This window comes from Lysinibacillus antri (assembly GCF_003977595.1).
Classification (GTDB): domain Bacteria; phylum Bacillota; class Bacilli; order Bacillales_A; family Planococcaceae; genus Ureibacillus; species Ureibacillus antri.
This window is the reverse complement of sequence record NZ_RYYR01000012.1, coordinates 1-57,671: the sequence shown is the minus strand read 5'-3', so window position 1 is coordinate 57,671 and position 57,671 is coordinate 1. Positions and strand designations below refer to the sequence as shown.

General features: G+C 35.0%; 53 protein-coding genes, 1 rRNA gene, 1 pseudogene and 2 riboswitches (1 of these 57 running past the window's edge). Of the genes and pseudogenes, 45 read left to right on the top strand and 10 right to left on the bottom strand.

What is annotated here, in order from left to right; genetic code table 11:
* On the bottom strand, positions 1–1,109 hold the 5' portion of the coding sequence (locus EK386_RS10680; RefSeq protein WP_126659157.1) for a bifunctional diguanylate cyclase/phosphodiesterase. The gene continues 916 nt to the left of window position 1, outside the view; 1,109 of the gene's 2,025 nt are visible here — the first part of the coding sequence; the start codon lies at positions 1,107–1,109; its stop codon lies off the left edge, out of view.
* Between the two features lie 187 nt (positions 1,110–1,296).
* Here EK386_RS10680 and EK386_RS10675 point away from each other — a divergent pair, with 187 nt between their 5' ends.
* The 6 genes from EK386_RS10675 to EK386_RS10650 all read left to right on the top strand — a co-directional run bounded on the left by EK386_RS10675 (position 1,297) and on the right by EK386_RS10650 (position 8,948).
* Positions 1,297–2,208 carry a DMT family transporter gene (locus EK386_RS10675; RefSeq protein WP_126659156.1) on the top strand — a complete coding sequence of 304 codons (912 nt, stop codon included), beginning with the start codon at positions 1,297–1,299 and terminating at the stop codon, positions 2,206–2,208.
* Positions 2,209–2,340: 132 nt separating this feature from the next.
* Positions 2,341–4,062 carry an ABC transporter ATP-binding protein gene (locus EK386_RS10670; RefSeq protein WP_126659155.1) on the top strand — a complete coding sequence of 574 codons (1,722 nt, stop codon included), beginning with the start codon at positions 2,341–2,343 and terminating at the stop codon, positions 4,060–4,062.
* Positions 4,062–5,888 (top strand): ABC transporter ATP-binding protein, encoded by a 1,827-nt coding sequence (locus EK386_RS10665; RefSeq protein ID WP_126659154.1) that lies wholly within the window; start codon positions 4,062–4,064, stop codon positions 5,886–5,888. Before EK386_RS10670 ends, EK386_RS10665 begins: the two co-directional genes overlap by 1 nt.
* A gap of 109 nt (positions 5,889–5,997) precedes the next feature.
* The gene (locus tag EK386_RS10660) at positions 5,998–6,876 is read left to right on the top strand and encodes a GNAT family N-acetyltransferase (protein ID WP_126659153.1); all 879 of its coding nucleotides are present in this window, start codon (positions 5,998–6,000) and stop codon (positions 6,874–6,876) included.
* A gap of 130 nt (positions 6,877–7,006) precedes the next feature.
* Complete coding sequence (locus EK386_RS10655; RefSeq protein WP_126659152.1) at positions 7,007–7,915, top strand: 1,4-dihydroxy-2-naphthoate polyprenyltransferase; 909 nt, start codon at positions 7,007–7,009, stop codon at positions 7,913–7,915.
* 133 nt (positions 7,916–8,048) lie between these two features.
* Complete coding sequence (locus tag EK386_RS10650) at positions 8,049–8,948, top strand: DUF3885 domain-containing protein (RefSeq protein ID WP_126659151.1); 900 nt, start codon at positions 8,049–8,051, stop codon at positions 8,946–8,948.
* 162 nt (positions 8,949–9,110) lie between these two features.
* Here EK386_RS10650 and EK386_RS20440 read toward each other — a convergent pair whose 3' ends face one another.
* Positions 9,111–9,221 (bottom strand): CAP domain-containing protein, encoded by a 111-nt coding sequence (locus EK386_RS20440; protein WP_246027644.1) that lies wholly within the window; start codon positions 9,219–9,221, stop codon positions 9,111–9,113.
* Between the two features lie 1,034 nt (positions 9,222–10,255).
* Here EK386_RS20440 and EK386_RS20220 point away from each other — a divergent pair.
* Complete coding sequence (locus EK386_RS20220; protein ID WP_158674410.1) at positions 10,256–10,393, top strand: hypothetical protein; 138 nt, start codon at positions 10,256–10,258, stop codon at positions 10,391–10,393.
* 614 nt (positions 10,394–11,007) lie between these two features.
* On the opposite strand, the gene EK386_RS10640 is transcribed toward EK386_RS20220, so the two are convergent.
* Positions 11,008–11,823 (bottom strand): S1C family serine protease, encoded by an 816-nt coding sequence (locus EK386_RS10640; RefSeq protein WP_126659150.1) that lies wholly within the window; start codon positions 11,821–11,823, stop codon positions 11,008–11,010.
* Positions 11,824–11,957: 134 nt separating this feature from the next.
* A riboswitch (guanidine-I (ykkC/yxkD leader) is annotated at positions 11,958–12,050 on the top strand.
* Positions 12,051–12,102: 52 nt separating this feature from the next.
* Here EK386_RS10640 and EK386_RS10635 point away from each other — a divergent pair.
* From EK386_RS10635 to thpR, 3 genes are read left to right on the top strand one after another with little or no spacing between them, the layout of a single operon-like run.
* Positions 12,103–12,444: a DMT family transporter gene (locus EK386_RS10635; protein ID WP_126659149.1), complete on the top strand. Its 342-nt coding sequence runs from the start codon at positions 12,103–12,105 to the stop codon at positions 12,442–12,444.
* 1 nt (position 12,445) lies between these two features.
* On the top strand, positions 12,446–12,763 hold the full coding sequence (locus EK386_RS10630) for a DMT family transporter (protein WP_126659148.1): 318 nt from the start codon (positions 12,446–12,448) through the stop codon (positions 12,761–12,763).
* A gap of 58 nt (positions 12,764–12,821) precedes the next feature.
* Positions 12,822–13,385 (top strand): RNA 2',3'-cyclic phosphodiesterase, encoded by a 564-nt coding sequence (gene thpR, locus EK386_RS10625; RefSeq protein WP_126659147.1) that lies wholly within the window; start codon positions 12,822–12,824, stop codon positions 13,383–13,385.
* Between the two features lie 336 nt (positions 13,386–13,721).
* On the opposite strand, the gene EK386_RS10620 is transcribed toward thpR, so the two are convergent.
* Positions 13,722–14,084: a rhodanese-like domain-containing protein gene (locus EK386_RS10620; RefSeq protein ID WP_126659146.1), complete on the bottom strand. Its 363-nt coding sequence runs from the start codon at positions 14,082–14,084 to the stop codon at positions 13,722–13,724.
* Positions 14,085–14,240: 156 nt separating this feature from the next.
* On the opposite strand from EK386_RS10620, the gene EK386_RS10615 reads away from it, so the two are divergent.
* Positions 14,241–14,585: a rhodanese-like domain-containing protein gene (locus EK386_RS10615; RefSeq protein ID WP_126659145.1), complete on the top strand. Its 345-nt coding sequence runs from the start codon at positions 14,241–14,243 to the stop codon at positions 14,583–14,585.
* Positions 14,586–14,859: 274 nt separating this feature from the next.
* Here the strand turns inward: EK386_RS10615 and helD are convergent, their stop codons facing one another.
* Positions 14,860–17,097 carry an RNA polymerase recycling motor HelD gene (helD, locus tag EK386_RS10610; RefSeq protein ID WP_126659144.1) on the bottom strand — a complete coding sequence of 746 codons (2,238 nt, stop codon included), beginning with the start codon at positions 17,095–17,097 and terminating at the stop codon, positions 14,860–14,862.
* Between the two features lie 396 nt (positions 17,098–17,493).
* Between helD and EK386_RS10605 the strand changes: the two genes are divergently transcribed.
* Positions 17,494–18,141, top strand: coding sequence for a cupin domain-containing protein (locus tag EK386_RS10605; protein WP_126659143.1), 648 nt, complete (start codon positions 17,494–17,496; stop codon positions 18,139–18,141).
* Positions 18,142–18,218: 77 nt separating this feature from the next.
* Positions 18,219–18,404 (top strand): annotated as a pseudogene (locus EK386_RS10600) (P-type ATPase actuator domain-containing protein); the annotation flags it as partial.
* 77 nt (positions 18,405–18,481) lie between these two features.
* Here EK386_RS10600 and EK386_RS10595 read toward each other — a convergent pair.
* Positions 18,482–19,009 (bottom strand): hypothetical protein, encoded by a 528-nt coding sequence (locus EK386_RS10595; protein ID WP_126659141.1) that lies wholly within the window; start codon positions 19,007–19,009, stop codon positions 18,482–18,484.
* Positions 19,010–19,109: 100 nt separating this feature from the next.
* On the opposite strand from EK386_RS10595, the gene EK386_RS10590 reads away from it, so the two are divergent.
* Positions 19,110–19,688 (top strand): TetR/AcrR family transcriptional regulator, encoded by a 579-nt coding sequence (locus EK386_RS10590; RefSeq protein ID WP_126659140.1) that lies wholly within the window; start codon positions 19,110–19,112, stop codon positions 19,686–19,688.
* A gap of 26 nt (positions 19,689–19,714) precedes the next feature.
* Entirely contained in the window at positions 19,715–20,437 is a 723-nt protein-coding gene (locus EK386_RS10585; RefSeq protein WP_126659139.1) for a glycerophosphodiester phosphodiesterase, read from the top strand.
* Positions 20,438–20,471: 34 nt separating this feature from the next.
* On the opposite strand, the gene EK386_RS10580 is transcribed toward EK386_RS10585, so the two are convergent.
* Positions 20,472–21,500, bottom strand: a complete 1,029-nt coding sequence (locus EK386_RS10580) for a DUF2804 domain-containing protein (protein ID WP_126659138.1) — start codon at positions 21,498–21,500, stop codon at positions 20,472–20,474.
* A 275-nt stretch (positions 21,501–21,775) separates the two neighbouring features.
* Between EK386_RS10580 and EK386_RS10575 the strand changes: the two genes are divergently transcribed.
* The 18 genes from EK386_RS10575 to EK386_RS10490 all read left to right on the top strand — a co-directional run bounded on the left by EK386_RS10575 (position 21,776) and on the right by EK386_RS10490 (position 41,277).
* On the top strand, positions 21,776–22,312 hold the full coding sequence (locus EK386_RS10575) for an amidase domain-containing protein (RefSeq protein ID WP_126659137.1): 537 nt from the start codon (positions 21,776–21,778) through the stop codon (positions 22,310–22,312).
* A 150-nt stretch (positions 22,313–22,462) separates the two neighbouring features.
* Positions 22,463–23,056 carry a nitroreductase family protein gene (locus EK386_RS10570; RefSeq protein ID WP_126659136.1) on the top strand — a complete coding sequence of 198 codons (594 nt, stop codon included), beginning with the start codon at positions 22,463–22,465 and terminating at the stop codon, positions 23,054–23,056.
* A gap of 296 nt (positions 23,057–23,352) precedes the next feature.
* The gene (locus EK386_RS10565; protein WP_126659135.1) at positions 23,353–25,557 is read left to right on the top strand and encodes an MMPL family transporter; all 2,205 of its coding nucleotides are present in this window, start codon (positions 23,353–23,355) and stop codon (positions 25,555–25,557) included.
* Positions 25,558–25,687: 130 nt separating this feature from the next.
* Positions 25,688–26,545, top strand: a complete 858-nt coding sequence (locus tag EK386_RS10560; RefSeq protein ID WP_126659134.1) for an HD domain-containing protein — start codon at positions 25,688–25,690, stop codon at positions 26,543–26,545.
* A 241-nt stretch (positions 26,546–26,786) separates the two neighbouring features.
* Entirely contained in the window at positions 26,787–27,791 is a 1,005-nt protein-coding gene (locus tag EK386_RS10555) for a hypothetical protein (RefSeq protein WP_126659133.1), read from the top strand.
* 13 nt (positions 27,792–27,804) lie between these two features.
* Positions 27,805–28,440: a hypothetical protein gene (locus tag EK386_RS10550; RefSeq protein WP_126659132.1), complete on the top strand. Its 636-nt coding sequence runs from the start codon at positions 27,805–27,807 to the stop codon at positions 28,438–28,440.
* The gene (locus EK386_RS10545) at positions 28,437–28,991 is read left to right on the top strand and encodes an NUDIX hydrolase (RefSeq protein ID WP_126659131.1); all 555 of its coding nucleotides are present in this window, start codon (positions 28,437–28,439) and stop codon (positions 28,989–28,991) included. The genes EK386_RS10550 and EK386_RS10545 overlap by 4 nt, the downstream gene beginning before the upstream one ends.
* 168 nt (positions 28,992–29,159) lie before the next feature.
* Positions 29,160–30,797: a gamma-glutamyltransferase gene (ggt, locus tag EK386_RS10540; RefSeq protein WP_126659130.1), complete on the top strand. Its 1,638-nt coding sequence runs from the start codon at positions 29,160–29,162 to the stop codon at positions 30,795–30,797.
* A 25-nt stretch (positions 30,798–30,822) separates the two neighbouring features.
* Positions 30,823–31,386, top strand: a complete 564-nt coding sequence (locus EK386_RS10535; RefSeq protein ID WP_126659197.1) for a chromate transporter — start codon at positions 30,823–30,825, stop codon at positions 31,384–31,386.
* Positions 31,383–31,910 (top strand): chromate transporter, encoded by a 528-nt coding sequence (locus tag EK386_RS10530; RefSeq protein ID WP_126659129.1) that lies wholly within the window; start codon positions 31,383–31,385, stop codon positions 31,908–31,910. The genes EK386_RS10535 and EK386_RS10530 overlap by 4 nt, the downstream gene beginning before the upstream one ends.
* A 253-nt stretch (positions 31,911–32,163) precedes the next feature.
* Entirely contained in the window at positions 32,164–34,152 is a 1,989-nt protein-coding gene (locus EK386_RS10525) for a methyl-accepting chemotaxis protein (RefSeq protein WP_126659128.1), read from the top strand.
* A gap of 171 nt (positions 34,153–34,323) precedes the next feature.
* A complete protein-coding gene (locus tag EK386_RS10520; protein WP_126659127.1) occupies positions 34,324–36,354 on the top strand; it encodes a PKD domain-containing protein in 2,031 nt (676 codons plus the stop codon).
* Positions 36,329–36,985, top strand: coding sequence for a hypothetical protein (locus EK386_RS10515; protein WP_126659126.1), 657 nt, complete (start codon positions 36,329–36,331; stop codon positions 36,983–36,985). Before EK386_RS10520 ends, EK386_RS10515 begins: the two co-directional genes overlap by 26 nt.
* Before the next feature lie 344 nt (positions 36,986–37,329).
* Positions 37,330–38,184 carry a ParA family protein gene (locus EK386_RS10510; protein ID WP_126659125.1) on the top strand — a complete coding sequence of 285 codons (855 nt, stop codon included), beginning with the start codon at positions 37,330–37,332 and terminating at the stop codon, positions 38,182–38,184.
* Positions 38,181–38,552 carry a hypothetical protein gene (locus tag EK386_RS10505; protein WP_126659124.1) on the top strand — a complete coding sequence of 124 codons (372 nt, stop codon included), beginning with the start codon at positions 38,181–38,183 and terminating at the stop codon, positions 38,550–38,552. The genes EK386_RS10510 and EK386_RS10505 overlap by 4 nt, the downstream gene beginning before the upstream one ends.
* Positions 38,553–38,662: 110 nt before the next feature.
* A complete protein-coding gene (locus EK386_RS10500; RefSeq protein ID WP_126659123.1) occupies positions 38,663–38,887 on the top strand; it encodes a hypothetical protein in 225 nt (74 codons plus the stop codon).
* 359 nt (positions 38,888–39,246) lie between these two features.
* Positions 39,247–39,786, top strand: coding sequence for a hypothetical protein (locus EK386_RS10495; protein WP_126659122.1), 540 nt, complete (start codon positions 39,247–39,249; stop codon positions 39,784–39,786).
* A 261-nt stretch (positions 39,787–40,047) separates the two neighbouring features.
* A complete protein-coding gene (locus tag EK386_RS10490; protein WP_246027643.1) occupies positions 40,048–41,277 on the top strand; it encodes a GHKL domain-containing protein in 1,230 nt (409 codons plus the stop codon).
* A gap of 155 nt (positions 41,278–41,432) precedes the next feature.
* Here the strand turns inward: EK386_RS10490 and EK386_RS10485 are convergent, their stop codons facing one another.
* Positions 41,433–42,467, bottom strand: coding sequence for an Rpn family recombination-promoting nuclease/putative transposase (locus EK386_RS10485; protein ID WP_126659120.1), 1,035 nt, complete (start codon positions 42,465–42,467; stop codon positions 41,433–41,435).
* A gap of 256 nt (positions 42,468–42,723) precedes the next feature.
* Here EK386_RS10485 and EK386_RS20215 point away from each other — a divergent pair, with 256 nt between their 5' ends.
* Positions 42,724–42,891: a hypothetical protein gene (locus EK386_RS20215; protein WP_158674409.1), complete on the top strand. Its 168-nt coding sequence runs from the start codon at positions 42,724–42,726 to the stop codon at positions 42,889–42,891.
* Positions 42,892–42,999: 108 nt separating this feature from the next.
* Positions 43,000–43,455 (top strand): NUDIX hydrolase, encoded by a 456-nt coding sequence (locus EK386_RS10480; protein ID WP_126659119.1) that lies wholly within the window; start codon positions 43,000–43,002, stop codon positions 43,453–43,455.
* Positions 43,456–43,512: 57 nt separating this feature from the next.
* Here EK386_RS10480 and EK386_RS10475 read toward each other — a convergent pair whose 3' ends face one another.
* Together EK386_RS10475 and EK386_RS10470 are read right to left on the bottom strand one after the other, a co-directional pair.
* Positions 43,513–43,740, bottom strand: coding sequence for a hypothetical protein (locus EK386_RS10475; RefSeq protein ID WP_126659118.1), 228 nt, complete (start codon positions 43,738–43,740; stop codon positions 43,513–43,515).
* A gap of 3 nt (positions 43,741–43,743) precedes the next feature.
* Positions 43,744–44,064 (bottom strand): YbjQ family protein, encoded by a 321-nt coding sequence (locus EK386_RS10470; protein ID WP_126659117.1) that lies wholly within the window; start codon positions 44,062–44,064, stop codon positions 43,744–43,746.
* A gap of 490 nt (positions 44,065–44,554) precedes the next feature.
* Positions 44,555–44,638, top strand: a riboswitch (cyclic di-GMP riboswitch).
* Between the two features lie 93 nt (positions 44,639–44,731).
* Between EK386_RS10470 and EK386_RS10465 the strand changes: the two genes are divergently transcribed.
* From EK386_RS10465 to EK386_RS10420, 10 genes are all read left to right on the top strand, one after another.
* Complete coding sequence (locus EK386_RS10465; protein WP_126659116.1) at positions 44,732–45,499, top strand: glycosyltransferase; 768 nt, start codon at positions 44,732–44,734, stop codon at positions 45,497–45,499.
* A gap of 67 nt (positions 45,500–45,566) precedes the next feature.
* Positions 45,567–46,313, top strand: coding sequence for a class I SAM-dependent methyltransferase (locus tag EK386_RS10460; protein WP_126659115.1), 747 nt, complete (start codon positions 45,567–45,569; stop codon positions 46,311–46,313).
* Positions 46,314–46,355: 42 nt separating this feature from the next.
* Positions 46,356–50,672 (top strand): MFS transporter, encoded by a 4,317-nt coding sequence (locus EK386_RS10455; protein ID WP_126659114.1) that lies wholly within the window; start codon positions 46,356–46,358, stop codon positions 50,670–50,672.
* A 45-nt stretch (positions 50,673–50,717) separates the two neighbouring features.
* Entirely contained in the window at positions 50,718–51,419 is a 702-nt protein-coding gene (locus EK386_RS10450) for a class I SAM-dependent methyltransferase (protein ID WP_158674408.1), read from the top strand.
* A gap of 31 nt (positions 51,420–51,450) precedes the next feature.
* Positions 51,451–52,680 carry an MATE family efflux transporter gene (locus EK386_RS10445; protein ID WP_126659112.1) on the top strand — a complete coding sequence of 410 codons (1,230 nt, stop codon included), beginning with the start codon at positions 51,451–51,453 and terminating at the stop codon, positions 52,678–52,680.
* Entirely contained in the window at positions 52,677–53,813 is a 1,137-nt protein-coding gene (locus EK386_RS10440; RefSeq protein ID WP_126659111.1) for a glycosyltransferase family 4 protein, read from the top strand. The genes EK386_RS10445 and EK386_RS10440 overlap by 4 nt, the downstream gene beginning before the upstream one ends.
* A 16-nt stretch (positions 53,814–53,829) precedes the next feature.
* Positions 53,830–54,735 carry a glycosyltransferase family 2 protein gene (locus EK386_RS10435; protein ID WP_126659110.1) on the top strand — a complete coding sequence of 302 codons (906 nt, stop codon included), beginning with the start codon at positions 53,830–53,832 and terminating at the stop codon, positions 54,733–54,735.
* Positions 54,732–56,117, top strand: a complete 1,386-nt coding sequence (locus EK386_RS10430; RefSeq protein ID WP_126659109.1) for a sugar phosphate nucleotidyltransferase — start codon at positions 54,732–54,734, stop codon at positions 56,115–56,117. The genes EK386_RS10435 and EK386_RS10430 overlap by 4 nt, the downstream gene beginning before the upstream one ends.
* A 248-nt stretch (positions 56,118–56,365) precedes the next feature.
* Positions 56,366–56,980 (top strand): NUDIX hydrolase, encoded by a 615-nt coding sequence (locus tag EK386_RS10425; RefSeq protein ID WP_126659108.1) that lies wholly within the window; start codon positions 56,366–56,368, stop codon positions 56,978–56,980.
* Between the two features lie 520 nt (positions 56,981–57,500).
* Positions 57,501–57,671 (top strand): 16S ribosomal RNA (locus tag EK386_RS10420); the annotation flags it as partial.

The following is a 57,671-nucleotide window of genomic DNA, read 5'->3' as shown; positions in this document are numbered from 1 at the left end:
ATAGAAATTGGTACAGCCATATTTCCAATATAAATCGGATTTTGTTTTAAATAAGTTAAAAATCCTTGAATAAACCATTCGCCCAGTGGTGTAATAACTACAAAGTCATTTTCATTGATCCGTGCCATGTCACTGTCTTGGAAATAGATTTTCATTCGTTTTGTAAATTCTATAATTAAGTTATTTTCTAAATGATCATTATGAAGTTCTTTTAACGTATAAAACTTATCGATGCTTAAATAAACAAAGGAGAAGTGTCGACCTTCTTCAATCATTTCCGAAACGATATTTTCGAGACGATGAACGTTCATAAGTCCTGTTTCTGTATCGATATAGGCAATTTTCTCTAGTTGTTGCTTCAGTTTCTTTTCATTTGTAATATCTTTTTCAATCAAAATGTAATGATAGTTTTGTTCAGATTGTGAATAGGTTGGGATTGCAGTAAGATGAACCCAGTAAGATTGCCCATCTTTTGTTACTTTTTCCACGTCACCTTCCCAAATTTGACCGGAATTAATCGTTTGCCATATTGTTTCGACGATCTCAGCACTTTCAACAGTTTCAGGGAATAGTTGCCAGAATGTTTTGCCTAAAATGCGCTTTGGCGTCCAATGACTAGCCTTTAAAAATGCTTGATTACTATGAGTAATAAACCCTTCTGCATCAAGAGTGACAACCATAAAAGTTGAATAAAGGCCATTTTTTAAGTCTATTAGTTCTTGAGATGTATCGTCCATTCGTATGACTAAATCGTCTAGTAAACAAGTAACTAGGATAGAAGGGACACCATCAAGGAAACATGGCATTGTCAGCAATGTTGCACTAACAAAAGAATCGTTTTTCGTTACAAGTTGAATATGTTCAAAACGAAATGGTTCTTTTCCTAATAAAATACGGTTCCATGATTCTTCAGTAAATGTTGAAAATAAAGTAGTGTTAATATTTGTATTTTTACTAGTAGTAAGTTCGTTCAGAGAATATCCAAAATATTTTACACATAAGTCGTTCCAAATGGCTACATGGCCATTTCGATTTAGTAAAAAAGTTGGGAAAGGCGCAAATGTTACTAGTTCTTTATCAATTTTAAAAATTTCTTTTTCGCGGCTCATTCTTTCCGTCTCCTTAAATTTCGTATATTAATACTATTATTATAAAGTTTTTGAAGCAAATAGTCATTACATATCTGGTTGTAATATTTTGATAATAGTAGATTGGGGGACTTAAGTTCTAATTTGGGTGTATATGCGAAAAAAATATATCAATTTAAAATATTAAATGTAGATTGAGGGCGAATTGATGGAGAAAATAAAAGGAATTTTCCTCATAGTAATGGGGGCCATGCTTTGGGGAGCTACAGGACCATTGATGGAATTTATTTTAGAAAACACAGGGATGACCGTGTCTTTTATGTTAACTATTCGTCTTTTAGTAGCTGGATTGGCAATACTTTTATTCTTAGTTGCTACGAAAAAGTCTATATTTCCTATATGGAGATCCGCGCATTGGAGGAGGCAATTGATTATCTTTAGTGTGTTGGGAATGCTTGGGCTTCAGTTTTCTTTCGTTACAGCAATTAATGTAAGTAATGCAGTTTTCGCTACCTTATTACAATTTTTAGGGCCAATTTTTATTGTTATTTTTCTTTCGATTAAATTAAGAACATGGCCGCCAAAGTATCAACTGCTTGGGATTATGGGGACGTTTTTTGGATTATTTTTATTATTAACAAACTTTTCCTTTGATTCTTTGCTAGTTAGTACAGAAGCCATCATATGGGGAGTAATGCTAGGGGTTACTTTTGCCATCTATACACTTCATCCAGTGGCATTGATGAATGAATGGGGCGTCTTGGTCGTTGTTGGTTGGGGGATGTTAGTAGGAGGCGCTATTTTAGGTATTACTACATTCGTTTGGAACAGTGAAGAGTGGGTGTTACTTTTAAACATCAATACTTCTTTATGGATGGTGGTCTTGATCTTCTTCGGTACCATAGCATTCATTTTGTTTTTAAGTAGTATGAAGTATATAAGTCCGGTATTAACTAGTATTCTATCTAGTATTGAGCCATTAACAGCAATGGTGATTTCCATCATTGTTTTCCATACTACTTTAGGCTTGTGGCAAGCTCTCGGTGTTTTCATTATGCTCGGTTGTGTTACATGGCTTTCAATTGTAGGTGAAAAGGCAGAAAGTTACAATAATGAATGAAGATGTGAACATTTTGTAAACAATCTAATGTAAAATAATCACCAGAAGTTGATAAAGGCTTTCAATATTTGTCTGAATTCAAATTGATTGAGCTTTATTTCTTAGATTGTTGTCTTCGTTAGGGGTGTTTGTGTGAAAGTAGTATTTTCTTATATAAAACCATATAAATGGCCAGCGCTAATTGCAATTTGTCTAATGCTTTTTGAATTAACGGTGGAACTTACCCAACCATTAATTATTGCGAAAATTATAGATGAAGGAATAGTTGCAGATGATATAGAGACGATCTGGTACTGGGGATTGATTCTAGTAGGCTTGGCTCTTTTAGCTTTTGCAAGTGGCGTGGTGAATTCTTATTTTTCGTCCCATGCTGCACAAAGCTTTTCATATGATTTACGCAACGCCTTATTTAGCAAAATACAGTCTTTTTCGATGGCGACCTATTTGCGTTTTCCGACATCGGGGTTAATTACAAGGTTAACGAGTGATGTGCAACAGGTACAGACCGTCTTTTTTATGAGTTTACGCATTATGTTACGTGCGCCCCTTGCAGCAATCGGAAGTTTAATAATGGCCTTTGTGGTAAATTCGAAAATGGCTTTATTTTTAATGATTGGTACGCCAATTGTGGTGTTGTTTTTATATGTAATTGTGAAAAAGGGTGTTCACTTATTTGCAACGGTGCAACGTAGATTAGACCGGGTAAACCGTGTGCTTCAAGAAAATCTTCAAGGTATTCGTTTAGTAAAAGCGTATATGCGAATGGATTTTGAAGGCAATCGATTTGAAGAAGTAGCGGGTGATTTAAAAACGGATACGATGAAGGCATTACGCGTAATGGAGCTCATTATGCCAGTGTTGTTATTCGTTATGAATATGAGTTTACTTGCTGCTCTGTGGTTTGGTGCTATTGATGTGAGAAATGGGAACGCTCAAGTTGGGGAACTAATTGCGGTTGTAAACTATGCAATGCGTATGACAGGGAACTTTTCAATGTTTGCCTTTATTATTAATGCCTTCTCCCGTGCAAAGGCTTCTGCTGAACGGATGGCGGAAGTTTTAATTATTGAAGAGGGTATCGAAAAACATGTTACATCTGAAAAAGTTAGACCATTAACAGTAGGCTCCATTAAATTTGAAAATGTTTCATTTAACTATCCAAATACAGATAAAAAGGTGCTCGACAATATATCCTTTACGGTAATGGAAGGTGAGAAGCTTGCCATTATGGGGGCAACGGGTTCAGGAAAATCTACCTTATTAAATTTGCTTCCACGTTTTTACGAACCGACATCAGGTGCAATTTATATTCATAACCAAAATATCAATGACATGCCACTAGAAAGTTTACGAGCAATGGTAGGATTTGTCCCTCAGCAATCGATGTTATTTACAGGCTCTATTTATGAAAATGTCCGCTGGGGTAGACAAGCAGCTGCTTTAAATGAAGTGCATTATGCAGCATCACAAGCGCAAATTCATCAAACCATTGAAAACTTTCCAAATCAATACGAAACGCGTGTCGGGCAAAAAGGGGTTAATCTTTCAGGTGGACAAAAGCAAAGATTATCCATTGCCCGAGCTTTAATACGAGAACCTCAAATATTAATTTTAGACGATAGCACGAGCGCTCTTGATGTGAAAACTGAATCTGCATTTTGGGAAGCATTAAATGATAAGCAAGCTACGATGCTAGTAGTTACACAAAAAGTTCGGACAGCAAAAGGTGCGGATAAAATTCTACTATTAGATGAAGGTCGTGTTATTGCTTTTGGACATCATGATGAATTAATGAATACAAGTGAGCAGTATAAACAAATTGCTTTATCACAAGGCAAAGAAGGTGAAGCGTAATGAAATCCCTTAAAGAACCCTTTGGATACGAGCCACTTTTATCGAAAGAAGATTTAAAAAGACCGGTAAAAAAGAAAAAAGGCCCTAGAGCGAATGATTGGAAAAATACTTTACTACGAATTTGGAAAATCGTTGATGAACAACGAGCGTTACTCATTGCTGTTTTAGCACTTGTTGTGATTAGTTCCGCCATGTCGCTTTTAGGACCATTTCTAATAGGTCACATTATCGATGAATATGTGATGAAGTTTCATTTTGATGGTATGTCAACAATGATCATCGCATTAATCCTAATCTACTTCGTGTTGGCAATAGCTTATTTTCTTCAAAATTATTGGATGATTGGAATAGCCCAACAAACCATTTATAAAATGCGTACGGGAGTATTTAATCAATTAGTTCGATTACCTGTATCGTATTTTGACAAACGTCAACATGGGGAATTAATGAGCCGCGCAACAAATGATATTGAAACAGTAAGCTCTACTTTAAACAGTTCATTTATCCAAGTATTTTCAAGTATTCTGACGTTAACAGGGACGATTGTGGTCATGTTAATGTTAAGTCCTCTACTCACTTTGCTTACAATGTGTATTATTCCGGTGATGTTTGTCGCAACTCGTTGGATCACAAGAAGGACGGGGAAATTATTTAAAGAACAGCAAAGTGCACTCGGCGCGTTAAATGGGATGATTGAAGAAACAATTTCTGGACAACGTGTTGTCAAAGCATTTTCCCAAGAAGAACGGGTAAAGCAGGAGTTCCGTGAAAAAAGTGCACATCTACGTAGAACAGGATTTTGGGCACTAACATATTCAGGCTATATTCCAAAAGTGATGAACTTTTTAAATAATCTTAGTTTTGCTATAGTTGCAGGAGTTGGGGGGATCTTAGCTTATCATGGATTTGTATCGATCGGGACAATTGTTATTTTTACAGAGTACGCCCGGCAATTTACTCGTCCATTAAATGATTTAGCGAATCAGATGAATACGGTGTTGTCTGCTATTGCGGGTGCAGAGCGGGTGTTTTCAATTATGGATGAGAATAAAGAGGAAGACATTGGCGCATTCGGTGAACATCATAAACTTCAAGGGGCAGTGGAATTTAAAAACGTGTCCTTTAAATATGAATTGGAGGAACAATCCCACACCCTACAAAATGTTAGCTTTTATGTGCAGCCGGGACAAACTGTTGCCTTAGTTGGCGCTACAGGTGCTGGGAAAACAACCATTATGCAATTAATTGCGAGATTTTATGATGTACAAAAAGGCGAAGTGCTCTTTGATGGGGTAAATGTACGAGACATACAACGAACTACATTGCGTAAACAAATGGCGTTTGTTCTGCAAGATTCATTTATTTTTGAAGCAAGCATCTATGATAACATTCGGTATGGAAGACTAGATGCAACAAATGATGAAGTTGAAGAAGCGGCTAAAAAAGCAAATGCCCATGATTTTATTATGAAACTACCGAATGGCTATAACACGGTTTTAACTTCAGATGGTAGTAGTATTTCACAAGGGCAAAAGCAACTTTTATCCATTGCGCGGGCACTTGTTGCGGACCCGGTCATTTTATTGTTAGATGAGGCCACTAGTAGTATTGATACGGTAACAGAAGTAAAAATTCAACAGGCGTTGGAGCTATTAATGGAAGGACGCACTAGCTTTGTCATTGCGCATCGATTAAATACTGTTCGTCATGCAGATCTCGTTTTAGTAATGAAAGAGGGACATTTGGTTGAGACAGGAACGCAGCAACAATTAATCCAAAAGAATGGCGTCTATGCAAATATGCTCAAACAATCTGGTATTTTATGATTCCACTAGGTAATTACATGTAATTACTGAAATGACCTTGCTACAGTACTTTCGTTCCTCTAAAATTAAATCGATATAATATAAGATGATTTAGGAGCGAAAGTATTCTATGAATTTTTCAATTATTACTGCATCTTTTCCTATAGATGACGAAACCTATAAAGAAATTAAACTATTATGTGACGAAGCTTTCGTCATAGATCAATTTAACTATTGTCCAGTATTAAATTTAACGGAGTCCCAAAAGGTGGATGCAAGGGGATTTTTTGTCCTCGCATATGACGATGAGCACGACCAATTAGTAGGTGTAGCGAATGCTATGGATCAAATGGGGTTAAATACATATGAATGGTCGATTTTAGTTGCTCCGATGTATAGAGAAATTGGAATTGATGAAGCTTTATTAAAAGTAGTTGGAGATGGTCTTCATCACCGTGGGGCAGAAGGGGAACTAGCGTTAGTAATCGAAACTGATACTTCCCGTCGTAAATTTGTTGAGAAGTATGGGTATAGTTATAGCTTTTCAGAAGCAACTTTTGAAGCAAGATCTGAAGCAACAGCGCTATGTGATCGTATTTTTATTCGTCCGTATATTGAAATAGCGGATGAGGACAATATGATTGAAATTTTAGGTGAAGCATTTGGTGATTTACGAGAAGAATCGGTGGAATTAATTTCCTATAACACTTCTACTGAAGGACGAATTATGTGGGTTGCCATTTTAGACGATGAAATTGCAGGAACTGTCACATCCGTAAAAGAAGGTGACATCCAATGGGTAACCGCATTAGCCGTACACCCAGATTATCAAGGTCAAGGTGTTGCAACGGCACTATTAAACTGGGTAAAAGACTTTGCGTTACGCAGTGGTGAAAAAATTGTCATGCTAGAAGTAGAAGTAGATAACGAGAGAGCACTTGCGGTATATGAAAAAGCAGGATTTATTAAGTCGATGCAAGTGGATTACTTTGTATATACAGGTGAATAATTCAAAATAAGTCCACGATATTAGGTGGGCTTTTTGATTGTTTAATTAGTACAAGTCATTTGAGCAACTAGTTGAATTTGTTATAATGGATGAATGAAACTTATAAATAGTAAGGAAGTTGAATAGATTCATGGAAAATGAAACTTTAAGTCCCGCTAAGTTAATGTGGAAAATGACTCGACCACATACACTAACGGCGACCTTTGCCCCTGTCATTTTAGGGACAGTATTGGCATTGTATGAAACAAAAATTGATTGGTTATTATTTGCTGCAATGATGATTGCTTGTTTAGCATTGCAAATCGCGACCAATTTATTTAATGAATATTACGATTTTAAGCGCGGATTAGACACAGCTGAATCAGTGGGTATTGGTGGCGGGATCGTTCGTCATGGATTGAAGCCTAAAAACGTGCTAACCGTTGCGATTTTACTCTATGTATTTGCAGCGATCATCGGTGTTTACATTTGTATGAATAGTAGTTGGTGGTTAGTGGTGATTGGGCTGTTCGGTATGGCTGTAGGTTATCTTTACACAGGTGGACCAATCCCAATTGCCTACACTCCATTTGGTGAGCTGTTTGCAGGAGCGTTAATGGGGACAGGGTTTGTGTTAATTGCTTACTTTATCCAAACAAATACGCTAACACTCCTTGCGATATTAGTGTCTATACCGGCTGGAATTTTAGTCGGTGGCATTAATATGGCAAATAACATTCGTGATATCGAAGAAGATACAAAAGGTGGACGTAAAACATTGGCAATTCTTCTAGGTAGAGATAAAGCGATCGGTTCTTTAGCTATAGCTTTTGTCCTGTCTTATTTATGGATTGTGATTTTAGTTTTCCAAGGAGATATTAGTCCTTGGGCATTGGTTATTTTTCTAAGTGTGAAAAAGCCAATTTCAGCGATCCAAGGCTTTAAAAAAGGAGTGACAGAGCTGCAATATATGCGAGTGGCAATGAAATCCACAGCGATTACCAATACGTTATTTAGTTTCCTTTTGTCTATTGGATTATTGATTAGTTATATATTTTAAAGGTTAGGCGTTTCCGAAATTTACGGAGGCGTCTTTTTTAATTGTGATTATAAATGATATGTTAAAATATTTGGAACACGGAACGGACCTATTCAAAGAATGCTTACAATAACGGTTATTACAAGGAGGGAAAATGGAGTATTTAACGAATTGGCTAAATCAAAAACATAATTGGATTCGTTTTGAATTAGGGGTAATACCTGAGAAAAAAGAGGAGTATTTAACCGAAAACTATTTCCAACCGCTTCTTAATCGTGCTAAGCAGATTGTAAATAGCCTTTTTCAACAAGAAGATCAAGTAGTACTCATTATTTGCACCTATCAAAATGCATTGCCCAACATAAATCGCTTTTTAATCAATCCGAAAGATATTTATCGATTGAAATATGAAGAGATTGACTGTGAAGACGGGAAGGAGTTTTATTGGTCTGTATCTGGGAATAAGGCATCCTTTCGTTTACCAACATTGCTTCGAGCCATAGCAAATGCGGACTTTTCAGTAAAGCCAAAAATAGAAGGGCAAGTCTATTTAATTAATACAACGACGAGTATCTTATTTCATATGTATGATGATCGTGGTTGTGATATCTATTCCGTGAACCAAGATGTGTTACGTCCTATTTACCATCAGTTCAGAAGGTGGATATTAGATTATGATCGACTTCGCATTGATCGTGCATTTAAAGAAGGACTTTTTCAGGTGACGGAAACTGTACAGGAAAAACTATGTCGGATTAATAAAAATAGAGAATTGGTTCGTGCCATGGAGGTTAATTTAAGAATCGATAATACAATGACAATCGTTCATTCATTAACGATACCGTACGAAAAGGGAAAAAGCTGTCTTCAAGAAATAGAGCAAACGGGTTTTCAAATCACTTATGAATGGACGCAAAATACATTTAAGATTTGGGCGAGCAAAATGGAAGTATTGGCCTTAATCGATTATCAAACAGAATTAATAGCTCTCTATGCAAAGAAATATGAAGGAATATATGAAGGGTGGGTCGCTACAAAGGTTCATAGGAGCTAAATTTGTCCGGCAACGGTTCTACATCCTTAGACTTGATTTACTAATAATCAGGTCTTTTTTGCATTTACATATAAATTTAATGAACTCGTTCGTCCAACGTATTGATGATTGGAGAATCTATAAAATAACAATTGAAAAAGACAGGGGGTTTTCCCTGTCTTTTTATTGGTTTATAAATAGTTGTGTCCAGTAACTTCCATTTTGTTCATAACCTACACCGATTTGAGTAAAACTTGCACTTAATATATTTTTTCGATGGTCATCACTGTTCATCCATGCTATCCCAACTGCGGTTTTTTATCCTTGTGTGATATTCTCGCTAGCAGTCTTATAACTGAATCCATCCATTTTGTTCGTATTCAATGAACTTCCATATGTGGGTGAAGTATGGCTAAAATACTTTTTACCTCATTAATAAAGCTCGTGGGCTCAAAAAATTATTTATCATACGTTATTTTGAACTTTTGGGTAATATAATTTGTGAAATGGAGCGATATTCTAAAGTGAGGCTATTAAGATTGATAAATTAACACCTCTATTAAAATTAATCGTCAATTAAGTTGACGAAATTGTTATTTTGAATAGGTGAAATTTGTTGAAATAATTGTTTGAACGAATTTTATTTTCAAATAACTGATAGCGTGTATATGAATCAGAAAAGTGGTGTCAAGCAGTAGAAGTAAAAGGTGGATAGTTAGTTTTTCTGTCAACCTAGATGACGAAAATATTATATTTATATAGATTGTATTGTCGAAAAAAGACTCGAAAATTACATAACCTGTGAATAGTGTTCTTCTCAAGATAATAAGTAAGATAAGTGGCTTAAGTGATGGTATTATATATAGCCTGTTGAAATTAATTGTAAACATAGTTGACAATTTTATTATTGTGTAAAAGTAAAATAGTCGAGAGAAGTCAAAAACTGTAGAAGTTATTAAAATAATAATTGGAGTGTAGTGCCGTTAAAGAATACTGGATTAATACTTTGAAACATAAAGGTGGATACATAATTTTCTGTCAACTAAGTTTACGAGAAAGTGATATTTATATAGGGTGTTTGTAACAATAGATGGATTTATGTCGAGTGAGAAGCGATTTTTTAAACATGGTTCTAATTATGAAAGTAATTTTTATAAGAAATTGTAAGTGATCATGTAAGCTAGAAGGTTTTATATGGACGTTCTATTTTTAAAATGCTGCTATTTAAGATGCTTGGAAATTGTAAATCTTCATAAAGAATTTAGATAAATAATATGATGTATGAGTGAAGGTTTAGGGTGCTAAAACCAATACGAGGGGTTGGGAAGTTGAGGTTTGTACAAGCTATTTTATTATTTATTTGTATTTACGTAGCAGCTTATCTATTTTTGTATGATGGATCGGTATTCAAAACAGTACAATATTCTGTAATTATGTGGACAATCGTAGTCATGATAAAAAGATAATTTGAAATTTAGGGATTCTGTTGTTAAGAGCAGGTCCTTTTTGTGTTGGGAATCAAAAAATGTGAGAATAATATTATTCTTATCTGATTTTAGAGAAGTGGTTAATAAGGGTTGATAAAAAAGGATTTAACTCAAGTTTTTTTGTCTACTTGGTTGACGAAAAAATTATATTAAGAAATCTATGTATATAAGTAGTGTGGGTTTGTTAAATATATAAAAATATCTTTAATGTAAACTAGGTTGACATAAAAAGAGGATGTCGGCTGCGGTATGCCAAATTTCAAAGATATTAAAGATATTAGAATTTAGTAACGTAAGTTTTATTGATAAAATAAACTGTACTTTCTATGTTAGTAAATTATTAACGTCAACATGGTTTACAAAGAAAATGAATAGAGAGTTTGATTTATCAATGTATAGAAACGTCTTGATTGAATGTGTAGAAAAGTAATTGCTTTATAAACAAAATATCACCTAAAATTGCTAGGTGATATAATGGATATTTTTATATGAATAAAATTATGTTGTCAACAAAGTTTACAATAAAAAAGTAATATGATGCTATGAAATTGAGGTTCATTGTAGCACTTTAGAAAAAAGGGAATTGTTAATTACTATTTTAATAGATTAAGCTTTTCGTGTAATAAATCAATCGGAATAAATAATCCAACACGGCCGTATTCTTCTGTTTTTGTAGTGGCGAAAACAATCCCAATAACATTACCTACTTTATTAATGACAGGGCTACCACTATTCCCGTGATAGACGGGTGCATCCAACATAATGACTTCATCTTCCCAATCTTGCAGCAACGTATAATCAATTACTTTTCCTTCATTTGCAATGCCTGTAAAGTATAAAGGATTTCCAATAAAGTAGATTTGTTCGCCTTTTGTTGGCTCGTAGGATTTTTCTAAAGATAAATGAGGTAGATTCTCGCTATCTACTTTCAAAATGGCTAAATCAATAGTTGGGTAGCTTTCAACAACTTCACCTTTATATATTCCATCACCGGGAAAAGTAACGGTAATTGTAAGTGCGTCATCAATAACATGTTCATTTGTCACAATGTATCCATCGTCAGAGATAGAAAAGCCAGTACCTTTTCCATTGTTTGTTTTCACTTCAACAATTGCTTTTTTATATGTTTTAATCTCGTCTTGTTGAGAAAGGGCGGCGGATTTTTTAATAAATTCAATTGCAGGGATAGAGTATATTTCAAAAATGACTGCAAATGTACTGAATAGGAGCATTCCAGCCATGATCCAAGCAACCAATCGAACAGACCGTGGCCGCTTCTTTTGTTTTTTTATCCCAGACAATCTTTCCAGTCGCGCTTTTTCAAGTGCCTCTTTTTGTGCTTCTAATACGAGTTCAATCAATTCTTCTTCGCTTATTGGTTCAACTTCATTTTCTTTATCTTTAGCCATTCGTACCCTCCTTGCTATGTCTATCATATCGAACATACTAGAGAAATGGAAACAGGTGGAGTTTCAAATTAAAGCTTACATATGGCTCCCTTGAAATCAAACTGAAAATGTGAAATAATACAAGGCAGTTAAATAAAAAAGTTTTCTAGGGTTCCGCACTTTTACGTGGTCTGGTCCGAGAGAAAACCACATTTATTGTGACACGGAAGGATAAAAGCCTGGGAGATACTATTACTAGTATTCGCTCGGGCTTTTTTATTTTGAACGGAGGTATCTTTAATGAATCGACATTGGCTAAAGGTGATCGTTGCTGTTGTATTCGAAGTGATTTGGGTGATTGGATTAGCTCATGCAAATAGCATTTTAACTTGGGTTGGGACGGGTATCGCAATTATCATATCGAACTATTATTTAGTTACAGCAACAAAAAACTTACCGGCAGGAACGGTGTATGCTGTGTTTGTTGGTTTAGGGACGGTAGGGGCTATATTATCAGAGATTCTATTTTTTGGTGAGCCCTTTCATCTTGTGAAAATCCTTTTAATTCTTTTATTACTGGTAGGTGTAATTGGATTAAAAGTAGTGACAGACAAAGAAGATAGAAAAGAGGTCGAAAACTAAGATGGCATGGATTGCGTTAATTGTAGCGGGATTATTTGAAACATTTGGTGTGGCGATGATGAACCAGTGGAGTGTGAGTCGTAGTTGGAAGCCACTATCATTATTTGTACTAGGTTTTGGTGCTAGTTTAATACTGCTACATTATTCAATGAACTTTATTGCAATGGGTACTGCATACGCAATTTGGACGGGAATTGGCGTTGTGGGAGGTACAATTGTAGGTATGACTTTCTACGGTGAATCAAAGGATTGGAAAAGGGTATTGTTTATTGCCATTATATTAGTTTCGGTGGTTGGACTAAAGGTGATAGACGGATAGTATGCATTGTGGAGAAAATGATAATATTGATTGTAAATAGTTTATAGGGGATGGAAATATGGCAATCAAACATCACTACTTTTTTGCGGTAAAGCTACCAAATGAAGTGAAATCATTCTTAAATGAGTGGGTCCAAAAGAATAAAAAAACGTTTCCTTTTAAGCGATGGGTACACGAGCAGGATTATCATATAACCCTTGCATTTTTAGGAAATGTAGAAAAAGAGCTACTCAGTCAAACTGTTAAATCGGCAAAAGTTTTACTAAAGGGACAAAGGTTTTCATTAACGCTTAATAAAATAGGGACATTTGGTGCGGTGAAAAGCCCACGGATCTTTTGGGCAGATGTAGAACATTCCGCAGAACTAAATAATATACAAAGTTTCGTTTATAATCATTGTTTAGATCTTGGGTTTGAACTTGATAAAAAGCCTTTTCGACCACATATTACATTAGCTCGAAAGTGGGATAGTGAACAACCATTTCACCAAGATTCACTAACCTTTATTACAACAGAAGATGGAGAAAAGCTTACTTTTACTGTGAATGAAATTATCCTTTATGAATCACATATTGAAGAAACACCGAAATATAAGGAGTTTGCAAGTTTTCCTCTTCATTAAAAATAGTAGCTTTAAAATGATAAAAATCCGTTCTATTAATATATACTAACAGAGTTTCAAAAAAAGTTGACATAGTGAGAGGACTTAGCACACAAGCCGCAGAGCCAACTTGAAGCTGTCTCTACGACTTGTCTTTGGGCCAACACGATGTTGGTCATGGTGACAATGCCACACGATGTGGCGTTTTTGTCACCGGCTTTGTGAAAGGTCCTCTCACATAAAATGACGCCATCTAAACTTTCTTTATTTATTCGCGGCTTACAGTGGTAGGCCGCGCCTTCTTAATATAGGTTCTACTACTAGTGTGTTCTTATATATCATTAATAAGTAGCTTGTTTACTGAATATCCCCTTGCCAAGAAGACATACCTTCTGAAGTATTTATAATATCAAAGCCTTCTGTTAATAAAAGATCACTTGCTGTTTTAGAACGATTACCACTTCTGCATATCACAATATATTTTTCAGCTTTATCAATATTTGAGAAATCACCCGCTTGTAGCTCAGAAAGTGGTTTGTTAATAGCGCCAGGAATATGACCTTCCTCGAATTCATTTGGCTCACGTACGTCTAAAACAAGATAGCCGGAGTCGATTTTCTCTTGTGTATCAGCTAAAGAAATTGTTTCATAAGAAGATTCTTCATTACATCCAGTTAACATTAATAAAACTACCATCATTGTAAAAAATATTTTTCTCATTTCATTACCTCCTTTTTTATACAACTGAAACATACCTGTAGGGGTATAATATCCTGTTGTTAGTTATAAGTCAAATGCCAATATAGGAGGATCCTTCATTAGATTATGAAGAAGTCATGATATAATGAAAAGTGATTATTAAAGGAGTGGTATCAAATGGAATGGATCTTAATAATACTGCTTATCGCACTATTTATATATAGATTAATGCCGGCGAAAGGGATTAAAACTATCACGGCAAAAGAGTTAAAGCCGATGTTAAACGATCCGAATAAAGTATTTGTAGATGTTAGAACACCGTCAGAATTCAAAGGTCAAAGTATTCGTCAATTTATAAACATGCCCCTTCGTTCGGATTTTTCAAAACTCCCAAAGGACAAGGAGATTGTTGTGATCTGTCAGACTGGGATTAGAAGTAATCAAGCGTGTAAAAAATTAAAAAGACTCGGCTTCCGAAATATTACGAATGTACGAGGTGGGATAGGAACTTGGGAAGGTTAATTAGCCCAAGTTAACAAACTTCTATTTGATAATAGGTAATTAGCATTGGGTGCATAATTTTAGAACTCCTACAATATAATAAGAATAAAGGAGTGATATGATGAGAATTCCTGCATTACCACAACCTAAAATTACAAAACAAAAGGTGTCATTCTGGAAAGGTATATTTCGAATCTTTCATAAAATGATAGTAAAAAAACGTCATTTTGTTCGTATGCCGCCAACCAAAAGATAAAGCTGTTCTGTGCATATTAAAGCATAGAACAGCTTATTTTTAATTATCATCTAGTAAAAATACGCCTTTATTAGGACCGACTAAATATAATTCGTGCATTGCGCGGGTTAGTGCTACGTACAGTAACTTTCGATCAATGGGTGTATCGTAGTAGGGAGAATCGTAAGCAGCGATAATAACGGCATCAAATTCTAGTCCCTTTGCTAAATAGCTAGGAACAATAAGTAACTTTGCCTCATTTAGGTTCGATTCCTCACTTAACACTTGTGACTCTACACCGGCTGCATTCATTGAGGCGGCATAGGTTTTTGCTTCTTTTGCAGTTTTGCAAATTAGAGCAATGGATTTATGACCGTTTTGTTGTATTTTTTTATAAATGTCATCAATGATTTCAGCGTTAAATGTTTCACTTTGAACAAAAGTCGGTTCATTTCCATGGCGCACAACTGGTTCCACTAAAGGTAATGCTTCGTCCATTTTTGATAATATTTTATTTGCCACTTCCATTATTTCGATGGTCGTTCGGTAGCTTTTTTGTAATGTAAAATAGTTTGCGCGCGGGAATAAATTAAGTACCGGGTCCCATTCTGTTAAAGAACGATAACTATGAATGCCTTGTGCTAAATCACCAACCATTGTGAACATATCCGTTTCAAGACCAATCTTTAAAGCTGCTAATTGAAATAAGCTATAATCTTGAACCTCATCGATAAACACGACACGCATTTTCCATTGATCTGCAACCCCTTTAATTTTTGCATGTAAATAATAAATGGCTGCTAAATCCTCTAAAGACCATTTTTCTTTTAAATGGAATTGAATAAACCGTTCCTGTTCTTCAATAGTCCATTCAGGTGTAAGGTCTCGTAAAAGTACACGGTCTGTTAAAAATTTCCGATACATCGGTTTAATTTTTGCCTTTTCAAACCTCCGCATATAAGTGGTAGCTGCAGATTTTGCCTCTTGTTTAATTTTCGGTATTCGTTCATCTCGTTCATCGATAAATTTCGTTACCGTTTCTCTTCGTTTATCTGGATCCCGTAATCCATTTAATGCTTTGCCAATGATATCTTCATAGCGTTTATTTAATGTCGCTAGTACCGATTTTGCTTTTCGTTTTACCTCAGCCTGAACGACTTTCTTAATGCGTTCAATTCTTTTTTCAATAGGCATATAGGCAAATTCAGATAAAAATAGATTTTTTAAATGGCTACCGCGCATGATTTTGTATTTTTCAATGTAAACATCTTCATCAAAAAGTTGAGCCAGTGTTTGTTCGTGTAGTTTAATATAACGATCTAAAAAATCCCGATAAAGTAAGGAACCCTTGATTTTAGGTATGCTAAAGGAGGGAAGTGTATCAATGCCGTCTTCTACAATTTCCTCAAGTCGTTCGTTTGAGTTGGTTAGCTTTAGCTTAATCCCCGTAGCGTTTTGGACATACTCTTCATAAGTCGTTTGACAAATGTGTTCCACGCCAAGCTCAGGTAAAACATCACCTATATAGTCAATAAATAACTTGTTAGGTGCTAAAATCATTAGTTGCTCTGGGTTGAAATTTTCTCCCATCGTATATAAAAAGTACGAAATTCGGTGAAGGGCAATCGTTGTTTTTCCACTCCCAGCAGCACCTTGAACAAGGATGGGTTGACGAAGATGAGCTCGGATGATTTCGTTTTGCTCCTTTTGAATGGTAGCGACAATCTCTGTTAAGCGAACATCTGCTTTCCCAGATAATGCTTCCTGTAATAAGTCATCGTTTGTTGTTAAATCGACATCTTGGAAATTTAAGAGTTCACCATTTTCAATTTTATATTGACGTTTTGAGTAGAGGTGGCCGGTAAATATTTCGTCACGAACTGGATATGTAATTTCACCGAGGCGCCCATCATAGTAGACGTTTGCTACAGGGGAACGCCAATCAACAATAATTGGTTCAAAGGTTTCGTTATGAAAGAGCGACGTTTTTCCAATATACAAAAGTTCCTCTGCTTCGCCATGGCGTTGAAAATGTATGCGAGCAAAGTAAGGCTTTTTTTTCACCGCTTCAAGACTTTCTTTTTGGTTAAGAGCTAATTCAAAAAAGCGGGAGTTTGTAAGAATGTTGATATAGCTATCACTAGAATCAATATACTCAAGGTTCGCCATAGATTCCTTAATTTTATCTTGAACTGCTTTTAAATCACGTTGAGAAGCAGCAAGGATCTCATCCATATACTGTTTCGTATACTCTAAACGCTCCACTTCTTGTTGGAAGTCATGCTTAAGTTCCGACATTTCCAGGTCCTCCAATCCATCTAATGTACGTACATAAAGTTAGAATATAATCTTACTAAATTTTAGTTATGAAGTGAAGTTTTGTATAGGAAGGGTAAATCTATGACTATTTGGATAAGTTGAAGATATTCAACCGTGGGAAGGGGGATACATATGAGGTTATTTTTAGGTAGAGCCATAATCGTGTTGGTCATTTTTACATACTTTTACGCTTTTACAGTAGGCGATCCATCGGCTAGATACTTAAAATATATTGTACTAATGGTATTTGCCATCATCAGTCTAAATTATCTTAAATGGAATAAAAATTAATTTTTCTAACTGTTCACCCCGGGCCAATTCACTACATAACATACCTATATGTTTTGTGTGAATGAAAAAGAGGGGAAGAAATGAATGGCTTCATCTATGGATTACACATCTCCGTCGACGCAATTTACTTTTGACTTAAATAAAAGTCCATTGTTCAAAAAGGATAACAACAACTTTATTAACGTATTAGGTATAAAACAACTGAATACCCTTGAGAATGTGTCGCTCTTGGATATTTTTTTAAGTAAGGGTAATGTGGTTGAACCGCACTATCACCAAAATGCGGCTGAATTGGTCTATTGTATTTCCGGTTGTGCAACAGTATCGATTTTAAATCCTTTTACGAAAGAAATGCTCAATTACACCATTACACCCGGACAAGTGGCGAATGTACCACAAGGCTGGTGGCATTACGAAGTGGCTTTAGTTGATAATACGCATTTATTGGCCATTTTCGATGCACCTACGCCAGAAGTAATTTTAGGCTCTGATATTTTGAAATTTACCCCATCAAATATTATGGCGCATACGTATTGTCTTGATGAAAATCAATGGAAGCAAGCCATTGCCCCTGTAAAACCATCCACCTATATAGGTCCATACAAAGATTGCAACAGAATGAAGGATACTATACCTAATCAAAATCAACAGTATCATCAATCATACAATGTCCAACACTCCCCAAATACAGCATACCCTTATCAGTTTTTCGGACAATATTGGGGCTATTAAATCAAATCGCACGCTTAGGCATGGGAGATTTTCCGTGTCTTTTTGTATTTGCTTACTTCAAATACTGGAATAGTTCATCCTGCGTAACTCAAGCAACCATAACGGATGAATCGGTATCTGCTGATAAAACGGTACAAGAAAAAGTATGTGCGGGAACGTTAAACGAAGAGGGGTTAATTAGAAATGATATTATGAAGTTAGTAGAGGATACAACCATTGCAAAAACTATTGGACTTGTTGAGGAAGTGCCAGTAGAATGCGCATGATCTCAAGCGTTTCTCTATAAGTTTGCATTATGATAGGGCATGTTTTGAAATTTCTAAGCATGCCCTTTTATGTGTTATGATATTGCTTTCTTTGGGAATAAAATATAGGACAAACTAATGGCACCGTCTATGAGTAGAACGATCGACCACGTTTTCCAAATCCCCCGTATTGCCTCAGTACTTTCCGTGCCAACAAAGCTAATGATTGCCCAAAACATCACACTACCGATAGCGAAAGAAACAAGATGTCTTAACCACATCTTCAACTCGTGTTTGCCTTTCTCTATGCCAAATAATGTTTGCTTAGTTGATGGCCTTTTTAAGATCCAAGTTTGGAACTTTTCATCTGCCCATGCAATCATTGTTTTTCCGTAAGCAATGGAAACTCCAATATAAATGACCGAAATTCCGTGAGCGGTAGTAGCAATCGCACCGTTTTTTAAATCAACAACAGTCAGTGCAATAAGTGCTAAATCAATAAGTGGAGTTAGCAGTAATAATAAAATACTCGTTTTTTTCCACTTCATTATATACCTAGCAAAAAGACCTGCAATGATTACAATCCAAAAGGTAATTTCAGCAGCAATGATCCATTTTATCATTATCGTTCCCCTTATTTTAATACATTTGTATTAAAAATGATAACATGCGATTTTTATTAATACAACTGTATTATTTAAAAAATTAAGCTATAATAAATTCATGCCGAAAATAGTGAATCATGAAGAAAGAAAAGCGTTAATCGCAAAAGCAACATGGAGTGTCATTGCACGAGAGGGACTTGGAGGGGCTTCTGTACGTTCCATTGCAAAGGAGGCGAATCTTTCACTTGGAGCCGTTCGTCATTACTTTAATACACAAGAAGAATTGCTGGAGTTTGCCATGAAGCTTGTGGAAGAACAAGTAACAGAACGAATTATCGAACATACAAAGCAGCCCCTTCCACCAAAACAATTAACATTAAATATGTTAATGGAGCTCGTCCCAGTTGGAGAACGTATAGTAGAAATGCAAGTCTGGCTCGAATATGTTTCCTATAAGTTGCGAAAAAAAAATTTACAGGAAGACGCCGTTCATGATGGAATAGTGTTCATCATAAACCAATTGAATGATGCTGGATTATTAAAAAAGGGGCTTAACTTAGAAGAAGAAATTATACGTTTACACGCTCTAATCGATGGACTTGCATTGCATTTATTAATGGGTGTTGTCCCAATTGATGCTGATAAAATAGAAGCACTCATTAAAAGGGAATTGGATAGGATTTTTTTAGAAGGTTAGCATTTACTAAAGGGTGGTTTATTTATATGAAAATCTTTGCACACCGTGGTTACTCAGCGAAATATCCTGAAAATACGTTAGCTGCTTTTCGTGCTGCAGCGCATCTGCCCATATATGGTGTAGAGTTGGATGTACATCTCACAAAGGATCAACAGATGGTCGTTATTCATGATGAAACCATTGATCGAACGTCCAATGGTAGTGGTTTCGTAAAGGATATGACCCTAGAAGAATTGCGGAAATTTGATTATGGATCTTGGTTTAGTGAAGAGTTCTCAGGTGAAAAAATACCGACTTTATCAGAAGTGTTAGCGATTTTTTGTAATACGAACTATCGAGTGAACATTGAATTGAAATCTGATATTTTTGTTTACGTAGGTTTAGAAAAACTAGTATTACAAGCAGTGAAATCGTTTGACATGATGGAACAAGTAATCTTATCATCCTTTGACCATGAAGCAGTAGCACGAGTTGCGCGGCTGAATCCAATGGTTGAAAATGCTGCGTTATTTGCCAATGGAATATTGAATATAACGGATTATCAAAAATCGATACCTGCTAAATCTTTGCATGTGTCACTTCCGTCAGCCGTTCGCAAGCCGATTTTAGAGGCAATGCAAGAAGGAGCAATAGTAAGAGTCTATACAGTAAATGAAATTGAACATGCAGAAGTTCTTTTCAATATTGGTGTAGATGCTATTTTTACCGATGAACCGGAGAGAATGTTAGCGTTTTTGTCGGGAAAATAAGTGGGATGCTCAGTATGCGAGCATCCCCATTTTTCTACCACTTCGCCACGTGTTCTTCAATGCAGCCTAGCATTTGATGAATCGTTAGTGTGCTGCCATCATCTAATTTGACTTGCCCACCGTAATAACCAACCATTTGATGGACTTCCGATTTTACTAACTTTGCATTGGTTTGGGCAACACGTTCAAAGAAGGGATGGAAGGTTAGCATCACTTGGTCAGAAAACTTTGTCGTAATGTACCATGGTTTCATGAAATTAGAACGGTCATAAGAAAAAATTACATCTTCATGGATTTTAGTCATTTTCCCATTTACAAACACAGCATTTTCCGTCATTCCTGTTCCATCAGTCCAATGCCCACCAAAATTTAGCCCAATACGCTTATCTCGAATTTGCTGAGAGGCCATTCCCCAATTCCAGAGTGCTTCTCGTGGCCATATACCCCGACCAAAATCTAAAACGGCAAAACAATCCTCTGCAGAAAAATGAAACGTACGATTTCCGATTTTCACCATACCAGTAGTAGGTAGAGTGTGGTGTTTCGCGGTGAATTGAAAAGTTTGGCGATTCCATGGGACAACAACATTTAGAGATTCATCGTCTTGTGGATGGTGGATCATCAGCTCAGCGTGAAGCTCTTCATTATCAAAATTACTTGAAGTAACATTTAAAAACGTTTGATTTTGAAGATGCGTTATATGGAGGTTGACTTCATTATTTGAAAATCTTAAAGGTTCTAACACTCTTGTTGGCATTTTTAACTTACTACCGATACCAAGAGGGATTGTAACACTCTTTTCAAAGAAACGCTGTGTTTCGTATTCTAAAAAATAAATGAAACAAACCGCAGCATAATCAAAATGACAAACGGTTACAGAAAATAATATTTCTTCACCAAAAACACACCAGTAATTCCACTTTTTCTTTCTTAAGAAATGACCAGATAAATTGGAATCTATAATCGGTTTGCGTGCATATCCAATTGCCTCAGGATTTAAGTTCCCCTTATTGTCACAAAGCCTAGTTAGATTAACAATTTCTCTCTCAGCGTGCTGCGTCAAAGCCAACATCCTCTCACATACATTCTGATCTATATTTGTTTCTATCTATAGGAAGTAAAATATGATAATCCATTGTAAAATATATCACCCATTATGTATTTGTAATATTTTTAATATTAATTTAGATACTCGAACTTTCTTTGATTTATTGTACCAAATTATGTATAGAGTTGCTTAAATTTGAACTGTGTAAATGTTAGAAACCTGTTACAAAAGTACAAATTTTGACAAAATAAAATTTCCACTGCATAGGATAGTAAAAAGGAGGGCTAGATATAGCTTCGTATTATAATCGACAAGCTGCTGTCCAATATGCAAGGAATTGGTGGAACGGGCGAAATCCAAATTATCCATCCTTCCAAGATGATTGTACAAATTTTATTTCGCAATGTTTACGAGCAGGGGGTGCCCCAATGAGTGGTTATCCGAATCGTGCTCGTGGATGGTGGATTACGGATGGTTGGAAGAGTGGTCGTGGAACAGGTGGCTATTATTCTAATGAAACATGGAGTTATAGTTGGACGGTTTCCAGTAGCTTACGTTGGTATTTGGAAAGTGCAAAATCGGGACTTACAGCAAAACGTGTGCAATCTCCCTCTGAATTGAACATAGGGGATGTTATTTTTTATGATTTTCAAGGAGACGGTCGAATCGATCATAGTACAATTGTAACAAGTATAGTAAATGGAGTTCCTTATATTCATGCACACACAGTAAATAGTCAAGATCGTCATTATGATTATTCCAATTCCCATGCCTATACACCTAATACAAAATATTATTTTTTTAAAATTGATGATGTATTTAACTAATTCGCGCTATCAATATATTTAATAAGTCATGATTATAGTGGGAGATAGTAGGATTGAATGATGTATTTTAAATCATAGTAATTTGTGTTAAGGTAATTTAGATAAAGATATTACAAAAGGTCTAGTTTATAATAAGGGGAGACGTAATTAATGAGCGAACAATCGTTATCTGTAAGAGAAGCAATTATCGGAAGACGTTCAATAAAAAAATTTAACGGCCAACCAGTAGATCGAGAAGATTTAATGCAAATCATTGATGATGCAGTATGGGCGCCAAATCATCAAAACAGAGAACCTTGGAGATTAGTTGTAGCTTGTGGTAAAGAATTATTTGACTTACATGAACTGCTCCGAAACATGGCAATTCCAAAATGGAAAGAGCTAACGGAGGAAACATTGGAGAAGCAAATGCAAAAGTTTACTACTCCAGGAGCATATGTATTTGTTATCGTCCCTGAAGATGTTCGACAAAAACAGCGATTAGAAGATTACGCAGCTGCGAGTATTTTTATTCAAAATATTCAACTGCTTGCTTGGGATTACGGGATTGGCGCTTGTTGGAAAACACCAGACTTTTTAGATGCACCAGCTTTCCGTGAAGCTCTTGGTGTAAAACAAGGTGAACGAATTATTTCAATGCTTCAATTGGGGTATTTTGATGATCTTCCAAAAGCTGCTGAACGTAAAAAGGCGAAAGAAATTGTGACGATTTTTGGTCAATTAGAAAATAACGAAGAAGAATAAGCTGTTAAATAACGCCTTTTTATTATATTTGAATAATAAAAAGACGTTGATTAGTCTTTAAATAATGTATTGGTTTCAATGTTGTTTTAGTGCTTTTTTAATGGAAATATTTTCTTTTTCGTTGTATTTCCAATTTACTTTTAAAAAATGTAAATTCAGGAAATGGTTTTTAGAATAGTATAAAATGTAACGCAAGGATAACTGTTTCGTTTCCTTGCGTTTTTTAGTGACCCTTTTTTATAAACAAAATTTGTAATTACAAAGTTAAGATGCAATTTGACAAAGGAGGATAATAAATGTCAAAACACCCATTAGAAAAGTGGGGCAATTTAGTTGGAAATAAACGCTCTCGGTGGGTTACGTTAATTTTATGGATATTAATTGTTGGCGTATTATCCATGACGTTGCCGCAAATCAATAGTGTAGAAAATTTTAGTGGCAGCGATTTGCCTGAAGATGTGATGAGTGAACGGGCAGCGTCAATTATTGAAGAACAGTTTCCATCAGATGCAGGACTTCCGCTTTTAATTGTTTGGTATAAAGAGGCTGGACTTGAATTAGAGGATTTACAAGGTATTCAAACTTTGTATAAAGAACTTGGTGAAAATCCACTAGATGGGCAATCAATGATTCCTCCATTTGGAGAGCTACCAACAGAAGCGCTTTTAGGTAGTGTTTCTGAAAACGGATCTTCTATTGTAACACCTGTCTTTTTTGATGAAACAACGGATACTGAAGTTATTAAAGAGAATTTAGCAAAGATTAGTGAGATGACGGAAGAGGCAATTGGTGAAAATCCGTATAGTACCAATCTTGAGGAGGATGTATTACATGCGCGCTTCTCAGGTCCGGCGGGGATTTCAGTCGATGCAACAGATTTATTTATGCAAGCGGATGTGAAGCTTTTAATTGCTACGGTGATCTTAATTTTAATTTTATTAATTGTCATTTATCGTTCGCCAATTTTAGCCATTACACCACTAATCGTAGTGGGAATTGCTTATGGTGCTATTAGTCCACTGCTAGGCTGGTTTGCAGATAACGGGTGGATCGATAAAGATGCGCAAGCTGTATCAATCATGACGGTACTTTTATTTGGTGCTGGAACAGACTATTGTTTATTTTTAATCACACGATATCGTGAAAAGTTACTCGAAGAAGAAAATAAATTTATAGCCCTTAGTCAAGCGATGAAAGAATCGGGTGGGGCAATATTAATGAGTGCGTTAACAGTATTCATTGGATTAGCGACACTTGGATTAGCGAATTTTGGGGCGTTTGAACGCTTTGCTGTACCATTTAGTTTTGCAATTTTTATTATGGGAATCGCTGCTTTAACGATTTTACCAGCAATTTTAGCAATTATGGGACGTGTCGCATTCTTCCCATTTGTTCCTCGTACAGAAGATATGGAACGCAAACGTGCGCAAGAAAAGAACAAACCTTACAAAGAACCGAAGCCGAAACATCCGATCATGACGAAAATCGGGGAATTTGTTACGGAAAAACCATGGTTAGTCATCATCGTTACGATGGTGGTGCTTGGTGGATTAGCGTTAACTTCAACACAAATTAAGTACAATTATGATTTATTATCATCCTTCCCTGAGGATATGCCTTCCCGTGAAGGATTCACAATCATTGCAGAAAACTTTTCGCCTGGTGAATTAGCACCTGTCCAAATTATTGTGGATACAAAAGGGGAAGAGGTAAATTTAACAAAACAAATAGACTCCCTTTTCTATATTGATGTTGTGAGTGAGCCTATAGTAAGTGAAAAAGATCCAAACATTCAGTTATACGAAGCAGATTTAAATGTAAATCCATATGCCAATGAAGCGATGGATGTAATCCCAACATTAAAAGCAGATATTGAAACAATGCTTTCTGGTGCGGGTGTTGACGCAGTGGATGAAAGCTATTGGATTGGTGGAGAAACGAGTTCACAAGTAGATAAAAAAATGGTGCAAGAACGTGATGAATCCGTGATTCAACCTGTGATGGTAGTCATTATTGCGATTCTATTACTAGTGTATTTACGTTCGGTACCAGCAACAATTTATCTTGTGGGGACAGTATTAATTTCATTCTTTGCAGCATTGGGATTAGGCTGGTTAGTATTAACGACATTCTTCGGAGCAGAGTCCATTGCCAGTGCGCTTCCGTTATACTCATTCGTATTCTTAATAGCGCTAGGTGAAGACTATAACATCTTCATGATTTCGGAAGTTTGGAATAACCGAAAAACTCAAGGATTGAAAGAAGCGGTGAAAAATGGGGTCGCTCAAACAGGATCTGTTATTACTTCGGCAGGTCTCATTTTAGCGGGTACCTTTGCTGTATTAGCAACTTTACCAATTCAGCTACTTGTTCAATTTGGTGTCATTACAGCAATTGGTGTCTTAATCGATACCTTCATCGTGCGTCCGCTACTTGTTCCAGCCATAACAGTGGTACTAGGTCGTTATGCATTCTGGCCAGGGAAGTTGTGGAAGAAATAGTTTCTGGTGGTGCCTGGCACTCAAACAATTCACTACAATTCATATTTATGCAAAGCGCTTATCCTTGTCGAGGGGATAAGCGTTTTTGGTATAATTAATGGAATATTTGTTTTAAGAAGGAGGGACTCTTATGAATCTAATTGAAAAAGCTATTATTTTTGCAGCAAAAGCTCATGAAGGTCAGATGAGAAAATCGACAAATATCCCATATATCACACATCCATTTGCGGTAGGTATGCTTCTACAACAGGCAAAATGTTTAGAGGAAGTGATTGCTGCGGGGATATTGCATGACACGATTGAGGATACGGATGTAACCTATCCACAGCTAGTTGAGGAATTTAGCGAGAAAATCGCGAACCTTGTTCAAGCCGCATCAGAACACGATAAAAGTCTCCCGTGGGAAGAGAGAAAACGTCATACGATTCAAGGACTATCTAAAGCTTCATTAGAAGAAATCCAAGTGATTGTAGCAGATAAATTACATAATTTACGCTCTATACGGGAGGACCTTGAACGAGATGGCGAAACAGTATGGTCTCGCTTTAATCGTGGGAAAAAAGATCAGCATTGGTATTACAGTAGTATAGTGAAGGCTCTTTCTTCGCGTAAAAAAGAGTTTAAACTCATAGGACAGCTCGAAAAAGAGGTAAAAGCTGTGTTTGGATCAATAAATTGGATTACAAATAAAGAAATTGACATATTATTTAGCTGCGCTTATGGCATAGGTAATGAAGAAAAGTTAGAAAAAATTAAAGTTTTGGATTTGGCAAAGAAAATTACAGAAAATGCAAATAGGCTATATCGAGGCAATCAAGAACCTGCATGGGGAAAGCTAGAGGATTTATCTACTAGAGGAGTTAATTTTGAAACAAATTCTGATGGCCCAATAATCTTAGCTAGTTTTTGTATTGCTTTACAAGAGGAAATGCACTGGACGGACAATCAACTTTATCAACATTTTAAACGAAACATAAGTAAACTTTAGATCATTGAAGCATCGTTAAACAACGGTGCCTTTTTAATACAAAAAATCGATGTAATTTGCCATTTCTCAACAGAAGTTCGCTTTCTTAAACGAATTATAGAAATATTTCCCGAGAAATGTTTGATTTTGCGATTAAAATCGAAAATCCTTCTACAAATATTGAGTACCACATTTCATTACGTTATGGTAGAATCTTCAAGAAATTTATTGTTCGCTATTTTACAATCTAAAGGGGATTAATATGAAATTTACACGGTTTATTTTAGCTTTCCTCGGTGTACTATTCTTAGTTGGTTGTGATTCTGAAGAAGAGGTCGATCAAAAAGTACAAGATCATGTAATGGAAACCTATGGATTTGAAGTAGACTTCATTTATCGAGAATCCTTAAATGAAGGGAATATGGGCGATCGAATTTACCAAGTACAACGCAAAGATGATCCGAAAGTGGAATTTACCGTGGATCTTAAAGGAATGTGGGAAACGGATGTCGTAGGAGATAACTATAAAATCCAGGAAGAAACATTTTTAATAGGACAAAAGTTTTTAGACAAATATAATAACGAAATCTCAAAATTAAAAATATCCGATGTGGTTTTTCGTAAAGGCAATGGACTGCAAATTAATGTGAATTATAATTCTAATATTTCCACCTTCAAAGAGGATACAGTTCAGCCATTAATGGATTTTATTAATTTATTGAATACCTTTAAAAAGGAAGAAAAATTTGAAGAAAGCATTGAAGAACTGAACATTAATTATGTGAAAGAAAAATTGATGCAAGTAGAACAGATTGAGACAGTTACATCAATTGAGCAACTAAAAGAACAATTATATTTAGATTTGGATATATCAAATGAATCTTTAAAAGAAAGAGACGAACCGCTATTTATTGAACTAGAAAATGAGCTAAACAATCTAGGCTACGTATATGAATTCGGATTAAAAAGTGAAGATCCAAGATTCGAATCTTTTGGCTGCTTCCAAGAGTATTATGAAAATGGCGAATGTACGGAAGGGTATCGGATGTATTTAATCGGTGAAAGCATAGAGAAGGATAAGATATTTCAGCTAATTCAATATTTAAATAGCCATCCTGCACTTAAATTCCAAGATGTAATTATCTCAAATAGAAAAGATGAACGCGTTATTTTTGAAGATATTAAATTAATCAAAAGCATGTCAGATATCGATACCGTGTATTCAGGAGCAAATGAATCACTTGGTAGAGCAATGTTAAACACATAATAAGGAGAATGACATGACTATTCTAAACCGACTCTCCTCACAATTAGATCGAAGTGATGAACAACCTAATATTGAATTAGCCGAAGAACTTGTTAGGAACCACAATCTTGAAGGTGTCCAGGAGATTATTGATAATTTAGCTAACAAAGATAAAAAGATTAAACATGATTGTATTAAAGTGGCTTATGAAATTGGGAAACTGCAACCTGAATTGATTAGTCAAAATGCATTAATCTTTATTGAGCTCCTTAAAAGTAAAGATAATCGATTAATATGGGGTGCTATACAAGCCTTATCAACAATTGCCCTAGAAGTGCCAGAAATACTAATAGAGCACCTGCACGATATAAAACTCGCAATGAAAATTGGTTCGGTTATTACTGTTGATAAGGGGGTAATAACTCTAGCGAAATTAGCATCAGTAAACAATGAATATAATCAGCAGATTTTCTCTTATTTAATCGACCATTTAAAAAGCTGCCGAACAAAAGAAGTTCCACAACATGCAGAAAGTATTTCGATTGCCGTATCAGCTGACAATAAAGATGCATTTTTACAAGTTGTACAGGAACGAGAACCTTACTTTACCGAGCCCCAAAGAACGAGAATTAAAAAGCTCATAAAATCACTTGAAGGAGCAACCAGATGAACTTAAAACAACAAATTGAACAATATCAACCAGACAATGCGCAAGAGATAAAAGATCAAGAACTAATATTAAAATATATGGACTTATTTGATAATCTATTGACGAGAGAAAATGAATTTGCCCACTTTACAGCATCTGCATGGGTTGTGAATCAAAATCGAACAAAAGTATTAATGGCCTACCATAACATTTATCAATCCTGGTCATGGGTTGGTGGACATGCGGATGGAAATGCCAATCTACTTGAGGTTGCATTAAAAGAAACACAAGAAGAAACGGGGCTACAGAAGATAAAGCCTGTATCTGATGAGATGTATTCCATTGAAATATTAGGTGTTGCAGCTCATGAAAAAAAGGGCAACCATATCGCAACCCACGTACATTTAAATGTGACATATTTAATTGAAGCAGATGAAAATGAATTGTTACAAATTAAACCTGATGAAAATAGTGACATAGGTTGGTTTACGTTTGAAGATGCGATTGCGGCAAGTACAGAACCAGAGATGAAAGTAGTTTATAAGAAACTCAATGATAAACTTCGTAAATAAATAGATAAATGGAATGAAGATGGCTTAAGCAAACGCATTAAGTCGTCTTTTTATTATGTGAAAGAATTGCAAACTATTGGAATTTTGTTAAACTCTATATAATTGACTGAAAAAACTGAAAAGTAAAGTTTAGTTGATACATAGGGAGTATGAAGGGGGATTTTCATAATGAAACAACATCGCGCAACGACAATGTCTACAAAAGGGATGGTGACAACACCGCATTACCTTGCATCACAAGCTGCAATCACGACATTGCAAAAGGGCGGCAATGCCATTGAAGCAGCAATCGCAGCAGCATCTACAATAGGTGTTGTGTATCCTCATATGAATGGAATCGGTGGGGACAATTTTTGGTTGATTTACAATGCGAAGACAAAGGAATTAAAGGCATTAAATGCGAGTGGTCGTTCTGGAGAAATGGCAACCATCAACTTTTATAAATCTCAAGGATACACAAAAATTCCATCACGAGGAGCGCTTGCTGCAAATACAGTACCAGGTGCTGTAGCGGGATGGGGGCAAGCATATGCGTATTCGAATGAAGAGATGAACGGCTCTTTATCTTGGGCTAGTTTACTAGAATCTGCAATTCATTATGCAAAAGAAGGGTTTCCGGTAACGCCGAGTCAAGAATATTGGACATCAGTAAATTTAGACGAAAAGGATACAGAATTCCGAGCACTTGGACGATATGCTGGTTTTAAACAAGTCTTTTTAAAAGGTAATCGGCCATATCAAGCTGGTGATGTTATGAAGCAAATGGATTTAGCCAAGACATTAACAGCGATTGCAGAAAATGGTGCAAATCACTTTTATAACAGTGAACTAACAGAAAAAGTTGTAGCGGATTTACAAAAACATGGTGGTATTTTAACTGTGGAAGACTTCAAAAAGCATACAAGTGATTGGGTAAAACCAATTTCAGTTCCATATAGAGACTATGTTGCTTATAATTTACCTCCAAATACACAGGGGATGGCTTCATTATCGATATTAAATATTTTAAATCATATTAATATGAAAGAAATTGAAGAGGGTTCATCTACTTATTACCATGTACTAGTGGAGGCAATTAAACATGCATTTGTTGACCGAGATCGCTATTTAACAGATCCAAACTTTATGGATATACCAATAAGCGAAATTTTAAGCGAGCAACATGGATTAGAACTTGCTGAAAAAATTAGAGATAGTGATCGGGCAAAAGAATTACAATTACTAGATGCAAAGGGAGATACAGTTTGGTTGGGGATTGTAGATGAGTATGGCAATGCCGTTTCATTTATTCAAAGTATCTATCACGAATTCGGTTCGGGCTTTATACCTGAAGGCACGGGGATTGTATTGCAAAATCGGGGTAGCTATTTTTCGCTAGACGAAAACCATGTAAATGCCCTCGCTCCAAGAAAACGTTCCTTCCATACATTAAATCCAGCCATGTTGTTAAAGAATGGCAAGCCTACGTTAGTCTATGGAACGATGGGTGGAGAAGGACAGCCACAAACACAAGCGGCTTTAGTGACACGAATTGTTGATTATGGCATGAATGTACAAGAGGCGATTGAAGCACCGAGATGGCTTTATGGACGCACTTGGGGAGCCTCATCTAATAGTTTAAAAGTCGAAAATCGTATTTCAAACGAGGTGCTTACTGAATTAAAACATCTGGGTCATGACATAGAAGTGTTAGAAGAGTTTACGGATACAATGGGGCATGCAGGTGGTATTTTAATAGATGAAAAAACCAATGTAAAATTTGGCGGAGCAGACCCAAGAGGAGATGGCATGGCAATTGGCTACTAACAAGGCATTTACAGAGAAGGAATTTATGGCGAAACAAAATGCTATTTTTATTGCCTTCTTTCGATCAGGAATATTGGGGTTTGGCGGGGGTCCCTCAACCATTCCCCTCGTCCACAAAGAAGTAGTTGAAACATTTCAAATGATGACGGATGAAGAATTTTCGGATGTGTTATCAATAGGTAATACATTACCAGGACCAATTGCAACAAAAATGGCTGGTTATATTGGGTATCGTGTTGGTGGATGGGTTGGACTGATTAATGCTTTAATCGCAACGGTTTTGCCTACAGTGTTGCTCATGATTATTCTATTAGCCTCATTAAATGAATTTAAAGATTTTGATTTTGTCAAAGGAATGACCAATGGCGTTGTACCTATTGTGGCGATTATGCTCGGTGTACTTACTTGGGATTTCTTAATAAAGTCAAAGAAATCGTTGGGATGGAAGGTCGGGTCAATCATATTAGCAGCATCATTTATTTGTATGATAGTGCTACAGATACACCCAGGGATTGTCATTGCAGTTTTACTGTTACTTGCTTTATTCCTTCCGATTAAGAAGTCTAAAGAAGAAGGTGAGCAAACGTGATCTACCTTCAAATCTTTTTCGCATTTTTTTATCCAGGGATACTTGGCTATGGTGGAGGTCCTTCTACAATTCCACTGATTGAGCATGAAGTGGTAGAGAAATACGGCTGGATGACAACAACCGAATTTAGTGAGGTATTAGCTTTTGGCAATGCATTACCGGGTCCTATTGCGACAAAAATGGCTGGATTTATTGGCTATGAAGTAGGTGGCGTGTTCGGTGCAATTGTCGCCCTATTCGCAACAGTAGGACCATCCTTACTATTAATGCTAATATTATTGAATATTTTGTACCGATATCGAAATTCACCCAGAGTCAAAAGGTTATCTAGCTTTGTATTACCAGCAATCGCAATTTTATTGGCGGAGATGACATTTGACTTTTTTCACACTTCCTATGATGCAACGGGGTTAATTGCAACAATCGTATTACTCGTTTGCGCTTATGTAGCATTGGAGAAAATGAAAATTCACCCAGCCTTTGTTATTATGGGTGGTTTAGTTGTAGGTGGTATATTTTTATAAATTGCTGGTCGTTTTTATGTTTATTTAGAGCATAAAGGCGACCTTTGTTATTGTTGTGAAAGCGTTACCAATAATTGACGAAATAAGGAACTTTTTTCTTTTTTATGCAAATACTCTCTAAATAATGTATTTATTTTCCTTATCTTTCCCTTATACTGAAAACAAGGGGATTGGATATCTTTGTAAAAAGTGATAGGGGGTGTAGGTTGCGATCGTTTCCCTTTTTTAGGTGAAATTGTTTTGCGACGAGTTTATGCAAAAAAAGAAAAATATTAAAATATCGATTAACGGTAAGCTAGGCATTGCATTTTTATTAGCACTCTTAATACCTACTCTAGTTATTGCGACAACATCATTTTTAGCTTCAAAAAAGGAAATAGAAAAACAAATACACATTGGTGCAAACCAAAGTGTTTTAACAGTAGATAAATTTATTGATAAATACGTCGGCCCAATTGTAAATGATGCGAAATATGTTGCAAAAGACTTTACCAATGCAGAATTAGAAGAAGAAAATTGGACAACGATCTTAATTACATTAGAGCATTATTTCAATACAAGTGAAGGGCTTATATCCACATTTATTGGTACTGAAAAAGGAGATATGATTCAATATCCAGATTTAGGTCTAATGAATAATAAGGATTTCGATCCAAGAACAAGAGATTGGTATATTCAAGCAAACAACAATGCTGGCCAAGTTATTATATCAGAACCTCATCAATCTGCCTCTACAGGAGAGTGGGTTGTTACAATCTCCAAAAAGTTAGACAAAGGGGATGGCGTATTTGCGATTAATTTGGGAATGGATCAATTGTACGACATCATTCAAACAAGTAAAGTTGGGCAGAGTGGATATCCATTTTTAATGTCTGAGAATCAAACCATTATTGCGCACCCTACATTAGAACCGGGAACGGATGTTTCAGCAGAAGACTGGTCTAACAAAATGCTTCAATCGGACAATACCATTTTTGAATACATGTTTGAAGGTAATTCTAAGCAAATGTTTGTGCATACAAACGAACTTACAGGATGGAAAATTGGTGGCACTTTGTTTACAAGTGAAGTAATGAATGCGACAAAACCAATCCTGAATTCTACGATATTTGTGGTCATATTAGCATTAGCATTATTAGGGATTTATTTAGTAGCCATTATCCGTTCCATCACAAAACCTCTAGGAATAATGACGAATGCAGCAGTGCAGATGAGTGAAGGTGACTTGCGAACAAAAATTGGCATTGATAAAAAAGATGAAATTGGGTTACTTGGAAAGTCCTTTGACAAAATGGGGGAAATGCTTTCTACAATTATTTCGAAATTACATGATAAATCAGAAGTTATTTTATCTTCATCAGAGGAATTAAGTGCGACGATTGATGAAACGAGTAGTGCTGCTGAAAAGATAACAGTATCCATGAATACGATCCATGAAGGGCTTGAAAACCAATCACAAAAATTAAAAACAAGCTTCAATTCTTTAAAAGTTGTATCAGATGATATTCAAAAGATTTATGAAAATACAAATCAAGTCACACAAAATGCAGAAGAAGCAGAATCCAAGGTAGAAGTGGGACACGATATCGTTATTTCAACACAACAACAAATGAAAAAAATAGAAGGTACGTTCAATACACTTTCCCACAATATTGGTACGGTAAATAACTATGCCAATGAAATTAATGAAATTGTAAATGTTATAACAGATATTTCAGCACAAACCAACTTACTAGCATTAAATGCGGCTATTGAAGCAGCACGAGCTGGAGAACATGGAAAAGGGTTTGCTGTTGTTGCTGAAGAAGTCCGAAAACTAGCTGAGCAGACGAATAACTCTTCTAATCAAGTACAAGAAATTATTTCTGCTATACAAAATGAATCTTCAAAATCAGTAGAGTCAATGAATTCTAGCCGTATAGAGGTGTCAAAGGGTCTAGATATGTTTACTCAAACGGAAACTAACTTTATTGAAATCAAAATGTTTATTGAACAAATTACAGATCAGCTCCAAAGTGTGCTAGAAAGTGCGCATCAAATCGCACAAAATAGTGAGCAAGTCGTTTCAGATATGACAATTGTTGAAAAAATTTCGGATGCATCCAAGGAAGAGTTGCAAAATGTTGCCACAGCAACGGAAGAACAATTAAGTTCAATGGAAGAAATTTCAGCAACAGCAGAAGCGCTTGAAAGCATTGTAGAGGACCTACTAAAAGAAGTAGAAATATTTAAATTACCTTAAAATTTAAGGGACAGCACTTAATTAAGAGTGTTGTCTTTTTTTTATTCATCACTAAATCAAAAGGACAATTGAGATAAGACAAAAGCCAAGTTCATACTAAAAACTATTCATAAACTAACATGAAACTATTTCATTCTATTAAATCACAGTATTTTAAGAAGGGAAGATAGTATGACAGTTGGACCAATTCATGCACTCAATGGCTTTCCAGTATGGTACAAAGATGAAAACGGCTTACGGCTGATGTTAAATACTGATTCAAACGATCCATTTGCAATAATGGATGAATTACCGAATCCGGGGCAGCCAGTTTCATTTCCAGATAATTTTCCAAGTGAAGCTTTTTACTTCATCGCAGAAGCTGAGATGGTAACTGGTACAGGAGAACGAGCACGACTTGTTTTAGCTCTAGAAGCAGCTTTTGTCAATGAGGTACCAGCGGAAGGTGATCAAATTGTTTTTGGGCGCGTTCGCATTCGTGTGGCAGGGCTACAACCAAATGTGGAATATACGGTCACGCATCCATATGGTATAGATACGTTTATCGCTGAGCCAGATGGAGAGGGCTTCGGTGAAATTAACTTTACGGAAGATATTGGCGGCTTAAACGGAGGGAATTTTGAGCTTGCATTAGAATCACGTGTTTTTCCATTTTTACAATGGGATCCAAACGTTGCGCCACTAGCCCCAGTTGGATATATTGGCGACCCGAATGTTCCTCATCCAGTGATAGGTAGTGTTTTAGTCGATCGATTTGGCGAGCCTCAAAATATTTTTAGAATCGAAGGACCGGGTATCGGTATTGGTTCACCTGATAGAGCAACAACACCTGGAATTAATCCGGATAACTGCATTGAAACAAGGGATTTTAATGTAGCAGGAAAGATCTCCACAATTTCTGGTGTAGATGTTGTTCGTTCAACGTATTCACAAAGTGCTGCTACGGGTGGTGTATTGGATGTCTTTGCTATGACAGATGTGGGACAACAAAATCTTGAAGTATCAGGAGCGGGCATAAATACAACACGTTTACAAGGTGAAAATGGAACATATTTTGCTCGCGTCAATTATCCTGGGGCACTTCCTCCAAGTAGTATTACAGTGACAAATACAAGTGACAACCCTCCAAGCTTAAAAGAATCCACACCTGTCGATTTTATTAACGCAACGGCAAATTATGATAATGATGCAAAAACATTAATCATTACCGCAACCTCTAGTGATGAAGTTACTCCAGTGATACTAACCGTTGAAGATTTTGGTCTTGGGGACTTGTCCATCCCAATAGAGGGGTTAGCGGTAAATACAATGATAGTACCAGCAGAGATTACCATTCAATCGTCTGCAGGTGGATTACAGACAATTCCTGTTACAATCACAGGCTCTGTCAATAATCCAATAGGGGTTTCTGCTAATGCAGGAGCGGATCAAACGGTTCTCATTAATTCCACCGTGACTTTAGATGGCAGTCAATCTAGAGGAGCAATCTCTTCCTATCAATGGACGCAAATTCCAGAGCAGACGGTTACTTTACAAGATGCAAATACCGCAATTGCTACTTTTGTGGCTCCAAATGAAGCAGCCCAATTGTCCTTCCAATTAACAGTACAAGGTGAAGGTGGACCGCATTCGGATATTGTTAATATTAATGTGCTCGAGACAGCTTCTGAACCAGTTGCAGATGCAGGACCAAACCAAACCGTACAACAAGGTTCCATCGTAACGTTAACAGGCAGTACAACAGGAGAAGTATCAACTGTTCAATGGGTACAAACAAGTGGGCCTGAAGTTGTCCTTAACAATGCAAATTCACCTGTTGCAACATTTACTTTCCCAAACCAATTCACAACCTTAACCTTTGAATTAAGGGTAGCTGGACCAGGTGGAAATGCGGTGGATACAGTAACTATTTCAACGACTCCAGATAGTTTAACAGTCAATCGTGTACAGTTTAGAACAGGAGATTCCGAGTGGCGTATTTCAGGAACGTCAAGTGTAGCAGGAGCAGGCGTTACAGTAACAATTTATATTGGCAATTCATTGAATGGTACGATTTTGGCACAGGTTCAAGTGGACGCCCTTGGACAGTGGGAGTATCGAGTAGAGCCTTCACAAGTAGGACCAGATGCAACTAGAGCCATATCCCTTCAATCGAGCTCAGGAGGTGTATTAATCAATGTTCCAATCAACATCCGAAATTAAAAAGCAAATAAAGCAGCTTGAGTTATTAGTCGAAATTTTTTCTCCGATATCCTCTAAACTAAATGATAAATTTGTAGATCAATTAAAGAAAAAACTCATGTTGCTAAAGGATAAGTTAGAGAAAATGGAAGATAAGCATAAGCATTGCAAGGATAAATATTGTGATTGCTGGTTAAAAGATGATCCATGGGAACCTCCAGGCGATTGTGATTATCAACAACCTAATCCGAACCCTCAACCTACGCCGTTTGTACCTCATTATGCATTTGTATATACGATAACAGAAAGTAGAGAAAGCAGAAATGTACTATTTACAGTGGCAAGTCCAATTCATGATGAAGTGGAACTAAACACTGAGGGGATAAAAGTTTCAAAGGGTGGGGTTTATCAAATAAATTATACAGTTGTAGTAAAGAGCACACCTGACGTAACAAGCCCAGCTAAATTTTACATTGTTATTAATAATGATATTCAAGTGGTCACATCTTTAACTGAACCCTCCTCCTCCCAACATGTAACTTCTACTCAGTTAGTTTCATTGTTAGAAGGAGATGTTGTAAAATTAGTTGCCGAACTACCAGAAGGAATCAGTTATACAATGGCGTCAATGCAATTATTACAAGTGGAGTAAGGAATAATTTCATTAAATAAACCTTTAATAGTAAACGCTACCTATGTGGTGTTTACTATTTTTTTAACATTTTTTCGTAAAAGCCAAACAATAATGATCCCACCAGCTCTTATAAACATTAATTGAAAGTGAAACTCCACCAACAACCCCACCGCAAGAACCAGTTGGGGAATTAGAAAATGCAGTTCGAGAGTAAATATTATGATCTAATCCGACAATTTCCGAATAAAATCTCTTATTATTTCCCGAGAAATGTCTAATAATGCGCTTTGTTAATGAAAGTAGGAAATAATTCATAAAATAGTAAATAAGAAAAATGAAAGTGGAAGGGGCGTGACAATTCATTGGCTATTGTAATTCCTACCATTAATTTAAAGGGTGGAGTAGCAAAGACAACAACAACAGTTGGATTAGCCGAAATGTTAACTTCTGAATTTAAAAAGCGAGTATTACTTATTGACCTAGATCCCCAAACTAATGCAACGCTAATGCTGATGAGTGAATATGATTGGAAAGACTTAAATGATGATGGATATACAATTGCAACACTTTTTGAAGAAGCATTAGACCCGGACGAAACGAAATTTATTTTAGAAAAAACAATACAAAAAAATGTATCGAATATTTCTTCCGTGAAAAGTTTAGACTTACTACCGTCTAGCCTTGATTTAATGAATGTTCAGGACGTCTTAGCAAAAATGTCAACAGGACCATTTCACGTTACAAATCCCATTGAAATTTTAAAAAAAGCAATTCGTCCAATTCAACACAATTACGATTATATTTTAATCGATTGTCCGCCTAATCTGGGTATTATCACCCTTAATGGATTAAGAATTGCAAATGGCTACATTATACCAACCGTTCCAGATATCCTCTCTACATATGGCATCCCCCAAATCATTAATCGAGTAAAAGAATTTGCGAAAAATATGGATATTAAAATTGAAACTTTAGGAATCGTTGTTACAAAATATAAAGAAAATTCTAAAGTTCATAAAAATACGTTGGAATCGCTGAAAAAGGGAGTAGATGCTCCTTTATTTAGTAGTCTTTTTAAAGAAAGTAACCAAACTGCATGCGCTGCAGATTATACAATTAAATATGCTACTTTCAAGCAAAAATGGGGGAGTGGCTTGCATTTTGAAGCTTTTTATAATTTGGCAAAAGAAATTATCGAAAGGTTTGAAAGAAAGTGAGCATTGAAATAAAGCTAATGGATTTATTTCAAGTGATTTTACAAGAAACAAAAAGTAATCAGGACTTTGCTGAGAAAGTTGCTATCATATTTTCGGATAGTGAATCAAAATCCGCTTCAAAAACAACTAGTCCTAAGAAACGAAATCCAGCTCCCTTTAATCCGGAAATTGTGTTAGAGGAAAAGGGAGAAGAAGAATTGTTGCACGCATTAAAAGCTTTAGATGTCGACGGCTTAAAAGACATTGTATCTCAATTTGGAATGGACCCAGCAAAAAATGTTATGCGCTGGCGCAAAAAGGATAAATATATTGCTCATATTTTTGAAGTAACTCAAAATCGACTAAAAAAGGGAAATGTGTTTCGATAAATAATTATTCCTCCTGTTGCACAAACTATTCTCGAAAAGTATAAATAACGCATGACTATATGCATTCTTTATATTTTTCAGTATGGTCAATTCAATGAGGAGGATAGCAAATGTCAAATAAAGAAGCGAACAATAATTGTCATTCCAGTGTAAACGGAAATGTTTGTGGTCCAGCAAGTAAGATTCAACTAAATAAGAATCAGCAAACCAAAAACAACAATGAAGAGTTTGCTTCTGAATTCCAAGTAGATAACAATCGGCGGCATGAAGCAATTATCGATCGAGATTCGTTCGAACAGGAAAGACCAATAAGCGAACGAACTGCATGGAATTAACGAATTGTTTGGCAGCTATACGAGACATTGAAACAAAAAAGGCTAAAGGGGCAACTCTTTAGTCTTTTTTAATGTACGGTAGTATAGGAGCTTAAATAATGACTAGTTCTGAACTTCTATCATTGAAATGAAAACAGGAAAAAAATTTTTTTTGATAAATTTAATACAAAAATCTTAACGAAAATCTATGTTTGAATAAAATTATTAGTACCAAATATTCAAAATGACTGTAAAACGATAGAGCTACCTAACGTTGACAACAGAATAATTTTTAATAAAATATTGTATAACTTCAGTAAACCATTTCCCCAATAAAACTCATATAGTTGACCATTATTAATTTCAAGAGGTGAAATTTTATGATGCTCGATAGGCAAAAGCTAGTAGAATCACAAACTGTAGTGAAAAAGATTGCGAATGGAATTAACCCAATTGATGATACACCGTTTAATGACACCAGTTTTTTAACTACCCCCCAAGTTATTCAACCGATATTCTACTTATTTAACTATATGTTTCATATTGCAAATGGAAATATTTCTTCTCGCCAAAGACCTAAACAATTTTTCATTACAAATGAACAGCTCGATAACGTAGTATTGCCTGAAGGGAAAATTGGCATTATGGAATTTGCAAAAGCAATCAACGAAGTCATTGATCCGACAATTAGTAAAAAATTAAATGGGGCAATGATTAATAAAAAATTAAAAGAATTGCAGATTTTAAGTGAAGCAATTGATGAAGAGGGTCACCGCAGAACAATCACAAATGAAAATTCAGAAGCTTACGGAATAGAAAGTGTCACTAAAAGCTTTAGAGGACGAGAATATCAAAAAGTTGTATTTAACGAAGTCGGAAAACAATTTTTATTAAAAAATTTAAAGCAATTAATGAATTAATATAGGAATGAAAAAATAACTCATCATAACGGGAAACCTGTGGTGAGTTATTTTTCCCCAAACTTTCCTCTAAAAATAATTCATATAAGCGCTATATGAATTGCTTTTTCTAGTATAATAAATAATGTTTTAATTTTAGGTTAAATAAAATGGGGAAATACCGGTGTTATGAAAAAAAGTAGATTGAGTATATTGCTAATACTTTCGACAGTACTATTTATATTTTTCACTATGTTGGGCGCTCATATAACTTCTATGAGGATGCAGGACACAGTGGAAGAATCAATTGCAAATCATAGTTTAGAAGTGGCGAAAGCAATTGTTCAAGATTTTGACATAGAAGCCTATGAAAACTTTCTTCTTAAACAAGAAAAAAATGAACATTACTGGAAGATTCGTAGAGATTTAAATGCTATTAGAGAAAAGATTGGTGCATTATATGTCTATACATTAGCTATAGACAATCCTGCCATTTCAAAAACAATGATTGTCGGTGCATCTGGAAATTTTAAAATAGGTGACAGTTGTACAGTTCCCAAAAAGTATGTTGAACAAGCATATTATCAAAATGCACCCTATGTGACTGAAGAGATTTTAGATCCTAAATATGGCTCTTATTTGTCGGTAGGAGTACCAATCCATAATGGTTCTGGACAGGTTATTGGGTATTTGGGTATTGATATCAGTGCAGAATCAATTAGCGCTATTGAAGAAACTGTTATGGAAAATAACGTTATGAACTTTCTGATTAACATAATCTTTATTCTAACGATCATTGTTTGTTTCTTGTTATTGCAAAGATGGTACCAAAAAAAGGTATCGAAAGAGGTTGGGAATACTGAGGATACATATCAAGCAGAATTAAAAACACTAATAGCTTCTGTTTCTTCACTTAAGCATGATTATGCAAACCATATGCAAGTGCTTCATGGACTTCTACAAATTGGTAAAACAAATAGAGCGTTGGAATATGTAACGTCTCTTACAAATGAAATTCAAATGATAGAAAAACTTCAATTAAATGTGGATCATCCCGGGTTGGCCATTTTATTACAGACAAAAAAGTTAGCGACAGAAAATTATCAGATTGACATGGACCTTTCGATTTCTTCAAATGGTTTTAATCAAATTAAATCAATTGATCTTATCAAAATACTATCGAATTTAATAGATAATGCGATTGATGCTACCTTAGAGTTGCCAGAAGAACATCGTAAAATACAAATCAATTGCCATGCAGACGAAACGAAATATATCTTTAAGGTCGTAAACACATGTTCATCATTAGTAGACAACAAAGTAATATTCAACCAAGGATTTTCAACAAAAGCTGTAGAGGACGGAAAAATAAGAGGTCAAGGCCTATTTATCGTAAAGGAAATCGTAAATAGTTATAATGGAACAATTTCACTTAACTCAACAGCCGAACAAGAAGTAACAGCAATAGTAGAGATTCCGATAAAGGGAAGGGACTTTACCTTTAAAGTATAGTCACTAACGATTTTGTGAAATTTCGCTTCCTATATACGACATAATTTTTATTAAGTCGTATATGTATTTCGGAATTTGGAGATTTTTAATTATTTAATAGATGTAAAAAAGTAGGGTAAGTAAAAGCCCTACTTTTTTTATGCAGAAATAAAGAATTAAAGATTAAGTTTCTTTTTCACTTCAAGAATATACTCAATGGAATGCCCTGTTACTTCTGCAATCGTTTTAACATCAATGTTTTTTTCTAATGAATTCTGAATAATTTCTTCATCACGATTTAGTCGACCTTGCTCAATCCCACGCTCAATCCCACGCTCGATTCCCTGTTCGATCCCTTGTTGAATCCCTTGTTCAAGCCCCTTTTCTAAAGCTTTATCTAACTCTTCTAAAGCCTTTTTTACACGAAGTTCCGCTTCAATAATCACTGCTTCTTCATCTTTAATTCGTTTTAGACGACCTTCGTATGCAAAGTATTCATCATCAGATAAACTAAGATTTTGCCAATGGTTAAAAGCTTCCGCAAGTTGTTTATCTTTCAAAGCAATCGCCTCCAATTCTTTATAAATATCTCCATAAATTTTACCTTTACGGTGATCAACAATTCCAAGAAGTAGCAGCCATCTTGCTAATATATCATTCCAAGGATCTAACTTTTTAGCATACCAATCACGAATTAGTTGAGGAATTTCAATAAAGTGGATTTCTATCATATTTGTTAATTTATGTTTTACAGTAGCCTCATATAAAGAATACGTGGAATGAAATAAATCTGTTTCATTAATTAAATCGAAATTTAAAATATTTATTGTAATAACAGGTGTTAATTGTGAATAAACTTTTCCTTTTGTCATGGGTTTCGAATAAATTCTAGACCAATAATATAAAGTACGATTTACCATGTCAAATTTGTTTGTAAATTGAATTTCTATATTAATCCATTCATCTGCTTGCGTAACAACAAGTAAATCCAAACGAGATTGCTTATCGTCTTCATATTCTCCACCGATTTCAATATTACTAAAAGATATATCTTTAATAATATCACGGCCTGTTCTTTTTAAAATAGCGTTAAGAAAAACGACGGTAATTTCTTTATTTTGATTACTTCCAAAAAGTTGTTTAAAGGCATAATCCACCTTTAAATCCATCAATCTTTCTAGTGGAATGCGCCGTAATGCTTTTTCGCTCAATTTTGTATCCCTCCAATAATTGAATTGTTGAAATAAAATTACTTAAGGGGCGGAATTGTGTCAAATGTTCATACAATTTGATAATGAACTTTTGAAGATAAAAGATAGGATCAAATGAAGATTTTAAAGCAACTTTTATAATATTTTTGAGTTGAAAATTTTTATTTCAGTTAATATTCAATAGAAAATAAAAATTTGCATAGTTTTAAACTCTTAGTGAAAAATAAGGAAAATATTATTGAAACGAGGGAATAAAATGAAGAAGCGTTTAAAGGTTGCTATAATCTTCATGACACTCACATCGATCTCTGCAGGTTGTACCGATAATGGAGATGAAACACCAGTTGAAGTAAAAGGGAATTCTGAGATGAAAGGTCCTAAGGGAATGGAAGCATCTATTGATGTATTACTACACGAAGTATAAATTGTTTGTTCATAATGGAATAAGCGACCACCTAGAGCTACCCTTGAAGTTTAAAAAAGGGTAGCATTTATATAAAGAAAATAAAATTTTATGTTGGGAAGTGTAGCTATGGAATATTATCAATATTTAAGACAATTCGTTGGAACAAACCCGTTAATACTACCTGGTTCGGTTGTCATCATAGGAAATGAAAAGGGAGAGGTACTATTACAAAAGCGCCCTGAGAGAAGATGGGGATTGCCTGGTGGATTAATGAATTTAGGAGAAAGCTTTGAAGAAGTTGCAGAAAGAGAAGTATTTGAGGAAACAGGATTAGAATTGCGTAATTTAACATTATTGCATGTGTATTCAGGGAAAGAGTTTTATACAAAAGCTGCCAATGGAGATGAGTATTATAATATTACAGCGGTCTTTATGACAAAAGAAGTAGTTGGCAATTTACAGTTGGATGAACAAGAAACCGTGGCATTGCAATATTTTCATTGTGAAGACCTTCCAGAGCAAATGATAGGAAGTCATTATAACTTTATCCAGCAATTTAAAGGGAAATTATTTAATATGTAGTTGAAGAGAAATAATGGATACAAATAAGGAACTGTTATAAAAACAGATCCTTATAATCTATGCTTCTTCCTTATAAAAACGTTCGCCGGTTTCCGCATTAAAATAAACGACCATGCGTTTATTTGTACTAGGGTCAATGGATACTTCATTTGTACGAACAAAACCTTTTGGAACTTGTTTGCCATGTTTTGTTTTAAATCGGCGATCCCAAATAAACCATGAGCCGAATATTAAAATAAGGAGTATTACCAATTGGATTGCATAAAAGCCGATAACCCATTTCATCTATTAAACCTTCTCAATTACCACAGCTGTTCCGTACGCAATGATCTCACTCATATTCTGACCAATTTCCCCTGAATCAAAGCGCATCATTACAATCGCGTTTGCGCCCATTGCTGCTGCATTTTTTACCATACGATCTATCGCTTGTTTTCTAGCGTCTTCTAACATTTCTGAATATTGATTGACTTCCCCTCCGACTATCCCTTTAAAAGAAGCCATAATATCCTTTCCAATTCCTCTGGCTCTAACTGTTAAACCAAAAACTGGTCCGAGCACTTCAGTAACTTTGTGATTTGGAATATTTTCTGTTGTAACAATGATCATAACATTCACTCCTTCATTAAAATAACTAGATGAATACATAGTTAGTATATTACGTATAGACCACTTAATTCCATCTGTATTTACTTTATCCCGCATTAACGGGCAAGTAAAGACTCCCACCTCAAGACTTAAGTAGAACAAAAAGGATAGGTGGGAGATCAACTGCAGGCATGCGCCCGATTGGTTCAACTAACAATCCGTGGGGGATGAAGAAAACCCCCACGGATTGAAGTTTCACTTTATCATCCAGTTTTTTGATTTCTAATTCTTTATTCCTCTAAAAAACATAGCGATCCCGATTTGATGGATTAAGTTCTAAAATTACTAGAAAACGCATTTGTATTGTTGAAATATTCACAAAAATTTTACAAAATCTTAAAAAAATTCAATCGATATTTATATTATAATCTGGTAATATAAAGTGTAAGTATTTACAAATATATACAATTTTTCAACTTTAAAACTATCTTTATAGTAAAAACCTTTATAAAAAACTCGTGGAAGCGAAGAAGATAAGTCGATAATTGGGCACTTAGACTTATTGGAGCTAATAGTGCAACCGGCCACGCTTTTTAATATTTGACTTTGTCATTTATTAAGAAGCGTGTTTTTTTATACGAACATTCCAAATCGTTATACATAAATTTTCAGAATAAGGAGGCAAGCTATGGTGGAATTTAGCGTAGTTATTCCGTGTTGTAATGAGGAATGGGTCATTGAACATACAGTCGAACGCTTTCAGAAGCTATTTCAACATCAAAATTTTGAAATTATCTTAACAATAGAACAAAGCGAAACAGTAACGATCGAAGTCGCTAAACACCTGAAAAAAAAATACTACAATGTGCGATTACTTGAGAATAACGCAAAGCACGGTAAAGGTTACAGTGTACGAAGAGGCGTACTAAGTAGTCAAGGAGAGTATGTACTTGTAATGGATGCGGACATGCCAGTTCAAATTGAAAAGTACTTCCCAATTATGAACAAGCTTATAGAAGACCCAAGTGTGGCGGCCATTTATGTAACGGCCTTAGGAGATAAAACAAATGGTGCTAAGCGCGGAATTTTAAGAGCAGAAGCATCTTTCTGGTTGTTTGTTTTAAGAAGGCTCTTCTTAAAACATAATATTACAGATACACAACTTGGCTGCAAATTATATAGAGGAAAAATTGCAAGAACCTTCTACAAATATCTCGATGAAAAAGGCTTTTTATTCGAATTACACATCACAGATTTAATACTAAATGCTGGTTACAACATTGAAGAATGTTCAGTGCGCATTGAAGAGTTTTCAGAAAAAAGCTCTGTACGTGTATCATCCATAGTTAAAAGTTTCGGGAAATTCTTGTTTTATATTTTAAGAGGAAGGAAGTTGTTATTAAAAAAGTCATTGTCGACAGGGCAGTTGTTTAATGGGGATATTGATTTCCATTAAAATTTTTGTGGCCAATGAAATAAAAGTAGAGTGACATAAGAAGAGATGTCAGATATGAGGTGATAATGTGGAGAGTGTAGACTTTTATGATGAATCACATAATAAGGCAGCTGATAGAAACTTCTTCCCTAGAGAAAACATAGCTTTAAAAGAAATTGAGGAAAATATAACAAAGAAAGTTAATGAATTAAATATATTAGATTTAGGGTGTGGCGAAGGTTTTATTCTGTCCTATTTGTCCGAACAATATAATCAAAAATTAAACCTTAATGGATTGGATTATTCTGAGCACCAGCTAGAATTTGCAAGAAAAAAAGTCCCTAATGCCTCTTTTAGCCAAGCTGATTTCAGCAAAGGGATACCATATGAAGACGAGTCTTTCGATTTAATCTATTCAGGTGAAGTGATTGAGCATTTATATGATCCTGATTTTTTTGTGGAGGAGATTAATAGAGTTTTAAAGAAAGATGGGATATTAGTAATAACCACACCAAATCTATGTAGTTGGATATCAAGGTTATTTTTTGCTTTAGGTATATATCCGATCTTCTATGAATCTTCAACAAAAAATGCGAGATATGGATTTAAGTTCTTAAAGAATATAAAACAACAAAGCATCCCAGTAGGTCACATTCGGTTAATGAATTTAGACGCTTTAGAATCATTACTAGTGGATCAAAAATTTTCCATTCAAAAAAAGCAAGGTTTTGCATTCCATGGCTTTACGGGGCTGATTGCAGCAGTTGATAAATTTCTGGCTAACATACCTTCTTTGTCATCAGGTTTCGTTATAACCGCAAAAAAGAATAGATAGTAACACTAATAGAGAGAGAGGTGTTCATTTATTTTCAGTAAGTTGGCAAAAACTGATAAAATGGCCCGCGGTGTTTGTATGCTTTTGCTAATAGGCATCGTATTATTTCTATCAAGAGAGATGATCTTCTCTAAAAAATATATTGTATTCAGTGATATAGATTTTGGTTATTTTGATTCAATTTATATTGAGAGAATTTTAGGGTTATTTAATGAAAATTTTTCATCCATGAACTTTTTCAACTTATCTAGATTAGTTTTTATATATCCTTTAGAGCTCATATCTAGCCTTTTAGATGGAACTGTACCGCAACTTCTTTTAAAGCTCGTTATCGCAACAGTTTTATTGATTTCTAGTGTAGGAGCTTATAAGTTAATCGAATATTTATTATTGGATCACTTTAAGAGTTTCCCAACAAGACTTCACTACGTAGGATTAATTATTCCAGCATTATTTTATACGTTAAATCCTTGGGTGATCATTCGAATTCAGCATATTTTCTTACTTGCAGGGTATGCAGCCTTTCCGTGGATTCTCCTGTATTTTTTAAGGTTATTTCCTATATACAAAGAAAGTGAAAGGCTTTCCACAAAATTGACATGGGATGATTATTCGTCTGCGATAAAAATTGGCTTTTTTGTATGTATTGGTTCAGCTGCTATACATTATTTCTTTTATTATGTCATTGCACTAGGACTCATTTTTTTAATACTTCTATATAAAAATTTTAGAATTATTTCTTCCTTTAATAATTTAGTGAGAATAACGATAAAAAAAGTTTTCCTCCTAATCGGTTGTATTACGATTTTTAATGCTTATTGGATACTAACATATATTACTTCTATGTTTATCACATCTGTAGAACCATCCAATGTAAATGTAGTGGACACATTACAAATGTTCTCTAGATTTAGTTCAGTTCCAAATGTGCTCTATCTCATCTCTTATTGGTGGCCAATGTTTGAGGTAAACCGTTATCTAAATTGGTCTTTTTGGGTCGGAGGAGGAGTATTTTTAGCTCTTATATTTTATATTATTTTTTTCAGATACGGATGGCATTTCTACATAAGACTTTTTACATGGCTAACAGTGATGATAACTATTCTCTCTTTAGGAGTTAATACAGCAATAATTAGTGATATAAACGTGTTTGTTGTTACGAAAGTACCGATTATTGGACATATTTTTAGAGACCCTAATAAGCTAATTGGTGTTATGGCATTATTTTACTCAATTCTAATTGGGTTTGGAGTTGATCGAACACTCTTTTCCCTGCGTTCACTTGGATTTCCTAAAGTTATACAATTATTTTTTATCTTAATATTAATGGTATCATTTCATTTTTATTTCAAACCATTTTCTGATGTTTTTATTAACCATTATTATGATTCCGTTGAAGTACCTAAGGAATATGAAGAAGTTCAGGAGAATTATATTGAAGGCGGTAAAATTTTATGGATCCCAACGCTGGAACATATGTTGTTATCCAATGGAATATCTAGTTTTGATTGGAATGATACAGAAAATAGTGAACTTATAAAAGCAAGCAGTGATTTCCATCTCTATTCTAGTAAAAAACCAACAATATTTCAGAATGAAAACAACCATGGGATGGTGCGATATACATCTACCTATCTTCAGCATCTTTTAGATAGGGGTACGGCACAACATTTAGGGGAATTTATATCTTGGATGGGTTTTAATGAGGTAGGCTTTCATCAAGATGTGTATGGACATGAAGAAAGGCAAGCGTTTAATAAAAATGTACTAGAACAACAACAAGATTTAGAAAAGCATTATGAAGATGATGTGTTTACTTTATATAAAACATTGGCAGATGATAGTAATGTACATGGTGTCAATAAATTAATCTATTCAACAAAGCAAATACCAAATATTTTTTCACTATTAGATTATAAAAAAGATTTGAATGTTTCAGCAACGGATACAGGATTATTTTGGGCGCAATTACAGAAGCAACAACCACCTTTAAATGAAAATACACTTCTAGTAGGAGATTCCTATTTAGATTTTATCATTCCATATATAGATGAAAAATATGCATACTATCCATTTGACTATATCAATACAGGGAATCCATATAAGGGATGGGGAAAAACTCGTGTTCAAGAAGCTGATTGGTTTTGGACCTTGAAGATGAATCAATTAAATAACAATTGGGATTATGATTATGGAAAAGGATTAATGTATACCTATGCTCCATATAAGTTAAATATTGAGCCTCACAAAGTATTATCTTATAAAGGGAAGCCTCTTATTACAATGGAAGATATTCTGAATGATTTTTTTGAACCAGAAAATGAAGATGTATTTAGGCTTACTCCTTTTTTAGAAAATAATCGTGAAAGTGCTGCACTAGAAGGAATAGTTCAGTCAAAAGATGCTAATGGGGAGTTATGGAACGTTGCTCGTTCAAAGCTAGTTGATTTAAAGGAGATGAATCTTTCGAAGTTTTTAAGAATTCGTGTGAAAATGTCTGGAGTTAATGCGGGTTCTGTCCATTTTAAGGTGCGTTTCTTTAATAAGGAATCTGAAGAAATTCAAGTGGGATTCGTTTCATCCAGTAATGTGCTTTCAGAATATAACCAGTCTGAATTTTTCAACGACTTTGTTATACCAGTCGAAGCCAGATTTTTTAGAATAGATATCTTATCAAATCAATATGATTCAAAACCAACATATCTTTGGATTCATGACTTTGAAATATCAAATTTATCAGATGCTGGTGTACAAAACAAATTTATTTTGCCACTTAGAGAAAAAGAAGAAAAGTCTTATCGTATTCTTGTTAGAATGTTTCATTCAAAAGTAGGTGGTACGACTACTTTTACAACTGGAAAATCTTCTATTCAAGTTAATACAAAAAATGGAAAAGATCGATTCGTTTGGACAGATCTGGGGGATATACCTTTTGGAAATGGAGAATTAGAAATTATCCCTAGTGATGGATTAACAAGTATTAATTCAATTGTAGCAATCCCTTCATCTAAGTTTGAGGAAATAAAACTAAATGCTGAGACCAAGTTGAAAGGCATACAAATAGATACGTCTTTGATAAGAACGGATTATACAGTGAGAGATGAAATTGATACAACAATTTTTAAAGAAAAATATACTACGCCAAGCAGTATTGAAGATAGCGTCATACCAATGGTAAATGGAAAAATGGTGAAGAATGTAGATATTTTATTTGACCAATCCTTTACTCCGTCAATCATAGGAAATGTTATGGAGAATCATTCTCTACATTATAAAATTTTAAGAAATGGTAAGACAATCTATGAAGACGGTAATCCGGGAAAAAAAGCGCTAGCACGAAATTTCCAAAATACTGTTGGTGAAGTAAATAATTCACCCAATCAATATTATTTGTCCATGAGCGAGATACAAGATACTAGTTGGTCGATGGAACGTTATGATTTTAGTCCTGTTTTTTTAGAAAAGGGAAGTTATCAAATTGAAATAACTGCAGTGTCTAATGTTTCGAATTCGATAGATAAAAATACAACCCATGTTTTAGAACTTGGAGAAATTATTGTCCCTAAAGAGTTGGTAGGTTCGGATGAACAAGCAATCCGCTTTGCAAATATGGGGTATGAAGAAGCGCAGATAAATCTGAATAAAGTAGAGGTAAATGGAGCAATCCAATTTGCAAATGAGCCAACTGAGAGTAAGCAGTGGATTATTTATACAACAGATCCAGTAGAGGTCAAAAAGGGAGAGCGCTATATATTTGAATTTAATCTTCACCATACGGGTGTTGAAGAGATGCATGGAAAGTTGCAATTACTTAACAATGAAAAGCAATTATATAAATCAACAGTATTAGAAGGATCATCTAACCAGATGTATGTAGTTATTAAAGTAGAACAGGACGGTTTTGTTCAACCAACGTTCTTATTTAAAGGGAAAAATGATGAAAGTGGTCTATTTAGATTAGATGAAGCAAGAATGTATCCGGTTGATTCTCTTGTAAAAATAGAAAGCTCGCATTTATTGCCTGAAAATCAGTTAGAAGATGTAGTTGGCAATGTTAAAGAAAGTAATGGTCATATCGTTTTGAAGGAAACTGAATATGCCATTCATAATGAAGCTTATCAGGGAGTATGGCGGTTATATGGGGATGATGTTAAAAATCCATACATCATTAATTTCTTCCACAATGGATTTTATATTGGAAAGGAATCCCTTACTGGTTCTATTAAAATAGTACGTGCTATGCAAATTCCTTATTTTATAGGCCTAGTATTGTTAGTGATTGCTTCAATTATCTTACTATTCTTTTTATGTATAGAAAATTCATTGTTTCAGAAGAGAGTTCGAATAAAAAGAGAGTAGTTGTGAATTAGATAGTTTAATAATGAAAAGAAAGGGGGGATTACTTTGAAAAACATTACCAATACCCGGCCAGATTTAGAACTACAAGGGCGCCTTCTATACACAGTTCAGTACGTCGATGATGAGGATATTAAGGGGAAGGATGTCCTCGATATTGGATGTGGCTACGGATGGTTTGAATTAAATGCCATAAAAAAAGGTGTAAACAAAATATCTGGCATTGAAATAACTGATCAAGACCTTAAGACAGCTAGAAAATATATAAAGGATGAAAGGGCAGAATTTCACGTGGGCAGTGGAATTCAAATCCCTTTTCCAAATGAGAGCTTTCACTCGGTAGTTTCATGGGAAGTAATCGAACATATTCCAAAAGATACAGAGGAGAAAATGTTTTTTGAAGTTAGCCGAGTGTTAAAGGATAACGGTGTATTTTATTTATCAACCCCTTTTCGAAGCTTTTTCTCAACTATTTTAGACCCTGCATGGTGGTTAATAGGGCACAGACATTACTCTAAAAGTAAATTGGAGAGTATTAGTAGTAAGTTTGATTTTAAAATAGAGAAAATTGAGGTAAAAGGTTCTTGGTGGGAGATTGCATATCTTTGGAACTTCTATATTTCAAAATGGTTATTCAGAAGAAACCCATTTTTTAATGACTATTTGAATCATAAGAGGAGTCAGGAATATCAAAAGAAAAATGGAAACTTTATTATTTTTATTAAGATGAGAAAAGGTCCTTTTAAATAAAGAAAACCTGTAAAAGAGAGGTATAAAGCGAGTGCAACAGTCAAAAGGAGGAATAAATTTTCTGAAGAAGCAACGTTCTATTTATATGATTGTCGATATTTTTTTAAATGGAATTACTTTTTCATTATTTTTTTATATGAGTTGGATGTTTCCTCAAGAAGCATATGGGAAATTAAATGCACTCTTGTCCTTTTTAGCACTCACATATGTTCTAGGTTTTTCCTATCAAATTTATGTAACAAAGGTTGTTAATAGCCGTGAAAGTAACTACAGGGATATTGTTAGTTCCGCTAAAAGAATAGTACTGGTTCTTACTATACCATTCTTGCTATTAAACCCATTCTTATCAAATGTTTTACAAACAACTCCTCTCGCTGTAGGGATCATAGGCCTTATTACTTGTATAGCTATTTTTTTAAGTTTAGAGAGAGGAATTATGCAGGGGCAAGAGCGTTTTATACATTTAGCGATTAGTTTGTGTATTGATATTGGAATTAAAATCCTAATCGTTGTCCCACTGTTATTATTCACATCGTCCATACCATTAGTTTTATTTTCAACATTACTTGGACATATAGGAGCTTTTATTTTTTGTAAAGTGATCAATAAACCACATTATGAGTTAGAAACAATCGATGAATTGAAGACACTTAGAGGAGTCTATTTATCGATTTGGTCAATAATTACAGCACAATTTTTCTTTTCTTTTTTTAATTCTATAGACATGGTTGTAGTTAATTGGTATTTGAATGAAATGGCTGGTATATATGCGGTTACTATAAAAATAGGGCAATTACATTTAATATTTGGAACGGCTCTTGTCTATCTTTGGTTTCCTAAAATGGTACGTTCAATAAATGATGGTACTAAAATAATAAAAACTACTTATAAATGGCTAGGAATTGTTTTGGCTTTTGGATGTACAATAGCACTATTTTATCAAGTATGGGTATCAAAATGGCTTTCACTATTTTTACCAGAAGATTATATAGAAATTCAAAATTATTTAGGTTTCTCAAGTCTGATCTATACCTTTTTATTAATCTCAGTAATTCTTACTAATCTATTAATTGCTTATGATAGCAAAGGTTATATAAAAATTTTTGCATGTGGCGCAATCGTTTATATATTTCTTACATTAATTTTTCACGATGGCCTATTACATATAATGTTCATCCAACTACTAACCTATCTTTTAATGGCAATTCTACTATTCTATCACTTTATTAAATTGGGACGAAAAGAGGCGAAACTGCAATGACGAGAAAGAAACGATTGTTGTTTTTATCATGGCGCGACATTCATCATCCTAAAAAAGGTGGAGCAGAATTATTTACTCATGAAATGCTGAAAAGAGCGGTACATGCGGGTTACGAGATTGTCCATTTCTCTCCAATGTTTGATGGGGCAAAAGAGGAAGAACGAATTGATGGGGTTTTATATAAACGAGAGGGATCACTTACTACGGTAATTCATTATGCAAGAAAGTACTATAGAGCAAATACTTTTGATTTTGTTGTAGATCAATGTAATACACATCGCTTTTTGACAAAATTTTGGGTTCCTTCTAACCAAAGAGTGTTTTTCATTCATCAGTTGACGCGTGAAATTTGGTTTTATAATTCGAAGTTTCCAGTGAATGTTATTGGATATTTATTGGAGCCATTATTATTGAAATTAAATAAAAATGATTTAACAATGACCGTTTCCAATTCAACAAGGGAGAACCTTCTTGACCTCGGCTTTCAACGACAAAAGGTGAAAGTATTGCCTGAAGGATTAGATTTTGAACCTTGGAGTAAAGAGATGTTTTATGAAAAGGAAGCATCGCCTACATTCGTCTATGTAGGAAGAATGGTTCCATATAAAGGAATAGATGATGCTTTAAAAGCGTTTATTGAAGTTAAAAAGAATTTACCAGATGCGAAACTTTGGATTATTGGAAAACCAGATATGCAATATGTTCAAACCGTATTAGGAGAAATCTCAAATCAAGCGCATTTAACTATTGGAAATGCGAATGAGAATAAAGACGTTACATTGTTTGGATTTGTAAATGAAGAAGAAAAATTACAATATATGAGTCGTGCTCATGCGTTATTGTTTCCTTCGTTAAGAGAAGGATGGGGATTGACTATTTCAGAGGCGGCAGTTGTTGGTACACCAAGTATTGTATATAACACTTATGGAGTAAAAGATGCTGTGGATAATGGAAAAGCTGGCTATTTAGTACCTAAAAAGGATATTAAAGCTCTTTCGCAAACGATGTTATCAATTATTCGTAATCCACACGAGTACGAGATAAAACGTCAACAGGCTTATGATTTCTCAAAGAGGTTACATTGGAATCATACAGGCAATGAATTTATTAATTTTATGAGAGAATTGTCATGAGAAAAGGGTGGTAATAATGAAAGATAAAGTCTGCATTACTTTATCAACCTATAATAATGAAACAATCATTTCTAAATGCCTTGAAAGTTGCTTAGAACAAGATTATCCAAACCTCGAAGTAGTCGTTGCCGATGACGGATCGACGGACGAAACACTAACTATTTTAAATCAGTTGGCACTGAAATATAAAAATTTATATATTATTAGTCTCCCACATCAAGAGCGCGGAATCGCAAGAAAAGAAGCCATTACAAAAGCAATGGAGCACAAGGCAGCTTATCTATACTTCATTGATTCTGACATGATCCTTCTAGAAGGTCTCATCTACTCTTGTGTTCAATATTTACAAGAGTATCCTGATGTCGGTGGATTGGTTATTCCTGAGATACCGCGAACAGAATATACAAATTTCTTTTCTAAAGTAAAAGTGTTTGAGCGGGAAACAGTCAACTTCGAAAGTGAAAAAGTTAGTGCGAATTCGATCGAAGCGGCTAGATTTTGGAGAATGGAGGCTTATGTAACTTCAGAAGGTTTGAATGAAAAACAAATTGCCTTTGAAGAAATACAACCTACGATAAGGTATTTGGAAAAGGGCGGAACTATAAGGAGAGCAATTTTCAGCGGAGTTTACCATGATGAAGGGCATGTTACGCTGAAGAACATTATTTCCAAAAAGGCGTATTATTTTAATCAGATGCCGAAAACCTTTCAATCGGAAGAACAGGGATTTAAAAAAGCATTAACTCGTTGGTACTTTTTTAGAATAGGACTGTACTCGATAGGGAATTTAAAACGTTATGTAAAGCATCCTTTATTGGCGTCCGGTATGTTCTTTATGTATATAGCCCTTACCGCTGTGGCTATACAATCGTTGTTAAAATCTAATCGGAAACCGCTTAAGATGGAGGAGGAAACGAAATGAAAATTATCCTACTATGTGGCGGTTCCGGGAAACGATTATGGCCTTTGTCAAACAGTGTACGGTCAAAACAATTTCTTAAAGTCTTAAAGGATCAAAATGGTGAGAGCGAGTCCATGATTCAAAGAATTTGGAAGCAATTAAAAGAGGTAGATTTAGCAAAAGATACAATCATTGTTTCCTCTGAAATCTATATAGAACAAATCTATCATCAATTAGAACAGGAGATTGAAGTAGTCATCGAACCTGAAAAAAGAGATACATTTCCAGCCATTGCCCTAGGGACTATGTATTTTCTAGAAAAAAAACAAGTTTCCGAAGACGACCTAATCTGCGTCATTCCAGTAGATCCGTATGTCGATATTGATTTCTTCCAAAAGTTAATTGAAATGGCTTCTCTGTTTAACAACTTCAACCCCAATGTATTTCTGATGGGAATTAAACCGATATCTCCTTCTCAACAGTATGGGTACATTATTCCAGAAAATCAAAGTGCTAGCATAAAAGAAGTCAAAACATTCCGTGAAAAGCCGACAGAACAATTAGCAAAAACCTATATTGCACAAGGTGGTTTATGGAATAGCGGCACATTCATGTTCCGGGCAAAGCATATGCAAAACTTTTTATCAAAACATCAATTACCGAACCGTTATGTGGAAATAGTGGAGTGTTACAATCTCCTACCAAATAAGAGCTATGATTATGTTGTTCTTGAACAGGAAAACAAGATCTATTGTAGTGAGTTTAGTGGTCTTTGGCAGGACTTAGGAACATGGGAAGTGCTTTCTGAACATTTCGATGCTAACGTTTTCGGAAATGCAAGTCTTTCTACTAGTTGCTGTAATACACATGTGATGAATGAATTGGATATTCCCATACATGTAATAGGCATCAATGATAGTATTGTTGTGGCAAGTCCAGATGGCATTTTAATAAGTGATAAAAAACAAAGTAATGAAGTGAAAAATTCCGTTCTTCAAATGCATCGGCCCATGGTGGAAGAAAGACGATGGGGTTGGTACAAAGTATTAGACTATACGAAAATAGCAAACGAGGAAGAGGTTTTAACGAAAAGAATCTGTATTTTCAAAGAGAAGAACTTAAGCTATCAATATCACCATCATCGTTCAGAAGTATGGACGATTTTAAAAGGCACAGGTTTGTTTATTCTTAATAATGAAATGATAACAGTGGGTCCAGGGGATGTGTTGAAAATTCCACCAGGAGACTATCATGCCATTAAAGCAATTGAAGAACTCGAAATAATCGAAGTTCAACAAGGTAACTACCTAATAGAGGAAGATATCATACGACTTTATACAGATTGGGAAGCGATTGAAGCTAATTATGAAAAGGTAAATGATTTTAATTACTCGGTCACATAATCTATTGGATAAAGAGGTAGGTACACATTAAAGGCTAATCAATAAGTTCATGGTCTACCTGTTGAGTTTTTACATTATAACTATTTGCTTCTATAATAATTGATGAAATTGAATCTACATAAAAAAACTGTTCTATGTTATATTCCAGTATCTCTATAAAGGATACTGTTTTTTTGTATTTATTGAATGCTAGAATGGTAACATAGTATATAAAAGTATAAATCATATAAGTAAGTGGAGGAGATTTTATGATTATAGATCAATTAAAAAGTAAATTAAATCAAAATCAGCCTCTATTTATAGGAGAGGATACGGCTTTTCGTTCGGCAGTCTTAATTCCTTTAGTTCAAGTGAATGGAGAGTGGCATATTCTTTTCGAAGTGCGGTCTTTGAAGATGAGAAAGCAACCAGGGGACATTAGTTTTCCGGGTGGTAAAATTGACCAGACAGATAAGACTCCATTAGATGCAGCTTTGAGAGAGACTCATGAAGAATTAGGAGTTGACCCTTCTACAATTAAAGTGATTGGAGAATTAAGTCCATTTGTTGTTTCTCCCTCGTTTGTCGTATATCCTTTTGTAGCAACGCTGGACTTTCCACAACTTCATTCCTATAACAAACATGAGGTGGAGTATATTTTCACTGTCCCTATTAACTACTTAATAAATTATGAACCTTATCTCCACGAAGTATCGATTGAAGCAAAACCCTCACCAGATTTTCCATTCCATAAAATTATGAATGGTGATAAGTATCAATGGAGAATGCGAACAATGGAAGAATGGTTCTATGATTATGATAAGTATACGATTTGGGGTTTAACAGCAAGAATTTTGAAATACTTTATTGAACGTTTAAAATAGAGCATGATAAAACTAATAACTTTTAGGTAGTTATTCAAATTAGTCGTACTAGGATAACTACCTTAATTAGATTGAAGTCCTGATTAACGATTTTCAATGAATGTAGCTACCTTCACTATAGTAGATTAGCTTGTCTAACGATAAATAAAAGCATGAATGAAACTTTTGATAATTTTATGTTGACGGATAAGGTAGTTATTGTTATTATTAAGAAGTTGTCGCACGGTAGTTAATACATTTCTTCTTAAAATAATGTATAAATGTATTGAAATGCCGGGTGATATTTGCTACAATGATTTTCCTGTCACTTCGACAGATTGAAATCTTTTGTAGAATTAATTGTTGACAAATACAACTTAAATTGATAAGATATAAAAGTTGTCGCTTGAATGAGCGGAAATGAACTTTGAAAACTGAACAACAAAACGTTAATGAAATAAAGTTTCTCATTAAGTTGAGAAACGAAATTTGGACATCATAATTGATGCCAGCAAAGAATTTGAGCTTTATCAAGTTCTCTTTTATGGAGAGTTTGATCCTGGCTCAGGACGAACGCTGGCGGCGTGCCTAATACATGCAAGTCGAGCGGACCTTAAGGAGCTTGCTCCTAAAGGTTAGCGGCGGACGGGTGAGTAACACGTGGGCAACCTGCCCTATAGTTGGGGATAACTCCGGGAAACCGGAGCTAATA

Bases quoted from the DNA above. Each gene is read 5' to 3' on its own strand.
- EK386_RS10675 (WP_126659156.1), top strand. From the start codon at position 1,297: ATGGAGAAAATAAAAGGAATTTTCCTCATAGTAATGGGGGCCATGCTT.
- EK386_RS10665 (WP_126659154.1), top strand. From the start codon at position 4,062: ATGAAATCCCTTAAAGAACCCTTTGGATACGAGCCACTTTTATCGAAA.
- EK386_RS10660 (WP_126659153.1), top strand. From the start codon at position 5,998: ATGAATTTTTCAATTATTACTGCATCTTTTCCTATAGATGACGAAACC.
- EK386_RS10655 (WP_126659152.1), top strand. From the start codon at position 7,007: ATGGAAAATGAAACTTTAAGTCCCGCTAAGTTAATGTGGAAAATGACT.
- EK386_RS10650 (WP_126659151.1), top strand. From the start codon at position 8,049: ATGGAGTATTTAACGAATTGGCTAAATCAAAAACATAATTGGATTCGT.
- EK386_RS20440 (WP_246027644.1), bottom strand. From the start codon at position 9,221: ATGAACAGTGATGACCATCGAAAAAATATATTAAGTGCAAGTTTTACT.
- EK386_RS10640 (WP_126659150.1), bottom strand. From the start codon at position 11,823: ATGGCTAAAGATAAAGAAAATGAAGTTGAACCAATAAGCGAAGAAGAA.
- EK386_RS10635 (WP_126659149.1), top strand. From the start codon at position 12,103: ATGAATCGACATTGGCTAAAGGTGATCGTTGCTGTTGTATTCGAAGTG.
- EK386_RS10630 (WP_126659148.1), top strand. From the start codon at position 12,446: ATGGCATGGATTGCGTTAATTGTAGCGGGATTATTTGAAACATTTGGT.
- thpR (WP_126659147.1), top strand. From the start codon at position 12,822: ATGGCAATCAAACATCACTACTTTTTTGCGGTAAAGCTACCAAATGAA.
- EK386_RS10620 (WP_126659146.1), bottom strand. From the start codon at position 14,084: ATGAGAAAAATATTTTTTACAATGATGGTAGTTTTATTAATGTTAACT.
- EK386_RS10615 (WP_126659145.1), top strand. From the start codon at position 14,241: ATGGAATGGATCTTAATAATACTGCTTATCGCACTATTTATATATAGA.
- helD (WP_126659144.1), bottom strand. From the start codon at position 17,097: ATGTCGGAACTTAAGCATGACTTCCAACAAGAAGTGGAGCGTTTAGAG.
- EK386_RS10605 (WP_126659143.1), top strand. From the start codon at position 17,494: ATGGCTTCATCTATGGATTACACATCTCCGTCGACGCAATTTACTTTT.
- EK386_RS10595 (WP_126659141.1), bottom strand. From the start codon at position 19,009: ATGATAAAATGGATCATTGCTGCTGAAATTACCTTTTGGATTGTAATC.
- EK386_RS10590 (WP_126659140.1), top strand. From the start codon at position 19,110: ATGCCGAAAATAGTGAATCATGAAGAAAGAAAAGCGTTAATCGCAAAA.
- EK386_RS10585 (WP_126659139.1), top strand. From the start codon at position 19,715: ATGAAAATCTTTGCACACCGTGGTTACTCAGCGAAATATCCTGAAAAT.
- EK386_RS10570 (WP_126659136.1), top strand. From the start codon at position 22,463: ATGAGCGAACAATCGTTATCTGTAAGAGAAGCAATTATCGGAAGACGT.
- EK386_RS10565 (WP_126659135.1), top strand. From the start codon at position 23,353: ATGTCAAAACACCCATTAGAAAAGTGGGGCAATTTAGTTGGAAATAAA.
- EK386_RS10560 (WP_126659134.1), top strand. From the start codon at position 25,688: ATGAATCTAATTGAAAAAGCTATTATTTTTGCAGCAAAAGCTCATGAA.
- EK386_RS10555 (WP_126659133.1), top strand. From the start codon at position 26,787: ATGAAATTTACACGGTTTATTTTAGCTTTCCTCGGTGTACTATTCTTA.
- EK386_RS10550 (WP_126659132.1), top strand. From the start codon at position 27,805: ATGACTATTCTAAACCGACTCTCCTCACAATTAGATCGAAGTGATGAA.
- EK386_RS10545 (WP_126659131.1), top strand. From the start codon at position 28,437: ATGAACTTAAAACAACAAATTGAACAATATCAACCAGACAATGCGCAA.
- ggt (WP_126659130.1), top strand. From the start codon at position 29,160: ATGAAACAACATCGCGCAACGACAATGTCTACAAAAGGGATGGTGACA.
- EK386_RS10535 (WP_126659197.1), top strand. From the start codon at position 30,823: ATGGCGAAACAAAATGCTATTTTTATTGCCTTCTTTCGATCAGGAATA.
- EK386_RS10525 (WP_126659128.1), top strand. From the start codon at position 32,164: ATGCAAAAAAAGAAAAATATTAAAATATCGATTAACGGTAAGCTAGGC.
- EK386_RS10520 (WP_126659127.1), top strand. From the start codon at position 34,324: ATGACAGTTGGACCAATTCATGCACTCAATGGCTTTCCAGTATGGTAC.
- EK386_RS10515 (WP_126659126.1), top strand. From the start codon at position 36,329: ATGTTCCAATCAACATCCGAAATTAAAAAGCAAATAAAGCAGCTTGAG.
- EK386_RS10500 (WP_126659123.1), top strand. From the start codon at position 38,663: ATGTCAAATAAAGAAGCGAACAATAATTGTCATTCCAGTGTAAACGGA.
- EK386_RS10495 (WP_126659122.1), top strand. From the start codon at position 39,247: ATGATGCTCGATAGGCAAAAGCTAGTAGAATCACAAACTGTAGTGAAA.
- EK386_RS10490 (WP_246027643.1), top strand. From the start codon at position 40,048: ATGCAGGACACAGTGGAAGAATCAATTGCAAATCATAGTTTAGAAGTG.
- EK386_RS20215 (WP_158674409.1), top strand. From the start codon at position 42,724: ATGAAGAAGCGTTTAAAGGTTGCTATAATCTTCATGACACTCACATCG.
- EK386_RS10480 (WP_126659119.1), top strand. From the start codon at position 43,000: ATGGAATATTATCAATATTTAAGACAATTCGTTGGAACAAACCCGTTA.
- EK386_RS10475 (WP_126659118.1), bottom strand. From the start codon at position 43,740: ATGAAATGGGTTATCGGCTTTTATGCAATCCAATTGGTAATACTCCTT.
- EK386_RS10470 (WP_126659117.1), bottom strand. From the start codon at position 44,064: ATGATCATTGTTACAACAGAAAATATTCCAAATCACAAAGTTACTGAA.
- EK386_RS10465 (WP_126659116.1), top strand. From the start codon at position 44,732: ATGGTGGAATTTAGCGTAGTTATTCCGTGTTGTAATGAGGAATGGGTC.
- EK386_RS10440 (WP_126659111.1), top strand. From the start codon at position 52,677: ATGACGAGAAAGAAACGATTGTTGTTTTTATCATGGCGCGACATTCAT.
- EK386_RS10435 (WP_126659110.1), top strand. From the start codon at position 53,830: ATGAAAGATAAAGTCTGCATTACTTTATCAACCTATAATAATGAAACA.
- EK386_RS10430 (WP_126659109.1), top strand. From the start codon at position 54,732: ATGAAAATTATCCTACTATGTGGCGGTTCCGGGAAACGATTATGGCCT.
- EK386_RS10425 (WP_126659108.1), top strand. From the start codon at position 56,366: ATGATTATAGATCAATTAAAAAGTAAATTAAATCAAAATCAGCCTCTA.